The 54,859-nt window shown below is 67.8% G+C and carries 58 protein-coding genes, 1 tRNA gene, 1 pseudogene and 1 riboswitch (1 of these 61 cut by a window edge); of the genes and pseudogenes, 41 read left to right on the top strand and 19 right to left on the bottom strand.

Annotated features, from left to right (window positions below; all coding sequences use genetic code 11):
• The 6 genes from gap to G579_RS0107485 form a co-directional block, all read right to left on the bottom strand.
• Positions 1 to 439 carry the start of a type I glyceraldehyde-3-phosphate dehydrogenase gene (gene gap / locus G579_RS0107510; protein ID WP_028989692.1) on the bottom strand. 578 nt of this gene lie to the left of the window's left edge, so 439 of the gene's 1,017 nt are visible here — the first part of the coding sequence; it begins with the start codon at positions 437 to 439; its stop codon lies beyond the left edge, outside the window.
• Between the two features lie 107 nt (positions 440 to 546).
• Positions 547 to 2,544 (bottom strand): transketolase, encoded by a 1,998-nt coding sequence (gene tkt / locus G579_RS0107505; protein WP_028989691.1) that lies wholly within the window; start codon positions 2,542 to 2,544, stop codon positions 547 to 549.
• A 309-nt stretch (positions 2,545 to 2,853) separates the two neighbouring features.
• Positions 2,854 to 3,798: a class II fructose-bisphosphatase gene (gene glpX / locus G579_RS0107500; RefSeq protein ID WP_028989690.1), complete on the bottom strand. Its 945-nt coding sequence runs from the start codon at positions 3,796 to 3,798 to the stop codon at positions 2,854 to 2,856.
• Positions 3,799 to 4,011: 213 nt separating this feature from the next.
• Positions 4,012 to 4,848 carry an inositol monophosphatase family protein gene (locus G579_RS0107495; RefSeq protein ID WP_051181115.1) on the bottom strand — a complete coding sequence of 279 codons (837 nt, stop codon included), beginning with the start codon at positions 4,846 to 4,848 and terminating at the stop codon, positions 4,012 to 4,014.
• Complete coding sequence (locus tag G579_RS16490) at positions 4,826 to 5,248, bottom strand: hypothetical protein (RefSeq protein ID WP_051181113.1); 423 nt, start codon at positions 5,246 to 5,248, stop codon at positions 4,826 to 4,828. Before G579_RS16490 ends, G579_RS0107495 begins: the two co-directional genes overlap by 23 nt.
• Positions 5,238 to 5,801, bottom strand: a complete 564-nt coding sequence (locus tag G579_RS0107485; protein ID WP_028989688.1) for a thioredoxin family protein — start codon at positions 5,799 to 5,801, stop codon at positions 5,238 to 5,240. Before G579_RS0107485 ends, G579_RS16490 begins: the two co-directional genes overlap by 11 nt.
• Positions 5,802 to 5,981: 180 nt before the next feature.
• Here G579_RS0107485 and G579_RS0107480 point away from each other — a divergent pair, with 180 nt between their 5' ends.
• From G579_RS0107480 to G579_RS0107425, 12 genes are all read left to right on the top strand, one after another.
• A complete protein-coding gene (locus G579_RS0107480) occupies positions 5,982 to 6,710 on the top strand; it encodes a 16S rRNA (uracil(1498)-N(3))-methyltransferase (RefSeq protein WP_028989687.1) in 729 nt (242 codons plus the stop codon).
• 82 nt (positions 6,711 to 6,792) lie between these two features.
• Positions 6,793 to 8,073: a glutamate--cysteine ligase gene (gene gshA, locus G579_RS0107475; RefSeq protein WP_230973816.1), complete on the top strand. Its 1,281-nt coding sequence runs from the start codon at positions 6,793 to 6,795 to the stop codon at positions 8,071 to 8,073.
• Between the two features lie 4 nt (positions 8,074 to 8,077).
• Positions 8,078 to 9,019, top strand: a complete 942-nt coding sequence (gene gshB / locus G579_RS0107470) for a glutathione synthase (protein WP_028989685.1) — start codon at positions 8,078 to 8,080, stop codon at positions 9,017 to 9,019.
• Between the two features lie 7 nt (positions 9,020 to 9,026).
• Complete coding sequence (locus tag G579_RS16485) at positions 9,027 to 10,121, top strand: FAD:protein FMN transferase (protein ID WP_051181111.1); 1,095 nt, start codon at positions 9,027 to 9,029, stop codon at positions 10,119 to 10,121.
• A 2-nt stretch (positions 10,122 to 10,123) separates the two neighbouring features.
• Positions 10,124 to 10,522, top strand: a complete 399-nt coding sequence (locus tag G579_RS18230) for a NusG domain II-containing protein (RefSeq protein WP_051181108.1) — start codon at positions 10,124 to 10,126, stop codon at positions 10,520 to 10,522.
• Positions 10,506 to 11,048: a Gx transporter family protein gene (locus G579_RS0107455; RefSeq protein WP_051181106.1), complete on the top strand. Its 543-nt coding sequence runs from the start codon at positions 10,506 to 10,508 to the stop codon at positions 11,046 to 11,048. Before G579_RS18230 ends, G579_RS0107455 begins: the two co-directional genes overlap by 17 nt.
• Positions 11,045 to 11,893, top strand: coding sequence for an energy transducer TonB (locus G579_RS0107450; protein ID WP_051181104.1), 849 nt, complete (start codon positions 11,045 to 11,047; stop codon positions 11,891 to 11,893). The genes G579_RS0107455 and G579_RS0107450 overlap by 4 nt, the downstream gene beginning before the upstream one ends.
• 159 nt (positions 11,894 to 12,052) lie before the next feature.
• Entirely contained in the window at positions 12,053 to 12,613 is a 561-nt protein-coding gene (locus G579_RS0107445) for a YqgE/AlgH family protein (RefSeq protein WP_028989682.1), read from the top strand.
• A 28-nt stretch (positions 12,614 to 12,641) separates the two neighbouring features.
• Complete coding sequence (gene ruvX, locus G579_RS0107440; RefSeq protein WP_028989681.1) at positions 12,642 to 13,097, top strand: Holliday junction resolvase RuvX; 456 nt, start codon at positions 12,642 to 12,644, stop codon at positions 13,095 to 13,097.
• Positions 13,094 to 13,600 carry a bifunctional pyr operon transcriptional regulator/uracil phosphoribosyltransferase PyrR gene (gene pyrR, locus G579_RS0107435; RefSeq protein ID WP_028989680.1) on the top strand — a complete coding sequence of 169 codons (507 nt, stop codon included), beginning with the start codon at positions 13,094 to 13,096 and terminating at the stop codon, positions 13,598 to 13,600. Before ruvX ends, pyrR begins: the two co-directional genes overlap by 4 nt.
• Entirely contained in the window at positions 13,597 to 14,601 is a 1,005-nt protein-coding gene (locus G579_RS0107430) for an aspartate carbamoyltransferase catalytic subunit (RefSeq protein WP_028989679.1), read from the top strand. Before pyrR ends, G579_RS0107430 begins: the two co-directional genes overlap by 4 nt.
• 10 nt (positions 14,602 to 14,611) lie before the next feature.
• Entirely contained in the window at positions 14,612 to 15,904 is a 1,293-nt protein-coding gene (locus G579_RS0107425) for a dihydroorotase (RefSeq protein WP_155989768.1), read from the top strand.
• Between the two features lie 30 nt (positions 15,905 to 15,934).
• On the opposite strand, the gene G579_RS0107420 is transcribed toward G579_RS0107425, so the two are convergent.
• Positions 15,935 to 16,312 (bottom strand): DsrE family protein, encoded by a 378-nt coding sequence (locus G579_RS0107420; protein ID WP_028989677.1) that lies wholly within the window; start codon positions 16,310 to 16,312, stop codon positions 15,935 to 15,937.
• A gap of 87 nt (positions 16,313 to 16,399) precedes the next feature.
• Here G579_RS0107420 and G579_RS16475 point away from each other — a divergent pair, with 87 nt between their 5' ends.
• The 4 genes from G579_RS16475 to G579_RS0107395 all read left to right on the top strand — a co-directional run bounded on the left by G579_RS16475 (position 16,400) and on the right by G579_RS0107395 (position 19,371).
• Positions 16,400 to 17,302, top strand: coding sequence for an aldose 1-epimerase family protein (locus G579_RS16475; RefSeq protein WP_051181102.1), 903 nt, complete (start codon positions 16,400 to 16,402; stop codon positions 17,300 to 17,302).
• 26 nt (positions 17,303 to 17,328) lie between these two features.
• Entirely contained in the window at positions 17,329 to 18,300 is a 972-nt protein-coding gene (locus G579_RS16470; protein WP_051181099.1) for an MBL fold metallo-hydrolase, read from the top strand.
• A 90-nt stretch (positions 18,301 to 18,390) separates the two neighbouring features.
• The gene (gene apaG / locus G579_RS0107400; RefSeq protein ID WP_028989676.1) at positions 18,391 to 18,768 is read left to right on the top strand and encodes a Co2+/Mg2+ efflux protein ApaG; all 378 of its coding nucleotides are present in this window, start codon (positions 18,391 to 18,393) and stop codon (positions 18,766 to 18,768) included.
• 3 nt (positions 18,769 to 18,771) lie between these two features.
• On the top strand, positions 18,772 to 19,371 hold the full coding sequence (locus G579_RS0107395; protein WP_028989675.1) for a class I SAM-dependent methyltransferase: 600 nt from the start codon (positions 18,772 to 18,774) through the stop codon (positions 19,369 to 19,371).
• Between the two features lie 50 nt (positions 19,372 to 19,421).
• Here G579_RS0107395 and G579_RS0107390 read toward each other — a convergent pair whose 3' ends face one another.
• The 5 genes from G579_RS0107390 to G579_RS0107370 all read right to left on the bottom strand — a co-directional run bounded on the left by G579_RS0107390 (position 19,422) and on the right by G579_RS0107370 (position 22,602).
• A complete protein-coding gene (locus tag G579_RS0107390) occupies positions 19,422 to 19,979 on the bottom strand; it encodes a porin family protein (protein WP_028989674.1) in 558 nt (185 codons plus the stop codon).
• A gap of 314 nt (positions 19,980 to 20,293) precedes the next feature.
• Entirely contained in the window at positions 20,294 to 20,611 is a 318-nt protein-coding gene (locus G579_RS0107385) for a DUF167 domain-containing protein (protein ID WP_028989673.1), read from the bottom strand.
• Positions 20,608 to 20,904, bottom strand: coding sequence for a YggT family protein (locus G579_RS0107380; protein ID WP_028989672.1), 297 nt, complete (start codon positions 20,902 to 20,904; stop codon positions 20,608 to 20,610). Before G579_RS0107380 ends, G579_RS0107385 begins: the two co-directional genes overlap by 4 nt.
• 6 nt (positions 20,905 to 20,910) lie before the next feature.
• Positions 20,911 to 21,798, bottom strand: a complete 888-nt coding sequence (proC, locus tag G579_RS0107375) for a pyrroline-5-carboxylate reductase (RefSeq protein ID WP_081662663.1) — start codon at positions 21,796 to 21,798, stop codon at positions 20,911 to 20,913.
• Between the two features lie 72 nt (positions 21,799 to 21,870).
• On the bottom strand, positions 21,871 to 22,602 hold the full coding sequence (locus G579_RS0107370) for a YggS family pyridoxal phosphate-dependent enzyme (RefSeq protein WP_028989670.1): 732 nt from the start codon (positions 22,600 to 22,602) through the stop codon (positions 21,871 to 21,873).
• 178 nt (positions 22,603 to 22,780) lie between these two features.
• On the opposite strand from G579_RS0107370, the gene G579_RS0107365 reads away from it, so the two are divergent.
• The 3 genes from G579_RS0107365 (at position 22,781) to G579_RS0107355 (ending at position 25,255) form a co-directional block, all read left to right on the top strand.
• Positions 22,781 to 23,836 (top strand): type IV pilus twitching motility protein PilT, encoded by a 1,056-nt coding sequence (locus G579_RS0107365; RefSeq protein ID WP_028989669.1) that lies wholly within the window; start codon positions 22,781 to 22,783, stop codon positions 23,834 to 23,836.
• Between the two features lie 24 nt (positions 23,837 to 23,860).
• Entirely contained in the window at positions 23,861 to 24,991 is a 1,131-nt protein-coding gene (locus tag G579_RS0107360) for a PilT/PilU family type 4a pilus ATPase (RefSeq protein WP_028989668.1), read from the top strand.
• 188 nt (positions 24,992 to 25,179) lie between these two features.
• Positions 25,180 to 25,255, top strand: a tRNA-Phe gene (locus G579_RS0107355).
• A gap of 66 nt (positions 25,256 to 25,321) precedes the next feature.
• On the opposite strand, the gene G579_RS0107350 is transcribed toward G579_RS0107355, so the two are convergent.
• Positions 25,322 to 27,586 carry a DUF7948 domain-containing protein gene (locus G579_RS0107350; RefSeq protein WP_028989667.1) on the bottom strand — a complete coding sequence of 755 codons (2,265 nt, stop codon included), beginning with the start codon at positions 27,584 to 27,586 and terminating at the stop codon, positions 25,322 to 25,324.
• A gap of 201 nt (positions 27,587 to 27,787) precedes the next feature.
• On the opposite strand from G579_RS0107350, the gene G579_RS0107345 reads away from it, so the two are divergent.
• The 16 genes from G579_RS0107345 (at position 27,788) to G579_RS0107270 (ending at position 43,767) form a co-directional block, all read left to right on the top strand.
• On the top strand, positions 27,788 to 29,491 hold the full coding sequence (locus G579_RS0107345) for a GspE/PulE family protein (protein WP_028989666.1): 1,704 nt from the start codon (positions 27,788 to 27,790) through the stop codon (positions 29,489 to 29,491).
• An 83-nt stretch (positions 29,492 to 29,574) separates the two neighbouring features.
• The gene (locus tag G579_RS0107340) at positions 29,575 to 30,795 is read left to right on the top strand and encodes a type II secretion system F family protein (protein ID WP_028989665.1); all 1,221 of its coding nucleotides are present in this window, start codon (positions 29,575 to 29,577) and stop codon (positions 30,793 to 30,795) included.
• On the top strand, positions 30,792 to 31,355 hold the full coding sequence (locus G579_RS0107335) for a type II secretion system protein (RefSeq protein WP_051181097.1): 564 nt from the start codon (positions 30,792 to 30,794) through the stop codon (positions 31,353 to 31,355). The genes G579_RS0107340 and G579_RS0107335 overlap by 4 nt, the downstream gene beginning before the upstream one ends.
• A 191-nt stretch (positions 31,356 to 31,546) precedes the next feature.
• Complete coding sequence (locus tag G579_RS19645) at positions 31,547 to 31,972, top strand: type II secretion system protein (RefSeq protein WP_028989663.1); 426 nt, start codon at positions 31,547 to 31,549, stop codon at positions 31,970 to 31,972.
• Positions 31,973 to 32,040: 68 nt separating this feature from the next.
• Positions 32,041 to 32,502 (top strand): type II secretion system protein, encoded by a 462-nt coding sequence (locus tag G579_RS19165; protein ID WP_051181095.1) that lies wholly within the window; start codon positions 32,041 to 32,043, stop codon positions 32,500 to 32,502.
• Complete coding sequence (locus tag G579_RS0107320) at positions 32,492 to 33,028, top strand: type IV pilus modification PilV family protein (RefSeq protein ID WP_038018818.1); 537 nt, start codon at positions 32,492 to 32,494, stop codon at positions 33,026 to 33,028. The genes G579_RS19165 and G579_RS0107320 overlap by 11 nt, the downstream gene beginning before the upstream one ends.
• Before the next feature lie 8 nt (positions 33,029 to 33,036).
• Positions 33,037 to 33,936: a PilW family protein gene (locus G579_RS0107315; protein ID WP_028989661.1), complete on the top strand. Its 900-nt coding sequence runs from the start codon at positions 33,037 to 33,039 to the stop codon at positions 33,934 to 33,936.
• A gap of 9 nt (positions 33,937 to 33,945) precedes the next feature.
• Complete coding sequence (locus tag G579_RS0107310) at positions 33,946 to 34,431, top strand: pilus assembly PilX family protein (protein ID WP_211218684.1); 486 nt, start codon at positions 33,946 to 33,948, stop codon at positions 34,429 to 34,431.
• Entirely contained in the window at positions 34,428 to 37,043 is a 2,616-nt protein-coding gene (locus G579_RS0107305) for a DUF6701 domain-containing protein (protein WP_028989659.1), read from the top strand. Before G579_RS0107310 ends, G579_RS0107305 begins: the two co-directional genes overlap by 4 nt.
• A 72-nt stretch (positions 37,044 to 37,115) precedes the next feature.
• Complete coding sequence (pilM, locus tag G579_RS0107300; protein ID WP_162142983.1) at positions 37,116 to 38,150, top strand: pilus assembly protein PilM; 1,035 nt, start codon at positions 37,116 to 37,118, stop codon at positions 38,148 to 38,150.
• Positions 38,147 to 38,866 carry a hypothetical protein gene (locus tag G579_RS18220; protein ID WP_028989657.1) on the top strand — a complete coding sequence of 240 codons (720 nt, stop codon included), beginning with the start codon at positions 38,147 to 38,149 and terminating at the stop codon, positions 38,864 to 38,866. The genes pilM and G579_RS18220 overlap by 4 nt, the downstream gene beginning before the upstream one ends.
• Positions 38,863 to 39,651: a hypothetical protein gene (locus G579_RS0107290; RefSeq protein WP_028989656.1), complete on the top strand. Its 789-nt coding sequence runs from the start codon at positions 38,863 to 38,865 to the stop codon at positions 39,649 to 39,651. Before G579_RS18220 ends, G579_RS0107290 begins: the two co-directional genes overlap by 4 nt.
• On the top strand, positions 39,648 to 40,022 hold the full coding sequence (locus tag G579_RS16455) for a hypothetical protein (protein WP_038018796.1): 375 nt from the start codon (positions 39,648 to 39,650) through the stop codon (positions 40,020 to 40,022). The genes G579_RS0107290 and G579_RS16455 overlap by 4 nt, the downstream gene beginning before the upstream one ends.
• The gene (mshL, locus tag G579_RS16450) at positions 40,019 to 41,821 is read left to right on the top strand and encodes a pilus (MSHA type) biogenesis protein MshL (RefSeq protein WP_051181088.1); all 1,803 of its coding nucleotides are present in this window, start codon (positions 40,019 to 40,021) and stop codon (positions 41,819 to 41,821) included. The genes G579_RS16455 and mshL overlap by 4 nt, the downstream gene beginning before the upstream one ends.
• Positions 41,821 to 42,666 (top strand): ExeA family protein, encoded by an 846-nt coding sequence (locus G579_RS0107275; RefSeq protein ID WP_028989655.1) that lies wholly within the window; start codon positions 41,821 to 41,823, stop codon positions 42,664 to 42,666. Before mshL ends, G579_RS0107275 begins: the two co-directional genes overlap by 1 nt.
• 6 nt (positions 42,667 to 42,672) lie before the next feature.
• On the top strand, positions 42,673 to 43,767 hold the full coding sequence (locus tag G579_RS0107270) for a tetratricopeptide repeat protein (RefSeq protein ID WP_028989654.1): 1,095 nt from the start codon (positions 42,673 to 42,675) through the stop codon (positions 43,765 to 43,767).
• Positions 43,768 to 44,680: 913 nt separating this feature from the next.
• Here the strand turns inward: G579_RS0107270 and thiC are convergent.
• A complete protein-coding gene (gene thiC / locus G579_RS0107265) occupies positions 44,681 to 46,579 on the bottom strand; it encodes a phosphomethylpyrimidine synthase ThiC (protein WP_028989653.1) in 1,899 nt (632 codons plus the stop codon).
• A 60-nt stretch (positions 46,580 to 46,639) separates the two neighbouring features.
• Positions 46,640 to 46,741: riboswitch (TPP riboswitch) on the bottom strand.
• Between the two features lie 173 nt (positions 46,742 to 46,914).
• On the opposite strand from thiC, the gene G579_RS0107260 reads away from it, so the two are divergent.
• The 5 genes from G579_RS0107260 to G579_RS0107240 all read left to right on the top strand — a co-directional run bounded on the left by G579_RS0107260 (position 46,915) and on the right by G579_RS0107240 (position 49,772).
• Complete coding sequence (locus G579_RS0107260) at positions 46,915 to 47,568, top strand: protein-L-isoaspartate O-methyltransferase family protein (protein ID WP_028989652.1); 654 nt, start codon at positions 46,915 to 46,917, stop codon at positions 47,566 to 47,568.
• Positions 47,568 to 47,882, top strand: coding sequence for a rhodanese-like domain-containing protein (locus G579_RS0107255; RefSeq protein ID WP_028989651.1), 315 nt, complete (start codon positions 47,568 to 47,570; stop codon positions 47,880 to 47,882). Before G579_RS0107260 ends, G579_RS0107255 begins: the two co-directional genes overlap by 1 nt.
• Before the next feature lies 1 nt (position 47,883).
• On the top strand, positions 47,884 to 48,441 hold the full coding sequence (locus G579_RS0107250) for an isochorismatase family protein (protein WP_028989650.1): 558 nt from the start codon (positions 47,884 to 47,886) through the stop codon (positions 48,439 to 48,441).
• Between the two features lie 138 nt (positions 48,442 to 48,579).
• A complete protein-coding gene (locus tag G579_RS0107245; protein ID WP_028989649.1) occupies positions 48,580 to 49,221 on the top strand; it encodes a BON domain-containing protein in 642 nt (213 codons plus the stop codon).
• 302 nt (positions 49,222 to 49,523) lie between these two features.
• On the top strand, positions 49,524 to 49,772 hold the full coding sequence (locus tag G579_RS0107240; protein ID WP_028989648.1) for a GlsB/YeaQ/YmgE family stress response membrane protein: 249 nt from the start codon (positions 49,524 to 49,526) through the stop codon (positions 49,770 to 49,772).
• Positions 49,773 to 49,844: 72 nt separating this feature from the next.
• Here G579_RS0107240 and waaA read toward each other — a convergent pair whose 3' ends face one another.
• The 5 genes from waaA to G579_RS0107215 are packed head-to-tail and all read right to left on the bottom strand — an operon-like array spanning position 49,845 to position 54,492.
• Positions 49,845 to 51,098 (bottom strand): lipid IV(A) 3-deoxy-D-manno-octulosonic acid transferase, encoded by a 1,254-nt coding sequence (gene waaA, locus G579_RS0107235; RefSeq protein WP_028989647.1) that lies wholly within the window; start codon positions 51,096 to 51,098, stop codon positions 49,845 to 49,847.
• A 13-nt stretch (positions 51,099 to 51,111) separates the two neighbouring features.
• Entirely contained in the window at positions 51,112 to 51,798 is a 687-nt protein-coding gene (locus tag G579_RS0107230) for a tyrosine-protein phosphatase (protein ID WP_028989646.1), read from the bottom strand.
• Positions 51,799 to 51,806: 8 nt separating this feature from the next.
• Positions 51,807 to 52,853 (bottom strand): lipopolysaccharide heptosyltransferase I, encoded by a 1,047-nt coding sequence (gene waaC, locus G579_RS0107225; RefSeq protein WP_028989645.1) that lies wholly within the window; start codon positions 52,851 to 52,853, stop codon positions 51,807 to 51,809.
• Entirely contained in the window at positions 52,850 to 53,608 is a 759-nt protein-coding gene (locus tag G579_RS0107220) for a glycosyltransferase family 2 protein (RefSeq protein ID WP_038018792.1), read from the bottom strand. The genes waaC and G579_RS0107220 overlap by 4 nt, the downstream gene beginning before the upstream one ends.
• Positions 53,602 to 54,492, bottom strand: coding sequence for an O-antigen ligase family protein (locus tag G579_RS0107215; protein WP_028989643.1), 891 nt, complete (start codon positions 54,490 to 54,492; stop codon positions 53,602 to 53,604). The genes G579_RS0107220 and G579_RS0107215 overlap by 7 nt, the downstream gene beginning before the upstream one ends.
• A gap of 65 nt (positions 54,493 to 54,557) precedes the next feature.
• Between G579_RS0107215 and G579_RS0107210 the strand changes: the two are divergent.
• Positions 54,558 to 54,859, top strand: a pseudogene (locus G579_RS0107210) (ISL3 family transposase); the annotation flags it as partial.

Here is a 54,859-nt window from a genome sequence, read left to right as displayed (position 1 = left end):
GCTTGGCGGGATCCAGCTTGTCATGGTTCACACCGTAAACGACCGTGATGTCCTCACCGTCGGCGGGGGCGGAGATCAGCACCTTCTTGGCGCCGCCTTCCAGGTGTTTGGCCGCCATGTCGCGCTTGGTGAAGAAGCCGGTGCACTCCATCACCACGTCCACACCCAGGTCGCCCCAGGGCAGCTTGGCGGGATCGCGCTCGGCCAGCACCTTGATCTTATCGCCGTTGACCAGCATGGTGTCGCCGTCGACGATCACGCTGCCGGGGAAGCGGCCGTGCACGGAGTCGTACTGGGTCAGGTGGGCGTTGGTCTCCGGGCTGCCCAGGTCGTTGATGGCGACGATCTGGATCTTGTCGGTGCGGTTGTTCTCATAGATCGCACGCAGGACGTTGCGGCCGATGCGGCCATAACCGTTGATCGCTACACGAAGTGCCATTTTGCAGTCTCCTCAAAGGCTGGTGAAAGAATCCTTGGGCGAGGCGCGATTCGTGAAGCGCGCCGGAATTTCCCGGCCGCGCTTCACTAGCCGCGCGTCACGAAAAATCAGAGCGCCTGATAGCGGGCCACCACGTTGTCCACGGTGAAGCCGAACTTGTCGAAGAGCACCGGAGCGGGCGCGGACTCGCCGAAGCGGTCGAGGCCAACGACGGCGCCGTTCAGGCCCACGTACTTGTACCAGAGGCCGGTGGAGCCGGCCTCGACGGCCAGGCGCTTGGTGAGCTTGGCGGGCAGCACGCTTTCCTTGTAGGCGGCGTCCTGCTTCTCGAAGACCTCCAGCGAAGGCATGGACACCACGCGCACGTGCTTGCCCTGCTCGGCCAGCTTGGCTTGGGCGCCCATGGCCAGGGCCACCTCGGAGCCGGTGGCGATGATCACGCCCTCGGGCTGGCCGTTGGCCGCCTCGGACAGGATGTAGCCGCCCTTGGCGATGCCGGCCACGGTCTCGTCCGTGTGGTTCTGGGCGGGCAGGTTCTGACGGCTCAGGATGAGGCAGCTCGGGCCCTTGCGGTTTTCCACCGATTGCGTCCAGGCCACGGCGGTCTCCACCGCGTCGCAGGGACGCCAGAGCGTCATGTTGGGAATCAGGCGCAGGCTGTTGACCTGCTCGATCGGCTGGTGGGTGGGGCCGTCCTCGCCCAGGCCGATGGAGTCGTGGGTCAGCACGTAGATCACCCGCTGATGCATCAGGGCCGACATGCGGATCGCGTTGCGGGCATAGTCGGAGAAGATCAGGAAGGTACCGCCGAAGGGCAGGAAGCCGCCGTGCAGGGACAGGCCGTTCATGACCGTGGCCATGCCGAACTCGCGCACGCCGTAGTGGATGTAGTTGCCGCTGATCAGCGGCGGCACCAGCTCGGTCGCGCCCTTCCAGATGGTGTTGTTGGACGGCGTGAGGTCGGCGGAACCGCCGACGATCTCGGGCAGGGTCGGGGCGATGGCGTTGATGGCCTTGCCGGAGGCCACGCGGGTGGCGATGTTGGGCTTCTCCTGGCGCAGGCCGTCGATCAGCGCCTTGACCGTGTCGTTCCAGCCAGCCGGCAGCTCGCCGCGCATGCGGCGTTCCAGCTCGGCCGCATCCTCGGGATAGGCCTCCTTGTAGGCCTTGAACTTGTGGTTCCAGGCGCTCTGCGCCGCCTCGCCCTTGCCGCGGGCATCCCAGCCGGCGTAGACCTCTTCGGGCACGGAAAAGGGCTCATGCGGCCAGCCGATGTTCTCGCGGGTCAGGCAGATCTCGTTCTCGCCCAGGGGGGCGCCGTGGCAGTCGTGGGTGCCGGCCAGATTGGGCGAGCCATGGCCGATGATGGTCTTGCAGATGATCAGGCTGGGCTTGTGCTGTTCGGCGCGGGCCGCCTCGGTGGCCGCCTTGATCGCCTCGGGATCGTGGCCGTCCACCGGGCCGACCACCTGCCAGCCGTAGGCCTCGAAGCGCTTGGCGGTGTCGTCGGTGAACCAGGGCTCCAGGTGGCCGTCGATGGAGATGCCGTTGTCGTCGTAGAAGCAGATCAGCTTGCCCAGCTTCCAAGTGCCGGCCAGGGAGCAGGCTTCATGGGAGATGCCCTCCATGAGGCAGCCGTCGCCGAGGAAGACGTAGGTGTGGTGATCGATGACGTCGTGGCCCGGCCGGTTGAAGCGCGCCGCCAGCAGGCGCTCGGCCAACGCCATGCCGACGCCGTTGGCCAGACCCTGGCCCAGTGGGCCGGTGGTCGTCTCGACGCCGGCCGTGTAGCCGTACTCGGGATGGCCGGGCGTCTTGCTGCCCCATTGGCGGAAGTTTTTCAGCTCCTCGATGGGCAGGTCGTAGCCGGAGAGGTGCAGCAAGGAGTAATGCAGCATGGAGCCGTGGCCGTTGGACAGCATGAAGCGGTCACGGTTGATCCAGCCGGGATCCTTGGGATTGTGCACCAGGAAGTCGTTCCAGAGGACTTCGGCGATGTCGGCCATGCCCATGGGCATGCCGGGGTGGCCGGACTTGGCCGCCTGCACGGCGTCCATGCTGAGGGCCCGAATGGCGTTGGCAAGATCGGTACGGGTAACGGTCATGGTGCTAATCTCCTAAAGGCTTATCGCACTCGCCAGCGGCGCGGCTAAAATGAAAGAAAGAAAACTGGTCGGGCCAGAGCCGGCGGGGGGATGCCCTCGACGCAAGTGGGCGCCCGCTGTCCGTCCGCTGGAGGCCTGGGCGCGATCCGGGGCGCCGCCGCGGCGCCGGCAACGCCTCGGGCGATCGCCGCGCGAGGCGCAACGGCTCGCTTTTGTCCAAAATTCCGGCTGTTGCGGCACGCCGCCCCTGCGCATTCCACAGCCACATGGTGCACAAGGTCGGGCGCCGCTGCGCGCCGGCACGAAGCTTCAGGCTTGGCGCGTACGGGTGAAAATGCGCCGCAGGCTGCCGTCGTGGCCGGCGATGACCAGGGTCTCGGTGGTCACGCTGCCGCCGCTCTTCTGCACACCGCTCAGGATGTCGCCGGAGGTCAGGCCGGTCGCCACGAAAAGCACGTCGTCGCCGCTGACCAGATCATTGAGGCCCAGCCACTTGCCGGGCGTGAGACCGGCGGCGCGCACCGCCTCGGCCTCGTCGGGCTTCTGGGGCGCCAGGCTGCCGAACATGTCGGCGCCCAGGGCCTTGGCGGCGCAGGCGGTGATCACGCCCTCGGGCGTGCCGCCGATGCCCATCATGGCATCCACCTTGTCGCCCAGGGTCGCCATGATGCCGCCGCTCACGTCACCGTCGGTCTGCAGGCGCACCATGGCGCCGGCGGCCTGGATTTCGGCGATCAGCTGCTCGTGGCGAGGCTTCTTCAGCAGGAAGACCACCAACTCGGAGACCTCCTTGCCCAGGGCGCGGGCCAAAGCCGCCAGCTTGTCCTTCAGGGGTGCCGCCGGATCGATCTTGCCCTTGGCGGCCGGCGGCACCACCAGCTTGTCCATGTAGAAGGCCGGGCCTGGGCGGAACATGCTGCCCTTGGGGGCGGCGGCCAGGACGCAGATGGAGCCGGGCATGCCGTTGGCGAGGAAGCTGGTGCCTTCGACCGGGTCCACGGCGATATCCACTTCGGGCCCCTGCCCGCTGCCCACGGCTTCGCCGTTGTAGAGCATGGGGGCCTCGTCCTTCTCGCCCTCGCCGATCACCACCACGCCGCGCATGGGAACGGCCTGCATGGCCGCGCGCATGGCGTCCACGGCGGCGCCGTCGCCGGTTTCCTTCTGGCCGCGGCCGATCCAGCCGCTGGCCCCGCGGGCGGCGGCTTCGGTTACGGCAACGAGGGGGAGGGTCAAGTCTTGAATATTCGCCATGTTTCGTCCTCAATGAAGGCACGCGCCCGCCCCTCGCGGGTCGGGCGCGCTTATGTTTTCAACCGCCAAGAATAAAGCAAAACCAGGGTGGTTTTGCAAGAAAAATTTACCGAATACTTATTGACGGCGGTGGCCTGCGCGGCGACAGCGGAGGGGAGACGCCGGGCGCCCGTTCGGGGCCGGCAGGCAGTGAGGGGCCATGCCGATGCCGCCTCATTGTCCCATGCTCGCCGCCCCCTCCCCCAGCCACTCCCGCCACGCCTGCAGCAGCTGCGGATCAAGACAAGCAAGCACGGACTGGCTGGCGTGGCGGGTCAGATCCAGCTCCCCGCCCTGCAGGTTCTGGGCAACGCCGCCGGCCTCCTGCAGGATCAGCAGGCCGGCCGCCCAGTCCCACAATTGCTGCCCGCCATGGACATAGAAGTGGTAACGCCCGGCCGCGAGCCAGCACCATTCGATGACGGCGGAACCGAAGCTGCGCTGGCTGTGGAAAGGCATGTCGACCGCCAGGCGCTGCAGCAACGGCTGGGGCAGGCGCTTGAGATCGACGACGCTCACCGCCCTGCCCAGGGCTGGGCCCGCCTTGCGGCGCAGGCGCTCGCCGTTGACCCAGGCGCCCTGGCCGCGGGCGGCGAAGAAGAGCTCGTCCCGCAGGGGATCGTAGACCCAGCCGTAGCGGGCCTCGCCCTGCACCACCAGCGCCAGGGAGGTGCCGAAGATGGGGATGCCGGCGGCGAAGTTGCTGGTGCCGTCGATGGGATCGAGAAACCAGAGCGCGCGCCCCCTGCCCGCCCGCAGCACGCGGTCCTGCTCGCCCGCCTCCATTTCCTCGCCAAAGAGCACGATGTCGGGGTACTCGGCGGCCAAGGCCTGGGCGAGGAAGTGCTGACACGCGATATCGGCGGCGGTGACGATGCTGCCGTCCGGCTTGTGGGCGCCTTCCACCTGGCGGTAGTGGGGCATAACGCACTCGCGCGCCGCCTGGCGCAACAGCTCGCCGACGCGCTCCGGATTGACGGACACCGCTTCAGGATGGATCGGATGGCTCATGGGACCTCTTCAGGGGAACGACCGCCGCCTCCCCGGCGTGCGGCAGCTTGGCCAGCGCGGCGTCCAGGCCGCGCGCGAATTCCATGGGCAGGCGCTTCAGGACCGCTTCGCCCTCCGGGCCGAAGAGATCCATCCGGCAAGGCACCGGCTCCTCCAGGGACTGGCGCACGTGCGGATCGAAATGGTGCCATACCGTCACCGCCACGCGGCCGCCGATGTAATCGCAGAATACCCACTCGTGAGGGTCGAGAATGGCCATCAGGCTGATGTAGCGCAACGGCACGTAGACCGGCGCCTCCTGGCGCGCCAGCAGCAGGTGCGCCTTGTTGTAGATCCATGACGCCACGCGGCCGGGGCGTTCGGCCCAGACGGGCGGGCGGCGGCAATCCTCACGCACCATGCTCCTCGCGCCACTTGATGGAGCAGCCCATGCTGGGCCACTGCTGTTCGGGGCCACGGCCGGTCTCGGCGATCTGCAGCATGGCCTGGAACAGGTCGCGCGGGGCATCCGGCACCGTTTCCTTGCGCGAGGCGTCCAGGCGCCCGCGGTACTGCAGGCGCCGCCGCGCATCGAAGCCGAAGAAGTCCGGCGTGCACACCGCGCCGTAGGCCTTGGCCACCGCCTGGCTCTCGTCGAAGAGGTAAGGGAAGGGATAGGCTTTCTCGCGGGCGCGGCGCGCCATGCTCTCGAAGCTGTCCTCGGGATAGTCGCTGGGGTCGTTGGCACTGATGGCCACGCTCGACACGCCGTGCGCCGCCAGCTCGCGCGCGTCGCGGATGATGCGGTCCTCGATGGCCTTGACGTAGGGGCAGTGATTGCAGATAAACATCACCAGGAGCGCCTTGGCGCCGGCAAAGTCCGCCAGGGTGTAGCGGCGCCCGTCCACGCCGGGCAGATCGAAATCCGGGGCGAGCATACCGAGCTCGCCGGGCGGCGTAACCAAACTGACCATGGGCTTCCCTTTTTGCGAAATGAAGAAACGTCGACCGCCGGTACACCGGTGCTTGCAGTTAATCTAACCGCATCAGCGACCGGGCTCAAGGGAACGATGGCCGTCAGCCGCTGCAGTCCGACCATGGCCGGAGCCCCGTCGCGGCTTACCGTGTGCGGGCGTGTATGTTAAATTCCCGCCATGCGCACCATTCGGATCCACACCCCCGAACCCCTGACCGTTTCCGGCGAAACCGTGCTCCCGCCCGCCGCCAGCAACCACCTGGTGCGGGTGCTGCGCCAGGGCCCGGGCGCTCCGGTCACCCTCTTCAACGGCGACAACCGGGAATACGCGGCGATACTGGACACGGCGGACCCGCGGGCGGCACGCCTGCGCATCACCGACTGCCGGCCGGCGGATCGCGAGTCGCCGCTCGCCGTCCATCTGCTGGCCGGCATCTCCAAGGGCGAGCGCATGGACTACACCGTGCAAAAGGCGGTCGAACTGGGGGTCGCCGGCATCCAGCCGGTGTTCTGCGCCGCGACGGTGGTGCGCCTGGACGCCGACAAGCGCGAGCGGCGGCGGGCCCACTGGCAGGAGATCGCCGTGTCCGCCTGCGAGCAGTGCGGCCGCAATCGGGTGCCGCCCGTGCTGCCGCCCGTCGATTTCGCCCAGGCGCTGACCCAGGCCACCGCCGGGCTGCGCCTGGTGCTTCACGGCCAGGCCGCCGCCGGGCTGCGCGATCTCGGTCGCCCGGACGCGCCCGTGACCCTGCTCATCGGGCCGGAAGGCGGGCTGAGTGCGGCGGAGATCGCCGCCGCCGAAGCCGCGGGCTTCCGGCCGCTGCGCCTGGGCCCGCGGGTGCTGCGCACGGAAACCGCCGGGGTCGCCGCCCTGGCCGCGTTGCAGGCTTTATGGGGCGACTGGTAAGGTGCGCCGGAACCGGACATCTGCTAAGGTTGCTTGAACAAGAATTCGGGGTTATTCGCCTATGCCGGAAATGCTGCCTAACGTGCCCCACCTGACGACGGCCATGGTCGGGCCGCTGCACGAATTGGAACAACAGATGCTGTCCCACCAGGCCCGCATCGAGCACTGGTTCCGTTGCCAATGGCGCGCCACGCCGCCGCCCTTCTACGCCTCGGTGGATTTGCGCAACGCCGGCTTCAAGCTGGCGCCGGTGGATACCAATCTCTTTCCGGCGGGCTTCAACAATCTGGGCGCCGAGTTTCATCCCCTGTGCGTGGCCGCCATCCAGAACTACATCGCGCGCACCAATCCGGGTCTGGAGCGGCTGCTGCTGATTCCGGAGAGCCATACCCGCAACCTCTTCTATCTGGAGAACGTCTTCCAGCTGAAGCGCCTGCTGGAGCTGGCCGGCCTGGACGTGCGCGTGGGCAGCCTGTCGCCCGAGGTGAGCGCCCCGACGGCCTTCGAGCTGCCTTCCGGGAACCGGCTGGTGCAGGAGCCATTGGTCCGCGAGGGACGGCGCCTGCGGACCGACGGCTTCGAGCCGGAACTCATTCTGCTCAACAACGACCTCTCCGGCGGGCGGCCCGAGATCCTGGAGAACCTGGAGCAGCCCATCGCCCCGCCCCTGCTGGCCGGCTGGAGCACGCGGCGCAAATCCATGCACTTCGCCCACTACCGCGCCGCCGCCAAGGAGCTGGCGGCCCTGCTGGAGATCGATGCCTGGGCCATCGACCCCGAATTCCGCAAGTGCGACCGCATCGACTTCATGAAGAAGAGCGGGCTGGACTGCCTGGTCAAGAACGTGGACGAGACCCTGGACATCATCCGCGAGAAGTACCGCGAGCACGGCGTGACCCGCGACCCCTTCGTGGTGGTGAAGGCGGATGCCGGCACCTACGGCATGGGCATCATGATGGTCAAGAGCGGCGAGGAGCTGCGCGACCTCAACCGCAAGCAGCGCACCAAGATGGCCACGGTCAAGGAGGGCGCCAGCGTCAGCGACGTCATCATCCAGGAAGGGGTTTTCACCTTCGAGACCATCGAGGGCGCCGTCGCGGAGCCGGTGGTCTACATGATCGACAGCCAAGTGGTGGGCGGCTTCTATCGGGTGCACACCCAGCGCACCGACGAGGAAAACCTGAACGCCCCCGGCATGCACTTCGAACCGCTGGCCTTCGCCCAGAGCTGCGTGCTGCCCAACCCCCAGGGCCAGCCCGACGACTGCCCCAACCGCTTCTACGCCTACGGCGTCATCGCGCGCCTGGCCCTGGTGGCGGCGGCGCGGGAATTGGCGGAAATGCACAAGGCCCAACCCTTCTGAGACCATGCGCCCACTCGACATCGCCTTTCTCATGGACCCCATCGGGGGCATCAACATCCACAAGGACAGCACCTTCGCCATGCTCCTGGAGGCCCAGGCGCGCGGCCATCGCTGCCACTACCTGGAGTTGGCCGACCTGTCGGTGCGCGACGGCAAGGCCTGGGGGCGCCTGCGGCCGGTGACCGTCAAGCGCGAGCCGGGTGCCCACTATCAGCTCGGCGAGCCCGCCCACCGGCCGCTGGCGGAGATGGACGCGCTGCTGATGCGCAAGGACCCGCCCTTCGACATGGACTACATCTTCGCCAGCTATCTGCTGGAGCACGCCGGCACCTGGGTCATCAACGATCCGGTCAGCTTGCGCAACGCCAACGAGAAGCTCTATGCCCTGCACTTCCCCGAGCTCATGCCGCGCACCCTGGTCAGCCGCCACATCCCGCAGCTGCGGGAATTCCTGGCCGAGGAAGGCGAGGTCGTGGTCAAGCCGCTCTACGGCCGCGGCGGCGAGGGCGTCTTTTATCTGCACACCGGCGACCGCAACGTCGGCAGCATCCTGGAGACGGTGACCGGCACCGGCCGGCACTACGTCATGGCGCAGCGCTACATCCCCGCCGTGCGCGACGGCGACAAGCGCATCCTCATGGTCGACGGCGAGCCGATCGCCGGGGCGCTGCTGCGCGTGCCGGCAGCCGACGACTTCCGCGGCAACATGGTGGCCGGCGCCAGCGCCCAGCCCGCCGAGCTCACGCCGCGCGACCGGGAGATCTGCGCCCGGGTGGGACCGCGCCTGCGCCAGGACGGGCTCGTCTTCGTCGGCCTGGACGTGATCGGCGGCCATCTCACCGAGATCAACGTGACGAGCCCCACGGGCGTGCAGGAGATCGACCGCTTCTTCAAGACCAACGTCTGCGCCCGGCTCTTCGACGTCATCGAGGCGCGCCTGAGCTGAGCGCCGCATGAAGCCTCGCGTTTTCGCCCTGCTGCCCCTCCTGCTCTTCGCCGCGCTGCTCGGCGGCTGCCGGCAGGCGCAGCAGGTGCAGAGCCAACAGGGCCTGGTCATGGGCACCCTGGCGACCATCACCGTCTATGCGCCGCGCAACACGGCCACGGATGCCGCCCTGCAAGCCGCGTTCCGCACCCTGGACGAGATCAATCACATTTGGCACCCCTGGACGCCGGACGCCACCCTGGCCCGCTTCAACCAGGCCCTGCACACGCGCCAGTGGGTGCCGGTGCCCGCCGACCTGCAGCCGCTGCTCCTGGAAGCCCTCCGCCTCAGCCGCGCCAGCCGAGGCAACTTCGATCCCGGCCTGGGGGAGCTGACCGCGCTGTGGGGCTTCCGCGAAGCGCCGGAGCCGGGCATCGAGCGCGCCCCGCCGATCCCGTCCCGCATCACCGCCCTCCTGCGCCAGGGCATCGGGGTCAAGCATCTGCAACTGCGCCGGGATCCGCAGCACGGGTTGATGGCCCGCACCGACACCCCGACCTTGACCCTGGACTTCGGCGCCATCGCCAAGGGCTATGCCGTCGACCGGGTGGTGGCGCAGCTGGAGCGTGCCGGCATCGAGAATGCCATCGTCAATCTGGGCGGCAACCTGCGGGTGCTGGGCAGCAAGGGCGACAGCCCCTGGCGCATCGGCATCCGCGCGCCGCGCGGCGACGGCACCATCGCCGCCATCCGCAACCAGGGCGACATGAGCGTGCTCACCTCGGGCGACTACGAGCGCTATTTCATCCACCAGGGCCAGCGCTTTCACCATATCCTGCACCCGCGCAGCGGCGCGCCGGCCCGCGGCCTGATCTCCGTCACCGTGGTCACCGACAACGCCACCCTGGGCGACGCCGCTTCCACCGCCCTGTTCGTCGCCGGCCCCCGTCAGTGGCCGCAGGTGGCTCGGGCACTCGGCGTGGACAAGGTGCTGGTGGTGGAGGACAGCGGTCAGGTCTGGGTCACGCCCGCGCTGCAGCCGCTGCTCGAACTGGCGCCCGGCGTGCGCGCCCAGGTCCGGGATCTGTCCGCTCCGCGCCAAACCAAGCGCCCGGCCGCCTGACCATGCCCGCACTCCAGTGGCTCCGCGACGCCACCACGCCGGCCGACCGCGCATTGATTCTGGCCCTGTGTCTCCTGCTGCCGCTGGCGCTGTGGATCACCCAGAGTCGTGCGGCCGGCCGCACGGTGCAGATCTTCCAGGATCGCACCCTGCTGGCCGAGCTTCCCCTGGCGCAGGAGCGCCGCATCCACGTGCCGGGCCCGCTCGGCGACACCGTGGTGGAGATCCGCGACGGTCAAGCGCGGGTATTGTCCAGCCCCTGCCAGGGCAAGCAGTGCATCCGCGCCGGCTGGCTCGCCCACGCCCACGACAGCGCTGCCTGCGTGCCCAACCACGTGCTGGTGCTGATTCCCGGCGATGCCGGCGGAGACGGCAAGGACTTCGATGCCATCGCCGAGTGAGCGCCTCAACCTGGCGGCCCTGCCGGACGGCGGCGACGCCCGCATCGCCCGGTTGACCGCCCTGGCGGTCTCCCTGCACATCATCGAAAGCGCCCTGCCGCCGCTGCTGCCCGGCCTGAAGCCGGGACTGGCCAACATCGTGGTCATCGTCGCCCTGGGCCGCTACGGCTTCGCCGCCGCCGCCTGGGTCAGCCTGTTGCGCGTGCTGGTCAGCGCCCTGCTCCTGGGCACCCTGTTCAGCCCGACCTTCTGGCTCAGCCTGTCCGGCGCGCTCGGCAGCCTGCTCGTGCTCTTTCCCGCCCAGTATCTGCCGGGGCGCGGCTTCGGGCCGGTCGGCTTTTCCCTGCTGGCCGCGCTGGCCAACATCGGCGCCCAGTTCGTTACGGCCTATCTCGTCTTCATCCAGCATCCGGGTGTATTCTGGCTCTTGCCGCCGCTGCTGGCCGCCGCCCTCTTCTTCGGCATCGGCAACGGCCTGATCGCCCACTGGATCCTCACGCGCCTGGAGAGCGCGCCGCAGCCATGACCCTGAACCTGCTCCAACTTTTCCGCGACCATGCCGACCGGCTGTTTCCCTGGCTGCTGCTGTCCGCCATCGTGCATCTTTTCATCCTGCTCGGCATCGGCTTCCAGCAGCGCCTGCCGGACAAGCGCCCATCGCAGCCGGAGGCCATCGAGATCGTGCTGGCGCCGCTGCCGAAAGCGGAGAAAACCCCGGCCCAGGCGGATCTGCTCAGCCAGGCCAACCACCAGGGCCGCGGCGCAGCCGGCCGCGAGCCGCCAGCGCGCCCGCCGGCCAGCCCCACCCCGTCCGCGCCGGAAGCCCAGCCGCCGCGCCGGGCGGAAGCAGACACGGAAAGCAGCCTGCGTGCCCAGCGCCAGCAAGCACCGGCAGCGCGCCCCCCGGCCGCTGACGCACCCCCGGCAGACACAAGCACCACGTCGCCCGCCCTGCCCTTGAACCCCAACCTGGACATTGCCCGGCTCGAGCAGGAGATGCGCCGCTCCGGCAACCGGCAGCCGCTGCGGGAGAAGGTCATCGATTCCTCCACCCGCGAATACCGCTATGCCGCCTACATGGAGGCTTGGCGCCTCAAGGTGGAACGCATCGGCAACCTGAACTACCCGGAGGAAGCCCGCGCCCAGGGCTTGGCGGGCAGCCTGGTGCTGGACGTGGCCCTGCGACCCGACGGCAGCATCGCCGACATCGAAGTGCAGCGCTCCTCCGGCTCGCCGGTCCTGGACGAAGCCGCCAAGCGCATCGTCCGCCTCGGCGCCCCCTACAGCCCTTTTCCCGAGGACATGCGTCGGGAAGTGGACGTGCTGCACATCGTGCGAACCTGGAATTTTGCCAACAATCGCCTGAAATGAGGTGGGCACGCATGCCGCTGTCCCGGGCGAGCCGTCGCCAGCCTGTCCGCCCTTGCGGCCTGCTCGCCGCCGAGCGACTTGGCCCCGCGCGCCAAACATGGTTCAATTTAAGCAAACCCGCTCGCGCAACAGCGCTCCAGCCAGAGGACGGGCCGCACTATGTCCTTCGCATCCTTGAAAAACCACTTTCTCATCGCCATGCCGCGCTTGGCGGATCCCAATTTCAGCCACACGGTGACCTACATCTGCGAGCACAATGCCGAAGGCGCCATGGGCATCGTGATCAATCGCCTGCTGGACCTGACCGTCGGAGACGTGCTCAGCCAGCTGCAGATGGGCGAAGGCAGCTTCAGCACCAGTGTCCTGCCGGTGCACTGGGGCGGGCCGGTGCAGACGGATCGCGGCTTCCTGCTGCACGAGCCGCTGGGGTCGTGGAACTCGACCTTGCCGGTCAGCGAGTCCATCGGCCTGAGCACCTCCAGGGACATCCTCGAAGCCATCGCCCGGCAACGCGGTCCCAGCCGCTTTCTGCTGGCGCTGGGCTATGCCGGCTGGGGGGCCGGGCAGCTGGAGGACGAGATCAAGGAAAATGCCTGGCTGCACGGCCCGGCGCAGACGCAGATCCTCTTCGAGGATGCGGTGGACCACCGCTGGGAGGCCGCCGCCAAAGCCATCGGCGTGGACCCCCTGCTGCTGTCGGACACAGCGGGGCATGCCTGAGCGACAGCCCGCCACATCAGGTGCATTCATGAATGCTCCGCTGGCCAAGCACCAGCGCTTCATGGGCTTCGATTTCGGCACCCGCCGCATCGGCGTGGCCTTCGCCAGCGCCATCGGCACGGGGGCCCAGGGCCTGAGCACCGTGCGCAACGGCCCTGGCGGCCCCGACTGGCAGGTCCTGGACCAGCTCGTTGCCGCCTGGGAGCCCGACGCCCTGGTGGTGGGCCTGCCGCTCAACATGGACGGCAGTCCCGGCCCCGTGACGCCGCTGGCGCGGCGCTTCGGCAATCGCCTGGCCGGGCGCTACCACCGGCACCTCTACTGGGTCGACGAACGCCTGAGCAGCTTCGCGGCGGAGCAGGACCTGCGCGAGAGCGGATTGTCCGCCGCCAAACGTGCTAAACTCCTCGACCAGACGGCGGCCGAGCAGATTCTCGCCACCTTTCTTGCCCAGCGCAGTTGCGGACCGGAGACGAGGGAATGAACGACAGCCCTGAGATCGAACCCATTCTGGATCAGATGGCGGCGCAGTTGCGCCCGCTGCTCGCCGAGGACGCGGCCATGGTGGGCATCTATACGGGCGGCGTCTGGGTGGCCCAGGCCCTGCACCAGCGGCTGGGGCTGGAAACGGAGCTGGGGCAGGTGGACATCTCCTTCTACCGGGACGACTTCACCCGCATCGGCCTGCATCCGGAGGTGCGCGCCTCCCACATCCCCTTCGACGTGGACAACCGGGTGATCATCCTGGTGGATGACGTGCTGCATACCGGCCGCACCATTCGCGCCGCTCTGAACGAGATCTTCGACTACGGCCGCCCGGCCCGCATCGTCCTGGCCGTGCTGGTGGACCGCGACGGGCGCGAACTGCCGATCCAGGCGGACGTGGTCGGCTTGCATCGGCGCCTGGCCGCAGGCGCCCAGATCAAACTGACCGGCCCCGCGCCCCTGCAGCTCGTCACCCGCGGCGCGACGGAGCACAAGGCATGAGTCCGGCCTTCCCGCGCCTGGGGGGCGGCAACCCCCAGCTCCGGCCCGACGGCCGCCTGGGCCACCTGCTGAGCATCGAGGGCCTGCCCGAGCGCATCCTGCTGGAAATCCTCAACACCGCCGAATCCTTTCTGCAGATCGGCGAGCGCGCGGTCAAGAAAACGCCCACCCTGCGCGGCAAGACCGTGGTGAACCTCTTCTTCGAGAGCAGCACGCGCACCCGCACCACCTTCGAGCTGGCTGCCAAGCGCCTGAGCGCGGACGTGCTCAACATCAACGTGGCCACCAGCAGCCACAACAAGGGCGAATCCCTGCTGGACACCATCGACAATCTCATGGCCATGCACGTGGACGGCTTCGTCATGCGCCACAGCGAAGCGGGCGCGGCTCACCTGGTCGCCCGCCACGTGGATCAGGACGCCTGGGTGGTCAACGCCGGCGACGGCCGCCACGCCCATCCCACCCAGGGCCTGCTGGACGTCTTCACCATCCTGCGCCACAAGGGTCCCGTCGATCAGCTGAAGGTGGCAATCGTCGGCGACATCCTCCATTCCCGGGTGGCGCGCTCCCAGATCCATGCCCTCAGCATCCTGGGCTGCCCCGACATCCGCGTGGTCGCGCCCAAGACCCTGCTGCCCGCCGCCGTGGAGCACCTGGGCGTGCGAGTCTTCCATGACCTGGACGAGGGCCTGGAGGGGGTGGACGTGGTGACCATGCTGCGCCTGCAGCAGGAACGCATGGAGGCCAATCTGCTGCCCAGCTCCAACGAGTACTTCCGGCAGTACGGCCTGACGGACAAGCGCCTGGAGCGGGCCGATCCGGACGCCATCGTCCTGCATCCGGGACCCATGAACCGCGGCGTGGAAATCGACTCGGTGGTGGCCGACGGCCCGCGCGCGGTGATCCTGCCGCAGGTGACCCATGGCCTGGCCATCCGCATGGCAGTGCTCACCTCGTTGGCCGGCGCGCGCGACCGGGACCTTCATCGCGATCACGGGTAACAGGGACAGCATGGAACAGCAGCCCATCAGGCGCCATATCGCCAACGCTTACGTCATCGACCCCGCCAGCGGCTTCGAAGGGCGGCAGGACCTCTTCATCGCCGCAGGCCGCATCGCCGGGCGGGGCGAAGCGCCGGCCGGCTTCGCCGCCGACGAATACATCGACGCCGGGGGCCTGATGCTCTGTCCCGGCCTGGTGGATCTGCGCGCCCGCCTGCGCGAACCGGGCGAAGAGCTGCACGGCGACATGCAGAGCGAACTGCGCGCCGCTGTCGCCGGCGGCATCACCAGCGTGGGCTGCCCGCCGGACACCCTGCCGGTTGCCGACCAGGTCAGCGTCATCCGCCACCAGCTCGGGCGCGCGGCGGAACTGGGGCTGGCGCGCGTTCATCCGCTGGCCGCCCTGACGCAGGGACTCGCCGGCCAGCATCTGGCGGAGATGGCCCTGCTCCTGGCGGCGGGCGCGGTGGGCGTGAGCAACGGCGATCGGGCCATCGCCCACAGCGGCATTCTGCGCAGCGCCCTGGAGTACGCCGCCAGCCTGCCGGCCACCGTATTCCTGCACAGCGAGGATGCCCAGCTCGGCAAAGGCGACATGCACGAGGGCGAGGTGAGCACCCGGCTGGGACTGCCGGGGCACCCGGCCGCCGCCGAGGCCATCGGCGTGGCCCGCGACCTGCTGCTGGCCGAACTGACCGGCGCCCGCGTGCACTTCCAGCACCTGTCCAGCGCCGCCGCCCTGGACCAGCTGCGCCCCGCCCTGCTGCGCCTGCCCGTTTCCGCCGATGCCAGCGTCGCGCACCTGCACCTGACCCACTATGACGTGGGCTACTTCAACACCCATGCCAAGACCTGCCCGCCGCTGCGCACCCACCGCGACCGCGACGCCCTGCGCGCCGCCCTGCGCACCGGCCAGATCAGCGCCATCACCAGCGACCACGCGCCCTGGCACGAGGACGCCAGCCGCGACACCTTCCACAATGCCGCCGCCGGCATCAGCGGTCTCGACACCTTCCTGCCCCTGGTGCTGCGCCTGGTGGACGAGGGCGTCCTGAGCCTGGCGCAAGCCATCGAGCGAGTCACGCTGGGGCCGGCGCGCATTCTGGGCATCCCCGCCGGCACCCTGGCCGTGGGCGCCCCCGCCGACCTCTGCCTCTTCGACCCCGAAGCCCGCTTCATCGTCCAGCCGCAACGCTTCCACTCGCGCGGCAAGAACACGCCCTTCGGCGGCTGGGAGCTGCGCGGCGTGGTACGGCAGACCTACGTGGGAGGGAGACTGGTGTTCCGGGGAAATGAAGACTGAGTGCCGCGTGCGCGGCACTCGACCTGCCGCTCAGTAGCTCAGCACCTTCCAATCGTCATCCATCACCCGCGACATGTAGGCCGCGCCGCCGGCGGCGCCCGCGCATTCGGGGATCAGATCTTCCATGCCGATGCCGTGGCCGGTCAGCGCACCGCCGCAGGCATAGAACTTCACCCCCAGCTCCGCCGCGTCCTGCATGAAGGAATAGATGGACTTGTCGCCGCCGTCGCTGGGGTAGAGCTTTTCGGCCACACCCTTTTTCAGCAGCGACGCCGCCTTGCCGGCAAAATAGATCTCCACCTCGATGTCCATCGCCGCCGCGGCGGCGGCCTGGAAAAACGGCGCGCCGCATTCGTGCGGCCGGTCGGGCGTCGTATTCAGCAGCATCATCACCAGCTTGTCGGCCATGCTCCATCCTTTGCGCTTCGGTCGAAATGCTTTAGTTTATGGAAAAGACGTCATTTTGATAAGTGCGGCACGGCACAGGGGGCCCGGATGGAACGGATCGTTTTGGACAATGGCCAATTGCAGGCGGAAATCACCCCTCTGGGGGCGGAACTGAAGGCCCTGCGCCTGGCGGGCGGCATCGAGCTGCTGTGGCCCGGCGACGCGGCCCACTGGCCGCGCTCGGCCCCCATTCTCTTCCCGGTGGTCGGCCGCCTGGTCGGCGACAGCTATACGCACGATCGCCGGCATTACGCACTCGGCCAGCACGGCTTCGCCCGCGACCGCGTGTTCACGGTCACGGAGCGGGACGCCACCGCGGCCACGCTGTTGCTGCGGGCCGATGGAGAAAGCCGCCGGCATTACCCCTTCGATTTCGAGCTGCAGGTACGCTATGCCCTGCGGGACAGCGGCATCGAAACCCACTTCGCGGTGCGCAACGCCGGGCACGCGGCCATGCCCTTCGCCATCGGCGGCCACCCCGGTTTCCGCTGGCCGCTGGAGCCCCGGTTCGCCAAAACCGACTATGTGCTGCTCTTCGAAGAGGCCGAAACGGGCCGGCGCTATCTGGTGCGGGACGGGCTGCTGACCGGCGCCCAGGGCGAAGTGCCCTGGCGCGGGCCAGTGCTGCCCCTGGATGAAGCGCTGTTCACGGAGGACGCCATCGTGCTGCGCCACCCGGCTTCGCGCTGGGTGCGCTATCAGCCGCGCGCAGGCGGGTTGGGCATCCGGGTGGATTTTGCCGGCTTCCCGTACCTGGGCATCTGGTCGAAGCCCGGCGGCGCGCCCTTCCTGTGCATCGAGCCGTGGCACGGCCACGCCAGCTTCATGGACGAAGCCAGTGACCTTTCGCAAAAGCGCGACATGCGGAACCTGGCGCCGGGCGCGGAATTTGCTTGCAGCTTCAGCATCGAGGCGCTGCAGACGCCGCCCGTTCAGGCCCAAGTCCTTTGACAGCCATCACTTTTCAGGAGAATTGCATGCCCCGCGCCACCTTGACCGCCACCCTGCTCGCCGGCACCCTGGCCCTTTCGGGCCAAGCCTGGGCTGCCCCCGCCGCCAAGGCGCCGCCCATCCGCGCCGATTACCCGGTGGAAAAAATCGCGCCTCATACCTACGTGATCCACGCCTCCACCGAACTGCCCAACCCGCAGAACCAGGGTTTCATGTCCAACATGGCCTTCGTGGTGACCAAGGCGGGGGTGGTGGTCTTCGACACCGGCGCCAGCGTGCAGGCCGGCGAGTTCCTGGTGCGCAAGATCAAGTCGGTGACCAAGCAGCCGGTGACCCACGTGTTCAATTCGCACAAGCACGGCGACCACTGGCTGGGCAACCAGGCCATCGCCGCCGCCTGGCCGCGGGCCCGCTTCTTCGCCCATGCCGACGACATCGCCGCCATCAAGAACGGCGAGGGCCAGATGTGGATCGACATGATGCAGGACATGACCAAGGGCGCCACGGCGGGTACGGCGATGCGAGTGCCGGACAACCCGGTCAAGGCCGGAGACCGCTTCCAGGTCGGCGGCATGCAGTTCATCGTGCACTACTACGGCCACGCCCACACCCCCGGCTCGATCATGGTGGAAGTGCCCGAGGAGAAGGTGGTGCTCATGGGCGACAACCTCTTCGCGGAACGCGCGCCCGGCCTGCGCGACGCCAACATCAAGGGCAACCTGCTGGCCCTGGAAAAAGTCAAGGACCTGCCCGACCAGCACATCGTGCCCGGCCATGGCCGCACGGACGGCAAGCCGCTGCTGGACGACTTCCACGCCTACCTGGACACCCTGCGCCAGTCGGTGAAAAAGTACCAGGAGCAGGGATTGAGCGATTTCGAGATGAAGGACAAGGTGATCGCGGACATGGCCCGCTTCCAGCACCTGGTCGGCTTCCAGGACGTGATCGGCCAGCACATCAACCGGGTCTATCTGGAACTGGAACAGGAGAGCTTCTGAAGCTGACCGCCGCGACAGATGGGCCGGGTGGCCTTGGCTGCAGGATTATGTTTTGATTAGGCCTGCACTGGCGCGGCAAGCGAGGTCCGCATGATGGCACAACCCGACATAGAGATTCAGGTGGAAACCCGGTACCTGGACGAACAATCGCAGCCCGAGCTGGACCACTACGTCTTCGCCTACCGCATCACCATCACCAACAAGGGCGACATGCCGGCCCAGCTGCTCAGCCGCCATTGGGTGATCACCAACGCCAACGGCGAGGTGAAGGAGGTTCGCGGCGAGGGCGTGGTCGGCGAGCAGCCGCTCCTGCGCCCCGGCGAGAGCTTCCAATATACCAGCGGCAGCGTGCTGGAAACCCCGGTGGGCAGCATGCACGGCAGCTACCAGATGGTCGATGCCGAGGGCCGTCCCTTCGACGTGCCCATTCCACCCTTCCGCCTGTCCATCTCCACCGTGCTGCACTGAGCCATGGGGCTGCGCCAGGCCTACACGCTCTGGGCGCCGCTCTACGATCTCGTCGTCGACCGCGCCTTCGCCGCCCAACGCCGGCGCAGCCTGGCGGAGCTGGGTGAGGTGGCCGGCCAGCGCATCCTCATCGACGGCATCGGCACCGGACTGGACTATCCCCACCTGCCGCCGGGCGCGAATTACGTGGGCGTGGACCTGACCTGGGCCATGCTGGCGCGGGCGGCGCGGCGGCCCGACGGGCACGGGGTGCGGCTGGTGCAAGGCGATGCCATGGCCCTGCCCTTCGCCGATGGCAGCTTCGACCAGATCGTCATGCACCTCATCCTGGCGGTGGTGCCGGAGCCGGCACGCGCCCTGCGGGAAGCGGCGCGGGTGCTCAAGCCCGGCGGACAGATCCTGATCCTGGACAAGTTCCTCAAACCGGGCGAACGCGCCCCCCTGCGCCGCTTGGCGAGCCCCCTTCTCGGCCGTCTGGCGACGCGCACCGACGTGGTCTTCGAGGCAGTGCTGGCGGCCGTGCCGGACCTGGTCCCGGAGACCGACGAAGCGGCGCTGGGCGGCGGCTGGTTCCGGCGCATCCGGCTGCGCAAGGCAGCCTGAACAAAAAAGCCGGCCCGATACGGGCCGGCTCGCGAGTCGAGGATGGCGTCTTAGAAGTGGTAGTTCACGCCCACGGTGAAGTTGTTGTTCTTGAACTTCGAATCGCCGATGGGCGTGGCCTCGGAATAGGTCCACTCGCCGGCCAGGCCGACCTGCGGCATCACCTTATACTCCACGCCCAGACCGCCATGGAAGCCCCAATCGTCGCCGCTCAGGCCGGTCAGGTCGGTCTGCGCGATGCCCACCTTGGCATAGGGCAGCACCGGGCCCAGATCCACGCCCAGCTTGCCGTCCACGCCCCAGACGGTGGAACCGTAGCGCACGGTCGGGAACGGGCCGCCGACGCTGTGATCGGTCTTGCTGTTGAAGTCGGCGAAGATGTCCGCACCCACCACCGGGCCACCCAGGTTCCAGTTGTAGCCGGCCTCGACGCCGCCGGTGAAGGCATTTTCGCTGCTCAGGCCGTCGGCCTTGGCGTTGTTGACGCCGAGCTTGCCGCCGACGTAAGGTCCGTTCCAGTTGCTTGTGGTCTGCGCGCTGGCGGTCTGAGCGGAAACGGCACCCAGGGCCAGAGCGGAAGCCAGTACTGCAAGAGTCAACTTCTTCATAACCGTCTCCTTTCGTTGAGAGTCCGTGATCAAGAACCGAAGACAATGCACGGGCGCTTGTCTGATCTTTACAACGGACGAGACCCCATTGGGTTGACTGCTTGGCGCATAAGCCACGAAATCCAGCCAGTTCAGGCTTGCCTGCGCCGCGCGCCTTTGTGGCAAAGGCGCAACACGTGTGAAAACTTCGACCACACCGGCGGCGTTCGGTTCCCGATTCTTCTAATATTGGATTTCGCCAGGCGGTGCCTGGACAGCATCCGCGGCATCGGCAACCAGCGGCGCGGCGAAAGGAAGGCGACAGGAAGTGCAGGCTAGGCTTGCAGCACCCAGGACTGGAGGACGGCGGCGACGCGTTCGGGGGCTGGTGTCCGCAGGCGCAGGCGCTTTTCCCGGCTGCTCTCGCCTTGGAGGATCTGCACCGCTTTGCGGGGCAGCCCGAACTGCTCGGCCAGAAAGGCGATGAGGGCGGCGTTGGCGGCCCCCTCCACCGGGCGGGCCTGCAAGCGGATCTTGACGGCGCCGGCGTGCAGCCCGGCCACCTGGGTGCGCTTGGCGCCGGGCTGCACGTGCACCGAGAGGATCAGATCGCCTGCGACCCAGCGATAGGGGGCAGGCGCCGCTTGGCTCACGACAGGCCCGGACCGGCCATGTTGTAGAGCAGGTTCACCAGCAGATTTTTGACCACCTGGATCAGCAGCAGCACCACGATGGGCGACAGGTCGAAGCCGGAGATGGGCGGGATGATGCGGCGCGCCGGCGCCATGACCGGCTCGGTGGCGCGCACGATGAAGCGCACGACCGGGTTGTAGGGATCGGGATTGACCCAGGACAGCAGGGCGCGGACCAGCACCAGGTAAAAAAAGATGGTGAACAGCACATCGACGACGGTTGCCAGGGCCAGCAGCAAGCTATTGGTTACCATATTGTTTTATTCCTCCGCACCGTAGTGGTTGGCCATGGCCTGCGAGCGCGCCGTGGCGGCGTCGACGGCCTCGTAAAACAGGCTGCGCAGCCCGCGCTCCAGCTCCCGGATGCCGGCGGCGGTCGTGCCGCCCGGGCTGGTGACGTGGCTGCGCAGAGTAGCGGGCGTGTCCTCGCTCTCCAGGGCCATCTTGGCCGCGCCGAAGACCGTCTGCAAGGTCAGCAGGCGCGCCGTGCGCCGGTCCAGGCCCTGGGCGACGGCGGCATCCTCCATCGCCTCCAGGACCAAGAAGAGATAAGCCGGGCCGCTGCCGGACAACCCGGTGACCACGTCCATGAGGGACTCCTGCTGCACCCAGACCACCAGCCCCACGGCGCGCATGAGCGACTCGGCGAAATCGATCTGGACATTGTTGACCTCGGGCGTGGCGTAGAGACCGGACGCACCCGCCGCCACCAGAGCCGGCGTGTTCGGCATGACGCGCACCACCGGCAGGGGCTCGCCGATCCAGCGCTGAATGTCGGCCGCGCGCACCCCGGCGGCAATGGAAATGATCAGGGGACGGGTCTTGCGCAAGGCCGGCGCCAGCTCGGCGACCACGCCGCCCAGCATCTGCGGCTTGACTGCCAGCACCACGCCGTCGGCGCCCTGCACCGCCTCACTGTTGTCCGCATAGGCGGCCACGCCGAAGCGCTCGCTCAGCAGATCCCGCTGCGCGGGGTTGGGATCGGCCACCCGGAACTGCTTGGCCTTCCAGCCGTCCTGCAGGAGTCCGCCGATCAGGCTGCTGGCCATGTTGCCGCCGCCGATGATGGCCAGCTTCCGCGCCTTGGATACGGGCGTGACGGGGGACTTGCCCTTGGGAGGCGTCTTGCTGCTCGTCTTGTGGGGCATCTCTTATTCTCCTGACTCGCCTGCTTGGGGTGCTGCAAATCCATGAAGCGCGGCGGGACCCGCCGTGCGTGTTTACGCCCTGCCGTCGGCAACGTGCGCCGGGCGGCGCGCGCGTGGGCCGAAAATCGCGGTGCCTACCCGCACCACGGTGGCGCCGGTCATGATGGCCGCCTCCAGGTCCTCGGACATGCCCATGGACAGCGTGTCGATGGCCTGATCCGGCAAGGCGCGGCGCAACGCCTGAAAATGATCGGCCATGGCCTGGAACTGCAAACGGGCTGCCGCCGCATCGGGGCTGGGCAGCGCCATCAGGCCGCGCAGGCGCAAGCGGGGCTGCGCGAGCACGGCGTCGGCCAGGGCCTCGATCTGGGCCGGCGCCACCCCCGACTTGCTGGCCTCGCCGCTGACATTGACCTGGATCAGCACGTTCATGGGCTCCGAGGCATCCCGCTGCTCGCCCAGGCGCTGGGCGATGACGGCCCGGTCCAGGCTGTGCACCCACTGGAAGCGGCTGGCGACCAGTTGGGTCTTGTTGCGCTGAATGGGGCCGATGAAGTGCCATTCCAGCGCCGGCAGGTCCGCCAAAGCCTCGACCTTGGCCGCGCCTTCCTGCACGTAATTCTCGCCGAAGAGCCGCTGCCCGGCCTGGGCGGCCAGGCGGATGCGCGTACTGTCGATCCCCTTGCTCACCGCCAGCAGGCGGATGCCCGCCGGATCGCGGCCGGCGGCGCGGGCCGCGGCCTCGATGCGGGCGCGCACGCGGGCCAAATTGTGGACGATGTCCGCCTCAGCGGGGACCGGCATAGGGGTTCTGCACTCCCGGAATTCGAAATCGGCGGGTGCCGCCATGACTACAAAAAATCATTTATTGACTAATATACACCAATGCCGGGCCAAAACGACTCCGCTGCCCGGCGCAGGGCACGGCCCCGCTGGCGGACATAAAGACAAAAAATCCCTACCGGGTGGTGAAAGGAAGCACATGGACATTACGGAACTGCTGACCTTCGCGGTCAAGAACAAAGCGTCGGATACCCACCTGTCGGCGGGCCTGCCGCCCATGGTGCGCATCAACGGCGAGATCAAGCGGCTCAATGTGGAGCCGCTGGACGCCAAGGCCGTGCACGCCATGATCTACGACATCATGGGCGACAAGCAGCGCAAGGTCTTCGAGGAGAACCTGGAAATCGACTTCTCCATCGATCTCGGCGGCGTCGCGCGCTTTCGCGTCAACGCCTTCAACCAGGACCGCGGCCCCGCGGCGGCCTTCCGCACCATTCCCTCTGAGGTGCTGAGCCTGGAGGACCTGAACGCCCCGCCGATCTTCAAGCAGATCATCGACGTGCCGCGCGGCCTGATCCTGGTCACCGGCCCGACCGGCTCCGGCAAGTCCACCACCCTGGCGGCCATGATCAATCATGTCAACGAGAACCGGCACGAACACATCCTCACCATCGAGGACCCCATCGAATTCGTGCACCAGTCCAAGAAGTGCCTGATCAACCAGCGCGAAGTGGGGCCGCAGACCCACTCCTTCGCCAATGCCCTGCGCTCGGCCCTGCGCGAGGACCCGGACATCATCCTGGTGGGCGAAATGCGCGACCTGGAGACCATCCGCCTGGCCCTGACCGCCGCGGAAACCGGCCACCTGGTCTTCGGCACCCTGCATACCAGCTCCGCGCCCAAGACCATCGACCGCATCATCGACGTGTTCCCGGCGGCCGAAAAGGACATGGTGCGCGCCATGCTGTCCGAGTCCCTGCGGGCGGTGATCTCGCAGACCCTGCTCAAGACCGCCGACGGCCAGGGCCGGGTGGCGGCCCACGAGATCATGATCGGCACGCCGGCCATCCGCAATCTCATCCGCGAGGCCAAAGTCGCGCAAATGGTCTCGGTCATCCAGACCGGCCAGTCCGTCGGCATGCAGACCCTGGACCAGAACCTGCTCGACCTCGTGAAGGCGCGGCGGGTGCGCGCGGAGGATGCCATGCGCAAGGCCCAGAACAAGGACCTCTTCGCCAATGTCGGCGCCATGTAACCAGCCTGCAAGGGAGCTTTCCCCGTGAGTTTTAGAGATCTGCTCGTGCTGATGAATCAGCGCAACGCCTCCGACTTGTACCTGACCGTCGGCGCGCCGCCGACTTTCAAGGTGGACGGCAAGAGCGTGCCGGTCGGCAGCGCACCGCTCAAGCCCATGGAAACGGTGGCGCTGGCCCGCGAAATGATGAGCGAGGAGCAACTGAACGAATTCGAGAGCCTGAAGGAGCTGAACATGGCCCTGAGCGTGCCCCAGGTGGGCCGCTTCCGCGTCAATGCCTTCTATCAGCGCAACGAAGTGGGCATGGTGCTGCGCGCCATCAAGACCGAAATCCCGGATCTCGAAGCCCTGCGCCTGCCGCCCATCCTCAAGGATCTGGCCATGACCCCGCGCGGCCTGGTGCTCTTCGTCGGCGCGACGGGCTCCGGCAAGTCCACCTCGCTGGCGGCCATGATCGGCTATCGCAACCGCAACGCCGGCGGGCACATCCTCACCATCGAGGACCCCATCGAATTCATTCACAAGCACGAGAAGTCCATCGTTAATCAGCGCGAGGTGGGCATCGACACCAAGTCCTACGAGGAGGCCCTGAAAAACGCCCTGCGCCAAGCCCCGGACGTGATCCTCATCGGCGAAATCCGCTCGCGCGAGACCATGGATCACGCCGTCGCCTTCGCCGAAACCGGCCACCTGTGCCTGTCCACCCTGCACGCCAACAACGCCAACCAGGCCCTGGATCGCATCATCAACTTCTTCCCCGAGGACCGGCGCCACCAACTGCTCATGGACCTGTCCCTGAACCTGAAAGCGGTGGTATCCCAGCGGCTGGTCCCCAGGAAGTCGGGCCAGGGCCGGCGGGCCGCCATCGAGATCCTCATCAACACCCCCACCGTGGCCGACCTGATCTACAAGGGCGAGGTGGGCAGCATCAAGGAAGTGATGGCCAAGTCCACCGAACTGGGCATGCAGACCTTCGACCAATCCCTGCTGCAGCTCTACATGGAAGACGAGATCAGCTACGAGGACGCCCTGCACAACGCCGACTCCATGAACGACCTGCGCCTGGCGATCAAGCTGGAATGCATGCGCCAGGGCCGCCCGGAACCCAGGAACGGCGATGCGGCCCAGAGCGGCGGGCTGCGGGTGGAGGAGTAAGGCCGGGCTGGGCGCGAGGCGCGCCGGGCCCGGCGTGCCATCGCCCTGACCAAAGGGCTGGCCCGCGATCTGGTGCTACGGTCCATCCCGCGCCCGCTTTGCTCTGGCGAAGCGGGCCGGTTACCCAGGAGCGCCCTCCCCCTTGGCTTGACGAAGCCCACGCTCCCCATGTTTAATATGCCCCTCTTGCCCAGGTAGCTCAGTCGGTAGAGCAGAGGACTGAAAATCCTCGTGTCGGCGGTTCGATTCCGTCCCTGGGCACCATGACGCCATGGCCCGGACGATTTCTCGTCCGGGCCATTTTGTTTTCCGCTGGCGGCGGCTCCCGCCTCAGCCGCGCCGCACGCGGCGGCGCAGCCAGTGGTAGAGCAGCGCGCCGAGGAGCAGGCTGGGCAGGGTCGGGTCGAAGGCGCTGCCGGCGCCCAGGGTGCAGCCGCCGTTGTCGTCGGTGCTCGAGGCCGGCGGCGGTGTCGGAGTGGGGCTGGGCGTGGTGCCGCTGTCGGTGAACTTGCTGACGAAGGCGTCCGACTGTCCCCGGAGCGTGGTTTGGAAGGCGCCGACCACCGGGAAGTTGCCGGACCCGGTCTCGCCGGCCACATAGACGCTGCGGCTGCCGTCCACCGCCAGGCCGAGCGCCTGATCATCGTCGCTCCCGCCCAGGTAGGTGGAATACAGCAGTCCGGTGCCGGTGGGGTTGAGCTTGCTCACGAAGGCATCCGCACGACCGCCCAGGGTGCCCTGGGTGGCGCTGAGCAGCGGGAAGTTGGCGGAATCGGTGGCGCCGACCAGGTAGACGCCACTGTCATCCGCCGCCACCCGGGTGGCGGCATCGTTGCCGGCGCCGCCCAGAAAGGTGCTGAACGCAAGCGTGTTGCCGGCCGGGCTCAGCTTGAGCGCGAAGGCGTCGATGAAGCCGGCCGAACTGGCCTGGAAGACGCCGGCGGTGACCGGGAAGTCCGGCGAATTGGTGCTGCCGGTGACGTAGGCGTTGCCTTGGGCGTCCACGGCGATGCCGCTGCCGAAATCGGCCAGGGCGCCGCCCAGGTAAGTGGCGTAGAGCAGCGCCTGGCCCGCCGGATTCAGCTTGGCGGCGAAGGCGTCCTGAGTGCCGTGGAAGGTGTTTTGCCCGGTGACCGGATTGAGCACGGCCAGGTTGGTGGAGTTGGTGTTGCCGGTGAGATAGGCGTTGCCCGCTCCGTCCACCGCCAGGCCGAGCGCCCGGTCGTCGCCGCTGCCGCCGTAATAGGTGGCGTTCAGCTTGGCGCCAGCCGGCGAGTAGCGGGCCAGGAAGGCATCCGTGCCGCCGCCCGAGGCGGCCTGGAAAGCCCCCGGCATCGCCGGGAAGTCGGCGGACTGGGTGAAGCCGGCCACGTAGACGTTGCCGCCGGCGTCGCGCCCGAGGCCGCTCGCCTGGTCGTCGGCGCTGCCGCCGAGATAGGTGGAAAAGACCAAGCCGGTGCCGCTGGCGTTCAGCTGCGCCACGAAAGCGTCGGCCTGGCCGCCCAGGGTGCTCTGCGCGGCGTTGACGGCGGGGAAGTTGGTGGAGCGCGTGGCGCCGGCGACGAAGACGTTGCCCTGGCTGTCCACAGCCAGGTCGTTGGCCTCGTCGTTGAGGGCGCCGCCCAGATAGGTGGACCACTGCAGCTGGCCGGCGCTGTTGAACTTGGCCACCACGGCGTCGCGGGAGATGCCGGGCGCCGCCAGGCCGGTGTTGGCGGCCAGCGGGAAATCGCTGGAGAAGGTGTAGCCGGCCACGTAGATGTTGCCGCTGCCGTCCACCGCCACGCCGTTGGCCTGATCCTGGCCGCTGCCGCCGAGATAGGTGGAGTAGCTCAGCACCGGGTCGATGACGAGCGGCTTGCCTGCGTCATAGCGCGCCACCTGGAATCCGACCTGCTGCCCGCCGCGCAGGACATAGCGGCCGGCCACCGGCTTGCGCGCGCCCCGCTCGATCTGGTACACGAGCGGCTTGCGCTGCACCAGCTCGCCGTGGCGGGTCTTCAGGATCAGATCGCCGCCGGGCGTCACGCGGACCTCCCGGGCGCCGCTGAAGTCCAGGCGGATCTGCCGCGGATCGGCGCCCGGCGCCACGACGAAGTCGTATTCGAGCTGCCGCTGATTGCCGTAGAAGACCAGATCGACGCCCGGATACACGTTGTCGTAGTGCACCCGGGCGTACTGCTCCACCCGGCTACGCCAGCGGCGCTTGTCCTGACCGATCAGGTAATTGCCCTGGCTGGACAAGCGCTCCAGCCCGTCGACTTTGGGCGTGGCGCCGGCACCGGCAAAGCGCATGCGCAACACGTCGGCGGATGCGCCTTGCCCCGCCGGCGCCGGCAAGGCCATCACGGCCTCGTCCCGGGTCAGCCACAGCGCGTAGCCGGTGCCCCGGGCCAGGAACTGCACCCGCCGGTCCGTCTGGCCGCGGTTGGCTTCGAAGCGCAGGGGCGCGGCGGCCAGGGATTGCTGGAGGATGGCGCGATCCGGGCGGGCAGCGCCAGCCGGCTCCTGGGCGGGATGCGGCAAGGCAGCGGGCGCCGCGGCAAATCCCGCGGTCGGCGCCGCGCACAACAAGGCGAACAGGAAGCGTTTCATGACCCCTCCTCGCGGACAGCTCCGCACGACTTGGCAGATCTCCCTGGCGATGCCGCTTGTTGTAGCAGCATAAATTAGCCCCGGCCGTAGGCACGGGACAGGGACTTTCGGCCAGTCTGCGCGCCCCCATCTTTCCGGCCCGGCAAAATTTACTATATTCTCCTACTTGAGCCGGAGTTCGAGCGGCACGAGGGAAAGCACATGGCAGCGCGTCTGAAGAAAATCCGCCTGGGCGACTTGCTGGTCCAAAACGGCGTCATCAGCCCCATCCAGCTGGAACAGGCCCTGGCCCTGCAAAAAACGAGCGGCCACAAGCTGGGCCGGGTGCTGGTGGAAAGCGGCCTGATGCCGGAGCAGTCCCTGCTCAATTTCCTGGCCACCCAGCTCAACATCCCCCACATCGACCTGACCCAGTTCCGGGTGGAGGCCGCCCTGGTCAACCGCCTGCCGGAGACCTTCGCCCGCCGCTTCCGCGCCATCCCGCTCAAGGACCAGGGCGGCAGCATCCTGGTCGGCATCAGCGACCCCACCGACATCTACGCCTTGGACGAACTGTCGCGCCTGCTGGGCAAGCCGGTGGAGGCGGCGGTAGTCAGCGAGGCGGCCCTGCTGGAACTGTTGCCGCGCTTCTACAAGGGCGTCAGCCAGGCGGCGGGCCTGGCCGAGGAGCTGGTGCAGGAGGTCGCCGCCCGCAGTCCCGATGAGCTGCTCACCGAGACCAGCGCCGAAGACGCGCCGGTGGTGCGCTTCCTCAACGCCCTCCTGAAGGACGCGGTGCGCATGGGCGCCTCGGACGTGCACCTCGAGCCGGATGCCAAGCTGCTGCGCGTCCGCTTCCGCGTCGACGGCGTGCTGCACGAGCAGGTCACCGGCGAGGCCCGCATCGCCGCCGCCGTCACCTCCAAGCTCAAGCTGATGGCCAACCTGGACATCGCCGAGCGCCGCCTGCCCCAGGACGGCCGCTTCAATCTGACGGTCGAGGGCCGGGCCTTCGACATCCGCATGTCCACCCTGCCCATCCGCTTCGGCGAGTCCATCGTCCTGCGCCTGCTGGACCAGTCCAGCGTGCGCCTGCGCTTTCAGCAGCTCGGCATGGACGACGCCGTGGAGGCCAGCCTGCGCGGCATGGTCTACCAGCCTCACGGCCTGATCCTGGTCACCGGCCCGACCGGTTCGGGCAAGACCACCACCCTCTACGCGGCGTTGAATGAAATCAACTCGGTGGAAAAGAAGATCATCACCGTGGAGGATCCGGTGGAGTACCAGCTGGATCTCGTCAACCAGGTGCAGGTCAATCCGCGCATCGGCCTCGACTTCGCCCGCGTGCTGCGCTCCGTGCTGCGCCAGGACCCCGACGTGGTCATGCTCGGCGAGATCCGCGACCAGGAAACGGCGCAGATCGCCATGCGCGCCGCCCTGACCGGCCACCTGGTGCTGTCCACCCTGCACACCAACGACGCCGCCAGCAGCCTCACGCGTCTGCTCGACCTCGGCGTCGAGCCCTTCGTGGTCAGCTCCAGCGCCCTGGGCGTCATGGCCCAGCGCCTGGTGCGCAGGATCTGCGACAAGTGCAAGACCGAGGACGCCGCGGTGCCCGAGCTGCTGCGCGCCCGCTTCGCCCGCCAGCTCGGCGTCGACGTGCACGATCTGCGCTTCCACAAGGGGCGCGGCTGCCTGGCCTGCAACAACACCGGCTACAAGGGCCGCCAAGCCATCCACGAGCTCATCCAGGTGGATGCCGCGGTGCGCGCCGCCATCGAGTCCGGCGAAACCCAGGCCATCCTTGACGCCGCCCGCGAGCAACCCCAATTCCAGCCCCTGCGCATCATGGCCCTGCGCCTGGCGGCGGCGGGCGTGACGACGCTGGAGGAAGTGGCGCGGGTCACGGCGGAGGGGACGGAGTAGCGCCGAAGCGCCGGGACGACTCCCTGGCGAAGCAGGTTTCTGCCTCGAACAGCGCGGCGACACATCAAACGGCATACGGATTCATGACCCAATTCCTCTACAAAGCCCGCACCCCCCGCGGCGAGCTGCTGAGCGGCCAAGTCGAGGCCAGCGGGCCGGCGGCGGTGGCCGCCTTCCTCGGCAACAACAGCCTGATTCCCATCGAGATCCGGGAGGCGCCGCCGCCCAGCACCCTGCAGCTCTGGTGGCAGCGCCTGCGCCTGCGCCGGGTGGCGCGCAAGGACATCATCATGTTCGCCCGGCAGCTGTACTCGCTCCTGCACGCGGGCGTGCCGCTGCTGTCCGCCATCGACAGCCTGCGCCAGACCTACGGCAGCGATAACCGCCTGGGCCTGATCCTGAATGAAGTGCGCAGCGATCTGGATGCCGGCCGCTCCCTGTCCGCCGCCCTGGCCCGCCATCCGGAGGCCTTCAGCGAACTCTTCGTCAGCCTGGTGGAGGTGGGCGAGAACACCGGCAACCTGGACGCCACCCTGCTCGCCCTGGCCGGCTATCTGGAGCGGGACGAGGACACGGCCAGCCGGGTGCGCCGTGCCCTGCGCTACCCGAGCTTCGTGCTGCTCGCCCTGGCCGTGGCGCTGGCCATCCTGAACTACTTCGTCATCCCGCAGTTCGCCAGGCTCTTCAAGAGCGCCCACGTGGAGCTCCCCGTCTTCACCCGGGTGCTCATCGCCGTCAGCGACTTCAGCGTCCATTACTGGTGGATGGTCCTGCTGGCCGGCGCCGGCCTGTGGTTCGGCGCCAGAGCCTTCCTGAACACGGAACGCGGGCGCCTGCGCTGGGACCGGCACAAGCTGCGCGCCCCCGTCTTCGGTTCCATCATCCTCAAAAGCGCCATGGCCCGCTTCGCCCGCACCCTGCAGCTCACCGGCCGCGCCGGCGTGCCCATCCTGCGCGGCATCGAGCTCATCGCCAAGGCCACCGACAATCGTTTCATCGCCGAGCGCCTGCAGGGCATGAAGATTGGCGTCGAACGCGGCGAATCCCTGACCCGCACCGCCCAGGCCACCCACCTCTTCCCGCCCCTGGTGCTGCAGATGATCGCCGTGGGCGAGGAGTCCGGCAGCATCGACGAGCTCATGGGCGAGGTGGCCGATTTCTACGAGCGGGAGACCGGCTACGAAATCGACGCCCTCTCGGCCCGCATCGAGCCGATCATGCTGGTGATCATGGGCGTGCTGGTGCTGGTGCTCGCCTTGGGCGTCTTCCTGCCCATGTGGGACATGGCCAGGGTGGTGCATTGAGCGCCAGGCCCAAGCCCGGGGCGGCGCGCCGGAGGCGGCCGCGGAACACGATCCCGGTCATCCATGCGGACGATCCTGCCAGCCGCGCTTCCATCGCATCCGCTCCAGCCCGGGGATTCACCCTCATCGAACTCCTGATCGCCATAGCCTGCGTCGGCCTGCTGGCGGCCGCGGCCCTGCCGCGTTTCGCGGACCTTCGCAAGGAGGCGCGCGTCGCCAAGCTGAACAGCGCCTTGGCCGCCGCCAAGGCCGCTGCCGGCTTGGCTCACCTCAAGGCCCTGAGTGCGGGTGGCGTGCCGGCCAGCGTCAACATGGAGGGCGTTGCCGTCACGCTGGCCCATCTCTATCCGACCGCCAATGCCCGCGGCATCGTGGCGACCGCCCGCATCAACACCGCCGAGGGCTTCACCACAGCGGGCGGGGGCAGCGGAGCGGGCGCCACGATCAGCATCCGCGTGACGGGAGGCAGCAATCCGGCCAACTGCCGCTTCACCTACCGGGCCCCTGCCGCCAGCGGCCAAGCACCTGTCTACGGCTCGCCGGTAATCACGGGTTGCTGACGCGCGAGCGGACCGGCGGCTGAAAAAATTGCGCGCATCCCTTGCGGCTGTGTCGGGGCCCGACTATGCTACTTTCGTCGGATGCTGCGCAGCCCCGGCTCTGGGGTCGGCATGCAAGTTGCTCATAACCAACAAATTTTCAAGAACAGCCAATAAAGCGTCACTTATCACAAAGGAGATGCACCGTGTCCATGCAGGCCAAAGAGCAGGGTTTCACCCTGATCGAACTGATCGTCGTCATCACCATCCTCGGCATCCTGGCCGCCTTTGCCGTACCCCGTTTCGTGGGCCTGCAGACCGAGGCGCGCGTCGCCTCGCTGAACGGCTTGGCGGGCAGCCTGCGCTCCGCCTCCGCCATGGTGCACGCCAAGGCGCTGGTCAACCCCACCGCCACCACCGTCAGCGTCGAAGGCGGCTCCGTCACCCTGACGGCCGCGAGCGGCTATGCCACCGCCGGGACCATCAGCCAAGCGCTGCAGGATCTGAGCGGCTTCACGGCCAACGTCTCCAGCAATACGGTGACCTTCGCGTCCGATTCCACCACCGGCACTTGCAACGTCACCTACAGCACGGCGACGACCCCGCCGGCTGTCGCCGTCAACAGCAGCGGCTGCTGACAAGTGGTCCCGCGGGGTGGGCAGGGCCCACCCCGCTGCTTCACCCATTGCCCGACCGCACCTTCCCCATGTTCCATCCCAGCACGGGACAAAGCCCGGGCTTCACCCTGGTGGAACTGATCACCGTGATCGCGCTCCTGGGCATCCTCGCCGCCTTCGCCCTCCCCCGCTTCTTCGGTGCCGGCACCTTCGCCGAGCGCAGCGCCCAAAGCGAGCTCATCGCCGCCGCCCGCCATGCCCAGCAGCTGGCCATGCTCAAGGGGACTGGACATGCGGTGCAATTGGAAGTGCAGAGCAGCCGTTACGGCATCCGCATGGACGGCAACTGGCTCACCCGGCCGGGCACCAATGAGCGCTATCCGGTCGATTTTCCGAACGGCGTCAGCGCCAGCAGCCTGTCCGTCAACTTTTTGACGATCGGCGATGCGATGGTGGCGGGGGTGAATCAGTCCGCCGCCGTCACGCTGACCGGCCGCGACGAGCAGCGCCGCGTCTGCATCGAGAGAACCGGCTATGCCCATGCCTGCTGACGCACTGCGCGCCGAGGCGGGCTTCACGCTCATCGAGCTCGTTGTTTTCATCGCCGTGATCGGCATCGCCATCGGCGGCGTGCTGCTCGCGGTGAACCAGGCCAGCAGCCGCTCCGCCGACCCGCTGATCCAGATCCGCGCCGCCGAACTCGGGCAGGCGTATCTGGACGAAATCCTGCCCAAGAAGTACGACCAGCACACCGGCAACGACGGCCAGACGCCCCGTTGCGGCTCCAGCGACCCCGGCAGCCAGCCCTGCTCCGCCACCCTCGGCCCGGAAAGCGGGGAAACCCGCGCCCGCTATGACGACGTGGATGACTACAACGGCCTGTCGGATGACCCGCCCCTGGATGCCGAGGGCAATGCCCGCCCCGGCTATGCCGGCTACCGCGCCGACGTGAGCGTGGCCTACGCGGGCAGCGAGCTGCCAAACCTCGGCAACGGTGACGCCAAGCGCATCACCGTGACCATCACCACGCCGCAGGGCGAATCCTTCGCCTTCGCGGCGTACCGGACGAACTTCTAGGAACGGGCATGACGCGGCCGCCCTCATCCAGGCCAGGATCGCCGCGCGGCAATGCGCAGCCGGCCGGCTTCACCCTGATCGAAGCGATCATCGCCATCGTCATCCTCGGCATCCTGGCCGCGGGCACCAGCGCCTTCATCGTGCACGGGGTGGAGGGCTACACGGACACGGCGCGGCGGGATCAGCTGGCGTCCATGGGCCGGCTCGCGGTGGAACGCATCAGCCGCGAGCTGCGCAACGCCCTGCCCAACAGCGTGCGGGTGAGCGGCAACTGCATCGAGTTCATGCCGCTGGCCACCGGCGCCCGCTATCAGGCGAACGCCGGCAGCTACGCCACCGGGGAAAGCATGCTGCCGCTGCCGGTCAGCGGCTTTACCGCGGCGGCGAGCAGCTTCGACGCCTTCGACCTGAGCTTCACGCCGGGCAGCGGCGCTTATTACGTGATCGTCTATCCCGTGGGCCCGGGCGTGGCCGGCGTCGGCAACGGCGATCCCTACGCGGGCGCGAATCCAGGCGCGCGCGCGGCGCTCGCCGGCACCACCGGCGCCGGCCGCCCGGCCAACGTCACCCGGGTCGAGCTGAGCGGCACATTCCAGTTCGCCCGCCAGTCCCCGGCTCAGCGCTTCTTCATCGCGCAGGACCCGGTGAGCTTCTGCGTGCTGGGCAATGGGGAGCTGCGGCGCTACAGCGGCTACGGCATCCAGGCCACCCAACCCAGCCCGCCCGCCGGCGGCGACCTGCTGGCCGAAAGCGTGCAACTGAGCGATGGCGGCAATCCGGTGACGCCTTTCCGCTACACGCCGGGCAGCCTGAACCGCAATGGCCTGGCGGCCCTGGACCTGCGCTTCATGCAGGGCGGCGAGTGGATACGGCTGCGGCACGAAGTGCAGATCCGGAACACCCCTTGATGGTGGCCCATGACAAAGCATAAGTCCTGCCATGTCGATGCACGCCCGGTTCAGCATGTGGACCACAGTCGTCCATCGGCCCCTTCGCGCGAAAGCGGCTTCTCGCTGCCGGTCGCCATCTTCATTCTCGTGGTGCTGGCCCTGCTGGGCGCGGCCATGACCCGGCTCATCGCCACCGGCAGCCAGTCGGTGGCTTACGAGGTCTTGTCCACCCGAGCCTTCTACGCCGCCGAAAGCGGGGCGCAGTGGGGCATGAGCCGGCTCTTTCCGCCGAATGGCGGGGGCGGCAGCTGCGCGGCGGCGGGCGGCACCCTGAGCTTCAATCAGGCGGGCCTCGGCGGCTGCAGCGCCACGGTGAGCTGTCTCGGCCCCGCGGCGGTGACGGCCAGCGGCGGCAGCTCGCAGAAGCATTTCAGGCTCATCAGCACGGGCACCTGCGGCACCGGCGCCGACAGCGCCACCCGCAAGATCGAAGTCGGAGCGGTGGCGCCATGAGCAGGGGCCGCGCCTTCGCATACGGCTGCCTGGTGCTGCTGGCACTGCTCGGCGCTTCCGCCGCCCGGGCGGACATCGTTCTCCAGGGCTATCAGCACATCGGCGATACGGCCTCGGCAGCCTATACCCCGCGCGACCCGGTGCAGCGCAGCGAGATGCGCGCCTATCCGAGTCGTTTCCATTTGAGCGGCAACGCCCGCATCACGGCCGTGCGCCTGGAGAATCTGGTGCGGGAGCGCAGCAGCGAAAGCGCCAAGCTCTGGGTCTACATCGACGGCACCCTGAGAGGTATGATCGAGGGCAACACCAGCGTCATTCCGCTGTACGCTCCCTTGAATCTCGACGCGGGCATCCACACCATCGCCGTGGACGGCGCCTGCCTGAGCAGGGAAAACAAGCCGGAAGACTGCAAGAACGGCGGCCAGCAAAGCGAGAACGACATCGGCTTTTCCGCCATCACGCTCGTCAGCCCGGACAACAGCACGAGCATCAACCTGAACCAGCGCCGGCACGTGGGCGACAGCGACGACGACAGCGATTGGTACCACGACCACGACGCTGCCAACCAGTCGTGGTATCCCGATGCCACCGAGGGCAACACCCTGTCGATTCCCTTTACCCTGCAGCAGAGCGCCACGCTGGACCAGATCCAGTTTTACGGCGTCCGTGATGTGGACTACGAGAGGTGCATTCTCTTTTTCTGCTGGGGACCCGTGTCAGCGGATGTGTTCGTCGACGGCATCCGGATCGGCAAGCTGGCCGATGGAAACATCACGTTCACGACGAATATCGCACTCGCGCCTGGCACGCACACCTTGGCGGTGGCATCCAACGCGATTTCTTCATCCGACAACGACGACGTCTCCTGGGACGACCTCATCCTGACTTTTACGCCAAATGCGACACCGCCGCTCACGCCCGGTGCTTTCAACGCCTTCGAAGACAGCCTGCCCGGCAATGCGATCACCGGCGACATCGGCACCCAGATCGCCGGCCTGGGCTTTCCCTTGCGCCTGGTTGCGCTGAACATCGCCAAAACTGGACTCAATACCGCCTTCAGCGGCGATGTGAAGGTGGAAATCCTGGGCAGCAACACCGCTCCGCCCCTGGATGCCAACAACTGTCCCATCGGCGCCACTCTTCTGTATGACACCACCGCCACCTTTCCCACCGGCCGCGGTTACGTGACAGCCAGTTTTCCCGCCGTTCCGGAAGCCTGGCGCCATGCCAGGGTCCGCATCAGCTACCCGGCGACGGGCACGCCGACGCTGGTATCCTGCTCCGGCGACGACTTCGCCATCCGCCCAGACCACTTTGCCGTGACAGCCATGCACCAGGACTGGGAAAATGCAGGCAACGCCGAGAGCCTGAACAGCACGGCCACTTCCGGCCTGCCCAAGCACAAGGCCGGGCGGCCTTTCGCCCTTTTCGCGGAAGCCCGCAATGCGCTCGACGGCAAAACCGCGAACTATGCCGGCTCCACGCCCTTGGTGAATGCAAGCAACATCAGCCTGCTCACGCCCGCGGGCGGCGTGCTGGGTGCTTTCGACGCCGGCAACTGGACCACCGTGACCGGCGTGGCGCAAACACTCAACGCCACTTACAGCGACGTGGGCGCGATTCGCCTGGCCGTCGGCGCCATCACGGACAGCACCTTTGCCCAGACCGACGCCAACGACACCAACCCCGTGAGCGATGCGGCCAGACGCACCATTTTCTCGGCGAATCCGCTCGACATCGGCCGCTTCGTCCCCGACCACTTCGCCATCAGCGCCGGCAGCATCCAGAACCGCACCGACGCCGCCACCCTCGCCGGTTGCGCCAACCCTTTCAGCTATCTCGACGAGCAATTCGACGCGCTGTTCACCATCACCGCGCAGAACGCCGGCAACGGCACCACGCAAAACTACGCGGGCGCCCTGGCGCACCTGCCCTTCGCCGTGGACAACGGCAACCCGGCCGACGGCGAATGGGGCTTCGGCACCAGCAGCGCCGCCCTGGCCAGCCGGGTCAAGCACCTCGGCATCCAGGGTACGTTCAGCGGCGGCGTGGCCGCTGTCCGCAGCAGTCTGCGCATGCTGCGCGCCGGCAGCGCGCCCGGCTACACGCCCGATGGCCCCTTTCCCAACACCCCGATCACGGCCAACCCGCTGGATATGGATGGCGTCGGCGTGGCGGCGGTGACATCGATCGCCAGCACCAATCTCTACTTCGGCCGCCTGGCCGCCGACAACGCCTACGGTTCGGAGCTCGCGCCCCTGCCCATGTGGGCGCGCACCCAGTACTGGGACAGCGCCAGCAACGCCTGGCGGGACATGGCCGGCGACACCTGCACCCTGTTTGCCATCGCGCCGCCTGCGGAAACCGCGCTCGGCCAAAGCAGCGCCAACGACGGCCGCGGCTATTGGAGCAGTCTCGACTACAGCAGCGGCAACGGCCGGCTCCATCCGCCCGGCGGCTGGCTGCTCTGGTACACCGGCGCCGGCCCGGGCGGCACCTTCCCGATTGCCTTCGCCGGCCACAGCTATCTGCTCGGCCAGCCGGGCATCGCCTCCTTCGGCCGCTTTCAGGGCAACAAGCGCGTCATTTATTGGCGGGAAGTCTTCAACTAGTCTATTCTTAGTGAGGTCCGGCTTTGGTCGGATCTCGGCAGCACGTGGGTTTGAGCGATTCCGGCGATGAACTTGGATTTTTTGAAGATTGATCTGCGCAGACTGCTGCGCAAGCCCATGGGCGGATCGCTGCTGGCCTTGGACCTGCGTCCAACCCAGATGTGCCTGTGCCAAGTGGACAAGCAGGGCCGGCCCGTGCTGCTGGAGCGCCTGCCGCTCAGCAAGGACCAGCAGGTCTCCCGCGAAGCGCTGGCGGCGCTGCTGGACCGCGTGGTGCGGGAACGCCATCTGGCCGGCACTCCCTGCGTGATGGTGCTGCATCGTCCGGACTACGCCCTCCTCCTCACCGAGGCGCCCCAGGTGCCGGAAGCCGAGATCCAGTCAGCACTGCGTTGGAAAATCGGCGATCTCATCGACTTCCCCGTGAACGAGGCCATCCTGGACTACTTCGAGCTGCCGCCCCTGCAGGCCGGCGAGGCGCGCCAGCTCTACGTGGTCGCGGCCCGCGAGAGCGTCATCCAGGAGCGGGTGGATCTGCTGCGCGGCGCGGGCCTGGAGCCGGCCTACATCGACATCGCCGAAAAAGCGCAGCGCAACCTGGCCGCGCGCCTGCCGGAAGACGAGCAGGGCGTGGCCGTGGTGGAGATCGGCGAAACGGAATCCCTGCTAACCATCACCCGCCGGGGTGATTTGCTCTTCAGCCGCACCCTGCCCTTCGGTCTGGATACGGCGCTGGAGCAGGTGATGCAGCAGACGGAGCTGTCCGCCGACATGGCGCGCAGCTACCTGGCGGGCCAGGGCCTGCTGGACGACAACAGCGAAGATCCGCCCGCCGCCCAGCTCGCCCTGCGCTTCGCCACGGAACGCCTGGCCTTGGAGCTGCAGCGCTCCCTCGACTACTACGACAGTCGCTTCCGGCGCGGTGCAGTGCGCAATCTCTACCTGATTTTCGACGGGCTCTACGTCCCCGGTCTGGCGGCCTATCTGGGCACGCTCACCGGCACCGTGTGCCGGGACTTCCCGGCCGTCGAAAGGCCTGCGCACGGCGCCACCCCATCCGGCTGCCTGCTGAGCTACGGCGCCGCGTTGCGGGAGCTGCTGGCATGAGCGAGGTCATCGTCCTGCGCCCGCTGGCCGGGCTGAAGCTGCGCCAGCACATCAATCTCTACACCGACAACTTCGTTCCCAAGCCGGTCATCTTCTCGGCTCGCTTCATGCTGCTCTATGCCGTGGGATTGATCCTGGTGCTGAGCGTCTTCGTCGTGCTGCTGAAGCGCACCGAGGCCCGCACCCAGACAGTCCTGCTGCGGGCGCAGACCTCCCTGGCCCAGGACAAGGCGCAGCTCACCGCCCTGGAGGCGCGCATGGGCGCCGGCCGGCGCGCCAGCCTGGAAGCGGAGATCGCCCGCCTGGAAGGACAGGTCCAGGACCGCCGCGCCATCCTGCAGCTGCTGGACACCCGCCTCCAGCGGGATCAGGTCAGCCCAGCCCGCACCTTGGCCGCCCTGGCGGGCGCCCACCGCCAGGGGATCTGGCTGACGCGCATCCACACGGCCCGCGGCGTGCAGGAAATCATCCTGGAGGGCGGCGCCCTGTCGGCGGATCGACTGCCGGGCTACATCGAGGCGCTGAATGCCCAATCCCCCTTCCGGCAGGCCCGCTTCCGCGCCTTCAGCGCCAACGAACCGGCGGTTCCCGCCGCAGATGGCGGACCAATGCCGGGCGTCGGCCCGTCCTATCTGCATTTCCGCCTGGCCAGCGGCGTGGCCGCGGAGCAGCCGGCGCCACAGATGCCGTCCGCAGGCACGGGTAGCCGCCCATGAAGCAGTTGCGGGCCCTGGAAGCCTTCCTGAACGGCGCCTCCGAGCGCGAACGCCTGCTCATCCTGGCGGCGTTGACCGCGGCCCTGCTGCTGGGCGGCTATCACTTCGCCATCGACCCCATCCAGCGGCACATCAAGCAGCTCGGTGCCCAAGTCCAGGAGACCCAGGCGCAACAGGCGCTGGTCGCCGCGGAAATGCAGGCCCTCTTGAGCAACGACCCGGACGACCAGCGCTCGCCCCTGCGCCAGCGCCTGGAGCACGCCCGCGCGGCGCTGGCCGACGTCAACGCCCAATTGCAGGCCAGCGGCAAGCAGTTCCTGGACGACCGGGAGCTGGCGCGCTGGCTGGCGCAACTGCTGGAAACGCGCAAGGACATCCGGGTGATCGGCATCGACAGCCTGCCCGCCGAGCAGGTCTACCCCGCCCCCCAAGGCAATGCCGCGACGCCGAGCGGCCCCGCCCTGTACCGCAAGGGCGTGGAGCTGCGTTTCCTCGGCAACTATGCCGCGGCCTACCGCTATTTCCAGCGCCTGGAGCAATCTCCCTGGCCGCTGGAGTGGGGCAGCCTGGATTATCAGTCGAAGGCCTACCCCCAGGGCGAAGTCCGGGTGGTGGCCTACACCTACATCCTGGGGCCGGACGTGGCGGCCGGGGCCGGCGTTGCGCAATCGCCGGGCGACGGCGGGGCTGCGCTGGGCACGCTGGACCGCAGGCTCGACCCCGGCTTCGCCAGCGCCCGCCGTGATGCGGCCGGGGCACCGATCCAGGTGGCGGGGGCACCATGAGAAACTGGCTCGTCCTGGCGCTGGCCGGGCTCTTTAGCGCGCCCGCCTGGGCCGACACCCTGCCGACCGACCCGACGCGCCCGCCCGCAGCTCGGCCAGCGGTCCCGGCCGCGCAGGCCGTACCCGCCCCACTGCAGCTCAGCAGCACGCTCCTGGGAGGGCAGCGGCCCGTAGCCATCATCAATGGCCGAAGCTACACCGTCGGGGACGCGGTCAATGGCCTGCGCATCCGCGCCGTCGGCCCCGGCTGGGTGCGCCTGCAGGGTCCCAATGACGCCCTGACCCTGCAAGTGCCGGCTTTCCAGTACCGGCCTCAATTGACGCAACACAAGAAGCCCAACAACCGATTGCATTCCGGCGAAGCCCCATGACTCATACCCGCATCCTGCCCGCCTGCCTGGGCGGCCTTACCCTGCTTCTGAGCGGCTGCCAGAGCCTGCCCCAATCCCCGAACCGGGACATGGTGCGCGAGGCGTTGGCTCCCGCCGCGCCCACCCAGTCCGCCGCGCCCGTGCCGGCGGAGGTGGACCGGGCCCTGCTGCCGCCGCTGAGCAGCCTCGCCCCCGCCGCGCCCGCGCCGCGCAAGGGCTTCCCGCGCTTCAACCTGGTGATGCAGGATGCGCCGGCGGAGCAGGTCTTCATGGGGCTGGCCTACGGCACCGACTACAGCATCGTGGTGTCGCCGGAGGTCAAGGGCACATTGACCCTGAACCTGCGCCGGGTGACCCTGCCCGAAGCCCTGGAAAGCATCCGCTCGGCCTACGGCTATGAGTACGAGGTGCAGGGCAAGCGCGTCATCATCAAGCCGGCGCAGCTGGAGACGCGCATCTTTCAGGTCAACTACCTGGACATCAAGCGGCGCGGCATCTCCGACCTGTCGGTGAACGCCAACGACGTCAGCACCAGCCGCCTGAGCACGCCGGGCACCGGCGCCTATCCCGGCGGCATGACGGCCATGCCCACGCCCATCGCCGGGGCGGCACCGGGCACCCTGTCCGGCGCCGCCCTGACCGCCAGCCGCGCCCTGCAAGCCAGCCGCGTCAATACCAGCTCGGAAACGGACTTCTGGAAAGGACTGCGGGACTCGCTGGATGCCGTCGTGGGCAACAAGGACGGGCGGCAGGTCATTCTGAGCCCCCAGTCGGGCGTGGTGGTGGTGCGCGCCATGCCGCAGGAGCTGCGCGACGTGGGCCGGCTGCTGCAGGCCATCCAGGGCAGCATCGAGCGCCAGGTGATCCTGGAAGCCAAGATCCTGGAGGTCCAGCTCAACAAGGGCTTCCAGGCGGGCATCAACTGGAATGCCATGGGCAATATCGGCAACAACGCGATCACCGGCAACCAGGTGGGCGGGCCGGGGCTCTTCGCCGGCAGCGACGGCACCGCCCCCACTGCCAACAACCCCGGCAACATCGGCGGCACCCTGCCGAGCCTGAACAATGTTCAGGCCTTCGGCGGCGTCTTCAACCTGGTGATCAGGAACGGCGCCGACTTCAGCGCCATGATCGAGGCCCTGTCGCGCCAGGGTCAGGTCCACGTGCTGTCGAGCCCGCGCATCGCCACCGTCAACAACCAGAAAGCGGTGATCAAGGTGGGCACGGACCGGCTCTTCGTCACCGACATCGATACCACCTCCACCGCCACCAGCGCCATCGGCAGCACCGTGACCACCCAGCCCACGCCCAAGCTGAGCCCCCTGTTCTCGGGCATCTCGCTGGACGTCACGCCGAGCATCGACAAGGACGGCTTCATCACCCTGCACGTCCACCCGGCCATCACCAACATCACCGAGGCCAACCGCAGCTTCACCATCAACAACGCCAATTACAACCTGCCCCTGGCCGCCTCGGACGTGCGCGAGGTGGACAGCATCGTGCGTGCCCGCAACGGCCAGATCGTGGTGATCGGCGGCCTGATGACCGAAGACCAGCGCGAAAACCTGGCCTATACCCCGTTGCTGGGCGACATTCCCTTCATCGGCGCCGCCTTCCGCCATACCAAGCAGTCGAAGCTCAAGCGCGAACTGGTGATCCTCTTGCGCCCGGTAGTGGTGGACGACGCCAGCGTGTGGGAGGAGGACATCCGCGCCACCCGCGCGCGCTTCGAGGACAGCGATCCCGGCTTCCACCTGGGCGGCTTCCCCAAGACCTTCGGCGTGGCGGGCGAGCGCTGATGTATCTGGAGTTTTACGGCCTGCGGGAATTTCCCTTCGGCCTGACGCCGGACACCGGATTTTTCTTCGCCGACGAGAGCCGGCGCGGGGCGCTGGAGACCCTGCGCTTCGCCCTGGAAACGGGCGAGGGCTTCATCAAGATCAGCGGCGAGGTCGGCACCGGCAAGACCACCCTGTGCCGCTACTTCCTCCAGGACCTCGGCCCCGAGTACATCAGCGCCTACATCCTCAACCCGCAACTGGAGCCGCGGGAGCTGCTGCAAGCCGTGGCGCAGGAACTGTCCCTCAAGCTGGACCAGCGCCTGGGCAGCCACCGCGCCCTGCAAGCCATCAACACGGCCCTGCTCCAGCACGCCGAGGCCGGGCACCGGGTGCTGCTTCTCATCGACGAGGCTCAGGCCCTGCCCACCGAGTCCCTGGAAGCGGTGCGCCTGCTGTCCAACCTGGAAACGGAAAAGCGCAAGCTCCTGCAAATCATCCTCTTCGGCCAGCCGGAACTGGACACCAGGCTGGACCAGCCCGAGATCCGCCAGCTCAAGCAGCGCATCGCCTTCAGCTACGCCCTGCGGCCCATGACCCTGGCCGAGACCGCCGCCTACATCGAGCACCGCCTGCGCCTGGCCGGCTACCGCGGCGGCAACCTGCTGCAGCCCGGCGCCCTCAAGCTGCTCCACCGTGCCAGCCGCGGCATCCCGCGCCTGATCAACCTGTTGAGCCACAAGGCCCTGCTCGCCGCCTACGGGCGCGGCCTGCGCCAGGTGAGCCGCCGCGAGCTGCTGCAGGCCCTGAACGACACGCCCCAGGCCCACGCCGTCGGCTTCTGGCGGCGCCTCACCGCATTCTGAGTGCCCATGAGCCTGATCAACGACGTTCTCAAGGACCTGGACCGCCGCAATGCCCCGCAGGGCGGGCCGCTGCCCGCCGGCCTGCCGCCCCAGGCATCGCTCCCCCGGACTCGTTCCGGCAAGAAATTCGCTCTGGCCGGACTGCTGGCACTGGTCGTCGGCTCGGCCGGCGTGTGGCTCTGGCAGGGATCGAGGCCCACACCCCATCCCATGCCGGCGCCCGCACAGGCGATCCGGTCGCCCACGGCCCAGGCGCCCGTCGCCAGCAATCCCGAGCCGGCACCGGTGCCAATGGACCAAGCGGCGACTGTTACCCCAGTGGCCGCCGACCCGAAACCGGCAAAAGTCGCCCGCACAAGGCCTGCGGCCACGCCTGCCCCACGCCCCCGCCCCTCCGCCGCACAGCCGCACGCCGCTCCCCGGCCGCTGGCGGCCGCGGAAGCCAAGCCGCTGCGGCAGAGCGGGCCGATCCCGGTGGACGTCGAGCGCCCGTCGGAAACTTCCCACGACCGGGCTCGGCAGGCTTACGCCAGCGCCATGGACAAGCTGGCGGTGGATCCGGCGGGCGCCCGCCAGGAACTGGAAAGCGCCCTGGCGCTCGACCCGGACTTTACCAGTGCTCGCAGCCAGCTGGCCCTGTTCCTGTGGCGCGAGGGCCAGGGCGATGACGCCATCCGCCTGCTGCGCCAGGGCCGGCAACTGCAGCCGCAGAACGCCGAGCTGAGCATCCTCCTGGCACGCCTGCTGGCGGAAACCCAGCAGGAACGGGAGGCCCTGCGCATCCTGACGACATTGAGCCCGGCCCCCGCCGCCAACCCCGCCTATCACGGCCTGCTCGGCGCCGTGGCCCGCCAGCAGGGCCAACTGGCGCTGGCGGCCAGCGCCTACGAAAAAGCCCTGCGCCTGGCGCCCGGCAACGTGCAGTGGCAGATGGGCCTGGGCCTGACCCTGGCCGACCTGGATCGCCCCGGTGAGGCCCGGGAACTGCTGCAAGCGGCACTGCACCGCCTGCCCCCCGACAGTGGCGTGGCCGCCTTCCTGCGCCAGCGCCTGGCGCAACTGTCGCAAACCGAAAAATCCGAAGCAGCAGCGCCCCGCTAGCAGCGGGATGTGCCGGGAGAAGCTGTTCGCGGGATGCTGAGCGGGTGCCGGTGAGGACGTGCAGGAGCGAGCTGGCTCGCGATCGACGGGAGCGGCCACCACCGAATCGCGGGCAAGCCCGCTCCTACGGCCGGCGGCAGCACGATCCCAGGGCGGTGATCGGGCGTTCGCCGTGCCGCCCCCTCACCCTGCCCTCTCCCGCAAGGAGAGGGTGCCGGGGCGTGGGCATGGCCTGCCCCAAAGTGCAGATGGTAGGTTGGGCTGAGTGCAGCGAAGCCCAATAGATTTGGGGTTTTTGCCGTTCCACCCCCTTGTCGCGCCGGGGCGGCGGGGAAGCAGCGCACGGCGGTCTGAGCGCAGCGCGTGCCACGCGCGCTCGCCGGCGCGGGGCGGGACTACGGGAGGCGCTTTTGCCGCTCCCGTTGGTCGCTTTCGCTGCGCTCACGAAACTCCCGCAGGTCGTTTTGCCGCTCCCGTTGGTCGCTTTCGCTGCGCTCACGAAACGGGCATTGCCCGTTTCGTGAGGCGCCGCAGGCGCCGACAGCGCAGCGGTAAACTTCGCTGTGCTCGTTTTACCGTTCGTTGCGATCTCTCTCGGCTACGCCTCGCGAAGCTGCGCTTTCTTTGCTTCCTTTGAACGCGCAAAAGAAACCAGGTTGCCGCCGGGCGGCCTCCGGTGTCTAACCCACTCGCGGACGCAGCCCGCTCCTTAGATTAACCCATGTTGGGCTTCGCGGCGCGCAGCCGGCCTACCGGATCGCGGGCAAGCCCGCTCCTACCATCCCGGCAACGCATGGGTCTCCAGGTCAAGACGGATGGGAGACCCGGCTTGCGAAGGCAGTCCATTCCAAACCTGGCTCCAACAAAAAAGCGGGCGCCCGCAAAGCGCCCGCCCTAAGCCAAGAGAACACCGCTACACCTTCCGGTAAATCTCCGCCCCCGCCTGCACGAACTCCACCGCTTTCACCTCCATGCCCTTTTGGAGGGCCTCCTCGGCCGCCACCCCCAGGCTGTCCGCGTAGTCGCGCACGTCCTGGGTGATCTTCATGGAGCAGAAGTGGGGGCCGCACATGGAGCAGAAGTGGGCGACCTTGGCGCCCTCCTGGGGCAGGGTCTCGTCGTGGTAGGCGCGCGCCCGCTCCGGGTCGAGGCCCAGGTTGAACTGATCCTCCCAGCGGAACTCGAAGCGCGCCTTGGACAAGGCGTTGTCGCGGATCTGCGCGCCGGGATGGCCCTTGGCCAGGTCGGCCGCGTGGGCGGCGATCTTGTAAGTGATCACCCCTTCCTTGACGTCATCCTTGTTGGGCAGGCCCAGGTGCTCCTTGGGCGTGACGTAGCACAGCATGGCGCAGCCGAACCAGCCGATCATGGCAGCGCCGATGCCGCTGGTGAAGTGGTCGTAGCCGGGCGCGATGTCGGTGGTGAGCGGCCCCAGGGTGTAGAAGGGCGCCTCGTGGCAGACTTCCAGCTGCTTGGTCATGTTCTCGTGGATCATGTGCATGGGCACGTGGCCGGGGCCTTCGATCATGACCTGCACGTCGTGCTGCCAGGCGATCTTGGTGAGCTCGCCCAGGGTTTCCAGCTCGCCGAACTGGGCCTCGTCGTTGGCATCGGCCACGCTGCCGGGCCGCAAGCCGTCGCCGAGGCTGAAGGACACGTCGTAGGCCTTCATGATCTCGCAGATTTCGGCGAAATGGGTATAGAGGAAATTCTCCTGGTGATGGGCCAGGCACCACTTGGCCATGATGGAGCCGCCGCGCGAAACGATGCCGGTGACGCGCTTGGCGGTCAGCGGCACGTAGCGCAGCAGCACGCCGGCATGGATGGTGAAGTAGTCCACGCCCTGCTCCGCCTGCTCGATCAGCGTGTCGCGGAAGATCTCCCAGGTGAGGTCCTCGGCCTTGCCGCCCACCTTTTCCAGCGCCTGGTAGATGGGCACGGTGCCGATGGGCACGGGCGAGTTGCGGATGATCCACTCGCGGGTCTCGTGGATGTTCTTGCCGGTGGACAGATCCATGACCGTGTCCGCGCCCCAGCGGATGGCCCAGACCAGCTTTTCCACCTCCTCCTCGATGCTGGAGGTGACGGCGGAGTTGCCGATGTTGGCATTGATCTTCACCAGGAAGTTGCGCCCGATGATCATGGGCTCCAGCTCGGGGTGATTGATGTTGGCGGGTATGATGGCGCGCCCGCGGGCGATCTCGTCGCGCACGAACTCGGGGGTGATGACCTTCGGGATGCTGGCGCCCCAGCTCTGGCCCGGGTGCTGCTTCAAGAGCGCCGGCGCCAGCTCGGCCAGGGCTTCGCGGCGCTGGTTCTCGCGGATGGCCACGAACTCCATTTCCGGGGTGATGATGCCCTGGCGGGCATAGTGCATCTGGGTGACGTTGCCGCCCGCCCTGGCCCGCCGGACGCGATGGGCGCGGCTCAGGCGCAGGGCGTCCAGGGTCGGGTCGTGCAGGCGCTGACGGCCGTAGGCGGAACTGATCTCCGCCAACTCCTCCGTGTCGTCGCGCGCCGCGATCCAGCTCGCGCGCACCGGCGCCAAGCCCTCGCGCACGTCGATCCGGGCTTCGGGATCGGTGTAGGGGCCGCTGGCGTCATAGACCACCACCGGCGGATTGGGCTCGTCCGCGCCCGTGGCGCCGTGGCCGACGCGGGTCGGGGTCTGGCTGATCTCGCGCATGGGCACGCGGATCTCGGGGTGGAGGCTGCCAGGGACGTAGATCTTGCGCGAGGCCGGCAACGGCCCGGTGGTGATGGCGTGGAGCCTGGCTTCGTCGACTTTGAGATGTTGCGGATTCGTGGCCACGGCGGCCTCCTTGGTGAAGGGCTCGGGATCGCGAGCGGAGGCAAGCCGACAGGCCCAAAGAGCGGCGTGCGACCGTTTCCCTCCGCCGGCATGACCCGGATCAGGTTCAAAGGGTTAGCGCATGGCGCCTCTCAGCCCCGAGGGGCTCCCCCAACGTCAGCTAAACGGTACTCAAGGCGCCCATGACTGTCAACAAAATCCAGGGGTGGCACGGGGGTGCGCATTGACTTTTGGGCGGGACGAATGCTTAATTTCAAGGATTTCAACATGGGGGATGCTGGCCCGAGCAGCACATCCTGAGCTTCATCCCGTCAATCATTTTCAGAGAAGGTGCCATGGATTTTGAGCTTGCCCGCCGCAACATGATCGAGTCCCAGATCCGGACCTGGGAAGTGCTGAACAACGATGTGCTGGAGACCATCGCCCGGGTCAAGCGCGAGGAGTTCGTGCCGGCCGCCTATCGCAAAATGGCTTTCGCGGATTTTCAGATCCCCCTGGGCAACGGCGAGGTGATGTGGACGCCCAAGCTGGAGGCGCGCATCCTGCAGGAGCTCGACTTGCGCCCCGCCGACAAGGTACTGGAGGTGGGCACCGGCAGCGGCTATTTCACCGCCCTGCTGGCCAGCCTGGCCGGACACGTGTTCTCCGTCGATGATGTCGCCGAGTTCAGCCAGTCCGCCAAGGCCAAACTGGCGGCCCACGGCATCGACAATGTCACCCTGGAGACCGGCGATGCCGCCCGCGGCTGGGATTTCCATGCCGCCTACGACGCCATCGTCATCACCGGCTCCATGCCGCGGCTGCCCGCCGCCTTCCGGGAGGCGCTCGCCATCAACGGCCGGCTGATCGCCATCATCGGCGAGTCGCCGGTGATGAACGCCAAGCGCGTCACGCGCGTAGCGGAGCACGCCTTCGAGGAAGAGGATCTCTTCGAGACGGACGTCCCCGCCCTGCGCAACGTCGAAGAAGAGCGGGCCTTCGTCTTCTGATGCAGCACATCCGCCCGGCGCAACTGCGGGAGCGGCTCCAGGAGGCGGACGTTCCCTTCCTGCTGGACGTGCGCGAGCCCTGGGAACACCAGTTGGCCGCCATTCCCGGCAGCCGGCTCATCCCCATGGGCCAGATCCCGGCCCGGCTGGAGGAAATCCCGCGCGAACGCGAGGTGGTGGTGTACTGCCATCACGGCGTGCGCAGCATGCAGGTCGCCTATTATCTGGCGCATCACGGCTTCCAGGTGACCAACCTGCATGGCGGCATCGATGCCTGGTCGCTCGAAGCGGACCCCGGCACCCCGCGCTACTGACATGGCCGCTCCCCTGCTCGCCCGCGCCGACGATTCCCTGCTTCTGCTCGTCGACCTGCAGGACAAGCTGCTCGCCGGCATCGTGCGCGACACGCGCCAGAGCTTGCTGCAGCACGCCGGCATCCTGGCGCAGGCGGCCCGGCTCCTGGATGTCCCCGTGCTCGGCACCGAGCAGTACCCCGAGGGCCTGGGCACCACCGCCGCCGCCCTGCGCGCGCACCTGCCCACCGCCCCCGTAGCCAAGACCCGCTTTTCCTGCTGCGGCGTGGAGGCGGTGGACCAAGCCTTCGCCGCCGAGCAGCGGCGCTGCGTCGTCATTGCCGGCGTCGAGGCGCACATCTGCGTGCTGCAGACCGCTCTCCATCTGTTAGAGCAGGGCTACGCGCCCTTCGTGGTCGAGGATGCGGTCGCTTCCCGCAGCCCGGCGCACAAGCGCAACGCCCTGGCCCGCCTGCGCCAGGCCGGGGTCATCGTCAGCAACCTGGAATCCGTTCTCTTCGAGTGGCTGGGCGACGCCCGCCATCCCGCCTTTAAGGCTGTCTCCGCCCTCATCCGCTGATCCGCGCGCCAGCGGTCGCTTGCATCCATCGTCCCATACCCGAAGGCGGCGACTGCCGCCAGAATGAACCGGGTGCTGAGAATGATGCCTAAGACATCACCCATCTTGCACATCCACACAACGGGAAAGGAGCAAGCCATGGTCAAGAGACGCAACCAGGATCCCTCACGGCCGGAGCCGACCACGCCCGAGGCGCCGAACGCCGTGGTCGGCGGCCACCTGCCGCGCGACGAAAACTACCTGCCCGAGGATGAGGACTACCTGCCGGACGACGAGCCCCTGCCCGGCGACAGCTGGCTGGAGGCCCAGGGCGAGCGCGACGAAACGGGCCGCCGCATGCCGCTGCCATCCGAGGACACGGGCGACCTGCTGGAGGACCCGCCCTCCGGCACCACGGACAATTACCTGGCCGCCGCCGAAGAGGGTCTGTCCTACGAGCCGCCCGAGACCCCGGTGCCCGATGCCCATTTCGACGAGCGCGAGGATCAGGACGAAGGCGTCATCCTGGCGGAAACCGAAGGGCTGGAGCGCGAGGACATGCTGCCCGCGCCTGACGAGGCCCGGGCGCAGAGCGAGGATCTGCTGCGCGATGTGCTCGATGCGGTCCGCGCCGCTGGCGAATTCGACGAGGAGCAGCTCGACATTTCGGTAGTCGACGACATTGTCACGGTGCGCGGCGAGGTCCACTCCCTGGAAGCGCTCGACAGCCTGCTGCAAAGCATCGAGGCCGTCCCAGGCGTTTCCGAGGTGATCGACGAAGTCTACGTAGTGGGTGATTAGGCGCCATTTGATGAGCAGCGGATGCGGCTTTCAGGCCATGCGCGGCCGGGCGACACGGCGCGTCGACTCCAGCCAGCGCCGCACGAGAGCCACAGACGCAATGCTGAGCAGTGTCGGGATGCCGACCTGCGGGCGATGGGGCAGCCGGCCGTATCAGCCCTATGGCCGGTTTCGTGAACTCCAGTTCCACAAACCCATTCCAAGGCATAGAGCGGTTTTGGCGGCCGAGGGGCCATGCCGCGACGCACGGCAGTCACGCGGTTTCGAACTGAGACGAGCTTCTCTAGAAAAGGAGGTGACTGATGGGCATTCTTGGATGGATTATCTTCGGTTTGATCGTCGGCGCACTGGCCAAGTGGATCATGCCCGGCCGTGACCCCGGCGGCATCTTCATTACCATACTGCTGGGCATTGCCGGCGCGCTGATTGGCGGCTTCATTGCCAGCGCCCTGGGTCTGGGCTCGGCCAACAGCTTTACCATAGGCAGCATGGTCATCGCCATCCTCGGCGCGTTGCTGCTGCTCTTCATCTACCGCAAGATGCGCGCCTGACCCGCCCGCGGGTTCGGGCTCCCGGCCGGCCGAGCGTCCCTGTGGACGCTCGGCCTTTTTCATGCTGTGGAGCTAGTCCGGGGCGAGCGGCAGGAGCCGCAGGGTCCAGGCCAGGGCGCCGCGATTCTCGTCCACCACCTGCAGCCCCCGCGCGCCGACCGCCTCCGCCTCGCCCGGCTGGGCGAGCCAGCGGGCCAACTGGCTTTCCAGCGCCGCGGCGTCCATGCTCTGCGCACCCGCGCCGGCGGCCAGCACCTTGGCGCTGATCTCGCGGAAATTGTGCATGTGCGGTCCGAAGCTCACCGGCTTGCCCAGGGCCGCCGCCTCCAGCACGTTGTGGCCGCCCACCGGCACGAAGCTGCCGCCCACCGTGACCACGTCCGCCGCTCCGTAGAGATCGGACAGCTCGCCCAAGGTGTCGCCCAGCAGCACGGCATCACCGGGTCCCGGCACCTCCCGGCGGCTGTGGCGCACGAAAGGCAGTGCCTGCGCCCGGAGCAGCTCGGCCACGCCGTCGAAGCGCTGCGGATGGCGCGGCACCAGCACCAGCAGGAGATCCGGGAAGCACCGGCGCAGCCGGGCCAGCACTTCGAGGGCCAATTCTTCTTCCCCGGCGTGGGTGGAGCCGAAGACCCAGACCGGCCGCGCGCCCCACTGCCGGCGCAGGGCGCGGCCGCGGATGAAGTGCTCGCGCTGGTCCGGCAGATCGAACTTGAGATTGCCGGTGACGTAGACGTGCTCGGCGCCCAGAGCGCGGTAACGCTCGGCATCGGCCTCACTCTGGGCAGCGATGAGGCTCAATTGCCGCAGGGCCGGGCCGATCAGGCGAATGAAGCGTCGATAGCCGCGGGTGGAGCGGTCGGACAGGCGGGCATTGGCCAGGGCCATGGGCACGCCTTGGCGGGCGGCGTAGTGGTACAGGTTGGGCCAGACCTCGGTTTCCATGACGATGCCGAGCGCCGGCCGGGTGCGCCGCAGAAAGCGCCGCACCGCGCCCGGCAGGTCGTAGGGCGCGTAAACGTGCTGCACGGCATCGCCCAGGCGCGCCGCCACCACCTCCGCCCCCGTGGGCGTCACTGTGGTCATCAGCACTTGGTGATGCGGATAGCGCTCGCGCAGGGCGCGCACCAGCGGCACCGCCGCCAGTGCCTCGCCCACGCTCACCGCGTGCACCCAGATCAGCGGGCCCGGCTGGCGCGGCACGAAGCCGAAGCGCTGCCACCAGCGGTCGCGATAGCGGCGGTCCAGCAGCGCGCGGCCGGCGAGATAGACGAGCAGGAAGGGACTGGCCAGGCGCAGGAGCCAGGCGTAGGTGATGCGGTTCACGGGCGCACGCCGCTCACTCCCGGCGCAGCAGCTTGTCGGTGACCCAGTTCAGGCTGTACCAGGGCCGGAAGGCGCGCAGCAGGGCCTCGCGCTCGTAGGCCGTGTTGACCCAGGTCAGGAAATCGGTGCCCGGATGCCGCGCCGCATAGGCGAGATAGCTTTGGAAGAAGAAGTCCAGGATGCCGGTGTTGGCGTGCTTGATGTGGCCGAAGGGCAAGAGGCGCAGCTGGCGTCGGGCCTCTTCCAGCGGCACGCCCTCGCGCAGATGCAGGTACAGCACGCTCAGGAAGCCGGCGCGGTCGGCGCCGGACTTGCAATGGAACAGCACCGGATATTCCAGCCGCTCGAAGAGCGCCGGCAGCTTGTTGAGGTCCTCGCGGGTGGGCAGATCGCGGGAGCCGAAGCCATGGACCGACTCCAGATGCACGCCCAAGGCATCGCAGACCTCCGCCTCCAGGCGCACGTGGGCCTCGTGCCAGCCGCTGCCGCGGATGTTGAGCACGGTCCGGATGCCGTGGCGGCGTTGCCAGCGGCGGAGCTGGCGCGGCGAGGGCTGGGCCGAGCGGAAGGCGCGCGGCGAAACACGGTGGAAGTTGGCGTAGAACAGGCTGCGGAAGATGCCGTGGTCCACGAAAAAGACCCGCAAGTGAGCGCGCAGGCGCTCGGCGGGTGTCATCAAAGGCAAGGGATTGCTGGGCATGATGAAACTCAATCTAGCAGCAGACGGTTGAGGGCATCGAGGACCTCCTGGGGCTGCAGAGCCGCCTGACAGGGGATCAGGCCCTCGGCGGTGGCCGGCAGCGGGCAGCGGCGCCGCAGGCAGGGAGCGCACTCGAGGGTGCTGGCCAACTGCTCCTGGCCGGGACCGCGCACGCCGGTGCGCGCGGGGTCCGTGGGCCCGTAGAGGGAAACGCCCGGCACCCCGAGAGCCGCGGCCAGATGGGCCAAACCCGTGTCCACTCCCACATAGCCTTCGGCGCGCACCAGCAGGCGCGCCAGGCGACCGAGCGGCAGGCGCGGCAGGACCATGGCGCTGGCGGGATTGGCGGCCTGGATGCGCAGGGCGCGCTCGCGCTCGGCGGCATTGCCCCAGGGCAGCAGCAAACGCAATCCTTGCAGGGTGCAGATCTTGGCGAGCTGATGCCAGTAGATCTCCGGCCAGTGCTTGGTGTCCCAGGTCGTGCCGTGCAGGCCGACCAGAAAGGGCCGCTGCACGAAGGGCGCCAATTCCTCCAGCGGCTCGGCCAACGCCCGACCGCGGAAGGCATCCAAGCCGTAGTCCAGGGGCAAGCCCTCCAGCGCGTAATCGAAGGCCTGGGCCAGCAGTTGGCGGTTGCGCTCGATGGCGTGCTGCTCCCAGGACACCGGGAAGGCGTCGTGATAGAGGCGGCCGGCCAGGGGCTCGCGCGCGCTGCGGGCATCGAGCCCACCCACGCGCGCGCCGGCCAGGCGCGCCAGCACCGCGCTCTTGATCAGTCCCTGGGCGTCGATCACGCGCCCGTAGCGCGCCGCCCGCAGCCGCCGGCGCAACCGCGCCAATTCAGCCGGCGCCCGCCACCAGCTTTTCTTGAGCTGCCGCAGGCCGATTGGAATGACCTGCTCCACCGCCGGGTGCCAGCCGGGCATCTCGGCAAAGGCCGGCTCCACCAGCCAGTCCACCCGCACGGCGGGCAGGCGCCGGTGCAAGTCCGTCAAGGCGGGCAGGAGATGAATCACGTCGCCCAGGGAGGACAGCTTCACGACCAGCAGCTTCATCGGGAATTGCGCTCCTGCATTTCCAAGGCTTTGGCGTATTTCATGAAAGAGCCCAGGGCGGTGGTCAGGGCGATGCCGGCGCCTTCCGAGCCGTCCAGGAAGCCCAGGCGCAACACGTAGCCCTTGAAAAAGGCGGCCATGGCATGGGCCAGCGGCTCGTGCGGGCGCACCTGGCGGCCGCGGGCCACCAGCTTGGCGGCATTGAGGTCGGAATACTGATCGAGCTTGGCCAGCATGGCCTTGTAGTTTTCAAAGGAATAATGGGCCAGCGGCGCATGCAGATCGGCCACCGGGCCGGCCGTTTCCCAGCGCTCGTGCACCGCATCGGCGCTGAAGCGGCCCTGGCGCCGGTCCACCAGGCGCAGCACCCGGTCCCGCCCCCAGTCGCCGAAGCGGATGGGCTTGCCATGGAAGAAGTTGCGCCGCGGCAACCGGAAGCCGGCCGGCAGGCGCTCCTTCGCCAGCGCCGCCCGGATGGCGGGCACGGCTTCCGGCAGCAGCACTTCGTCCGCGTCCAGCACCAGGACCCAGTCATGCCGCGCCTGCTCCACCGCGAACTGCTTCTGCGGCCCGAAGCCCGGCCACTCGCGCTGGAAGATGCGCGCGCCGAAGTCTTGCGCGATATTCAGCGTCTCGTCCGTGCTGCCCGAGTCCACCAGCACCAGATCCGCCGCCAGCGCCTTGGCGCTGGCCAGGCTCTGGCGCAGGCAACGGGCGGCGTTGCGGGTGATGTAGACGACGGAGAGTGCTAGCACTGCTCTGACTTGGCTGTCGCGTATTTACTGCTGAGCATCAATCCCAACAATACAGCAAACCACCCCAGCAATAGCTGACGACCTACCACATCAGTGCTCGAAACACCATTCACTATAACCGCGAGAGCCATACCAGCCAAAGCATTTTTATAGACGCTGTGCCGAGCCATCACATAAATTCTATGCACTGCCCACAGCATGATCACGAGCAGCAGGACACCACCTTGTAGGAGCAAGAGCAGAAGCAGATTGTGCGGCTGGTTAAACTCCAGCATGCTTTCCGGCAAGCCCCCTTGCTCTACCAATGCCGACAAGCGCAGGGAAAAGCCATCGAATCCAACCCCGAAGATCCAGCTCGCCATGTTTTCATTCAGTAATCCAAGGCTGATCTCCCACATTTTTAGCCTCTGACCGACAGACGTGCTGAAGTTGCCGCTTTGGAAACTCACCACATCCTGATAAGCAGAAAGGAATCTTGCAAAGATGTAATCATAAGAGGCAAAAAGGAGAAGCACGCAAAAGCCTATCATCATGAGCAAGCCGCGCTTGTGCACTTGGGCGAATTCGCGCCAGTGCAACGCAATCAGCAGCAGGAGCGCTGGAATGAGAGCGAGCAAGGGTCCGCGTGACCCGGAAGCGACAGATCCAGCCAAAGCGACCAAGGCAAAGCCCAAGAAATATTTTTGACCATTCCTGAAATAAAAGGCCAAAAACGCCAAAGCAGCAAACATCAAGAGCTGACCATTCAGCAGCGGATCCACTATTTTGGTCGGATAGAAGCCACCTCTGAAACTCTCAATATTACCCGCGGACGCATTGAACAACTGAAAGCCGTGATAAGTTGACAAAAGCACATCTGCCAGCACACCCACAGCGGTTCCCATCAAAAAAAATGCCTCTTTTCAATTTCGAGTGGGTAAGCTGGACCTGAGCAGGTACGGGATCGGGTATGACTGACAAGCTGTTTGAGGCTGCCTTGGGGGTCTCTCCGCCGTGGCAGGTGACGGGCGCGGACTTCGATTTGGCGGCCAAGACGCTCACCATCCGGGTGGACTTCATTGCCGGCAGCCGCTTCGCGCTGGCTGGCGTGGAGGGCCAGCATCCGGTTCACGACACCGTCGCCAAGCGTTACCGGCACCTGAACTTCTTCCAGCACGAGTGCTTCCTGGAAGTGCGTGTCCCCCGGGTAAAGCTGCCCGATGGCAGCGTCCGCCAGGTCGATCCGCCGTGGGCCGGCAAGCTCTCGGGCTT

It is taken from the genome of Thermithiobacillus tepidarius DSM 3134 (assembly GCF_000423825.1).
Taxonomy (GTDB): Bacteria; Pseudomonadota; Gammaproteobacteria; order Acidithiobacillales; family Thermithiobacillaceae; genus Thermithiobacillus; species Thermithiobacillus tepidarius.
This window is presented reverse-complemented; position numbering and strand designations above follow the sequence as displayed.

Coding starts and splice junctions, on each gene's coding strand:
- G579_RS18220 (WP_028989657.1), top strand. CDS start 38,147: ATGAGCGAGGTCATCGTCCTGCGCCCGCTGGCCGGGCTGAAGCTGCGC.
- G579_RS0107445 (WP_028989682.1), top strand. CDS start 12,053: ATGTCCTTCGCATCCTTGAAAAACCACTTTCTCATCGCCATGCCGCGC.
- G579_RS0107390 (WP_028989674.1), bottom strand. CDS start 19,979: ATGAAGAAGTTGACTCTTGCAGTACTGGCTTCCGCTCTGGCCCTGGGT.
- gshB (WP_028989685.1), top strand. CDS start 8,078: ATGCGCCCACTCGACATCGCCTTTCTCATGGACCCCATCGGGGGCATC.
- G579_RS0107450 (WP_051181104.1), top strand. CDS start 11,045: ATGACCCTGAACCTGCTCCAACTTTTCCGCGACCATGCCGACCGGCTG.
- G579_RS16470 (WP_051181099.1), top strand. CDS start 17,329: ATGCCCCGCGCCACCTTGACCGCCACCCTGCTCGCCGGCACCCTGGCC.
- G579_RS0107315 (WP_028989661.1), top strand. CDS start 33,037: ATGACGCGGCCGCCCTCATCCAGGCCAGGATCGCCGCGCGGCAATGCG.
- G579_RS0107495 (WP_051181115.1), bottom strand. CDS start 4,848: ATGAGCCATCCGATCCATCCTGAAGCGGTGTCCGTCAATCCGGAGCGC.
- G579_RS0107240 (WP_028989648.1), top strand. CDS start 49,524: ATGGGCATTCTTGGATGGATTATCTTCGGTTTGATCGTCGGCGCACTG.
- mshL (WP_051181088.1), top strand. CDS start 40,019: ATGACTCATACCCGCATCCTGCCCGCCTGCCTGGGCGGCCTTACCCTG.
- G579_RS0107270 (WP_028989654.1), top strand. CDS start 42,673: ATGAGCCTGATCAACGACGTTCTCAAGGACCTGGACCGCCGCAATGCC.
- G579_RS16455 (WP_038018796.1), top strand. CDS start 39,648: ATGAGAAACTGGCTCGTCCTGGCGCTGGCCGGGCTCTTTAGCGCGCCC.
- waaC (WP_028989645.1), bottom strand. CDS start 52,853: ATGAAGCTGCTGGTCGTGAAGCTGTCCTCCCTGGGCGACGTGATTCAT.
- G579_RS0107345 (WP_028989666.1), top strand. CDS start 27,788: ATGGCAGCGCGTCTGAAGAAAATCCGCCTGGGCGACTTGCTGGTCCAA.
- G579_RS0107395 (WP_028989675.1), top strand. CDS start 18,772: ATGGGGCTGCGCCAGGCCTACACGCTCTGGGCGCCGCTCTACGATCTC.
- pyrR (WP_028989680.1), top strand. CDS start 13,094: ATGAACGACAGCCCTGAGATCGAACCCATTCTGGATCAGATGGCGGCG.
- G579_RS0107275 (WP_028989655.1), top strand. CDS start 41,821: ATGTATCTGGAGTTTTACGGCCTGCGGGAATTTCCCTTCGGCCTGACG.
- G579_RS0107425 (WP_155989768.1), top strand. CDS start 14,612: ATGGAACAGCAGCCCATCAGGCGCCATATCGCCAACGCTTACGTCATC.
- G579_RS19645 (WP_028989663.1), top strand. CDS start 31,547: ATGCAGGCCAAAGAGCAGGGTTTCACCCTGATCGAACTGATCGTCGTC.
- G579_RS0107215 (WP_028989643.1), bottom strand. CDS start 54,492: ATGGGAACCGCTGTGGGTGTGCTGGCAGATGTGCTTTTGTCAACTTAT.
- ruvX (WP_028989681.1), top strand. CDS start 12,642: ATGAATGCTCCGCTGGCCAAGCACCAGCGCTTCATGGGCTTCGATTTC.
- G579_RS16485 (WP_051181111.1), top strand. CDS start 9,027: ATGAAGCCTCGCGTTTTCGCCCTGCTGCCCCTCCTGCTCTTCGCCGCG.
- G579_RS0107320 (WP_038018818.1), top strand. CDS start 32,492: ATGCCTGCTGACGCACTGCGCGCCGAGGCGGGCTTCACGCTCATCGAG.
- G579_RS16490 (WP_051181113.1), bottom strand. CDS start 5,248: ATGGTGCGTGAGGATTGCCGCCGCCCGCCCGTCTGGGCCGAACGCCCC.
- G579_RS18230 (WP_051181108.1), top strand. CDS start 10,124: ATGCCCGCACTCCAGTGGCTCCGCGACGCCACCACGCCGGCCGACCGC.
- G579_RS0107420 (WP_028989677.1), bottom strand. CDS start 16,312: ATGGCCGACAAGCTGGTGATGATGCTGCTGAATACGACGCCCGACCGG.
- G579_RS0107255 (WP_028989651.1), top strand. CDS start 47,568: ATGCAGCACATCCGCCCGGCGCAACTGCGGGAGCGGCTCCAGGAGGCG.
- apaG (WP_028989676.1), top strand. CDS start 18,391: ATGATGGCACAACCCGACATAGAGATTCAGGTGGAAACCCGGTACCTG.
- G579_RS0107485 (WP_028989688.1), bottom strand. CDS start 5,801: ATGGTCAGTTTGGTTACGCCGCCCGGCGAGCTCGGTATGCTCGCCCCG.
- glpX (WP_028989690.1), bottom strand. CDS start 3,798: ATGGCGAATATTCAAGACTTGACCCTCCCCCTCGTTGCCGTAACCGAA.
- proC (WP_081662663.1), bottom strand. CDS start 21,798: ATGCCCCACAAGACGAGCAGCAAGACGCCTCCCAAGGGCAAGTCCCCC.
- G579_RS0107365 (WP_028989669.1), top strand. CDS start 22,781: ATGGACATTACGGAACTGCTGACCTTCGCGGTCAAGAACAAAGCGTCG.
- G579_RS0107430 (WP_028989679.1), top strand. CDS start 13,597: ATGAGTCCGGCCTTCCCGCGCCTGGGGGGCGGCAACCCCCAGCTCCGG.
- G579_RS0107455 (WP_051181106.1), top strand. CDS start 10,506: ATGCCATCGCCGAGTGAGCGCCTCAACCTGGCGGCCCTGCCGGACGGC.
- G579_RS0107380 (WP_028989672.1), bottom strand. CDS start 20,904: ATGGTAACCAATAGCTTGCTGCTGGCCCTGGCAACCGTCGTCGATGTG.
- G579_RS0107480 (WP_028989687.1), top strand. CDS start 5,982: ATGCGCACCATTCGGATCCACACCCCCGAACCCCTGACCGTTTCCGGC.
- G579_RS0107260 (WP_028989652.1), top strand. CDS start 46,915: ATGGATTTTGAGCTTGCCCGCCGCAACATGATCGAGTCCCAGATCCGG.
- G579_RS16475 (WP_051181102.1), top strand. CDS start 16,400: ATGGAACGGATCGTTTTGGACAATGGCCAATTGCAGGCGGAAATCACC.
- G579_RS0107230 (WP_028989646.1), bottom strand. CDS start 51,798: ATGCCCAGCAATCCCTTGCCTTTGATGACACCCGCCGAGCGCCTGCGC.
- tkt (WP_028989691.1), bottom strand. CDS start 2,544: ATGACCGTTACCCGTACCGATCTTGCCAACGCCATTCGGGCCCTCAGC.
- G579_RS19165 (WP_051181095.1), top strand. CDS start 32,041: ATGTTCCATCCCAGCACGGGACAAAGCCCGGGCTTCACCCTGGTGGAA.
- G579_RS0107370 (WP_028989670.1), bottom strand. CDS start 22,602: ATGCCGGTCCCCGCTGAGGCGGACATCGTCCACAATTTGGCCCGCGTG.
- G579_RS0107350 (WP_028989667.1), bottom strand. CDS start 27,586: ATGAAACGCTTCCTGTTCGCCTTGTTGTGCGCGGCGCCGACCGCGGGA.
- G579_RS0107340 (WP_028989665.1), top strand. CDS start 29,575: ATGACCCAATTCCTCTACAAAGCCCGCACCCCCCGCGGCGAGCTGCTG.
- G579_RS0107305 (WP_028989659.1), top strand. CDS start 34,428: ATGAGCAGGGGCCGCGCCTTCGCATACGGCTGCCTGGTGCTGCTGGCA.
- G579_RS0107290 (WP_028989656.1), top strand. CDS start 38,863: ATGAAGCAGTTGCGGGCCCTGGAAGCCTTCCTGAACGGCGCCTCCGAG.
- G579_RS0107250 (WP_028989650.1), top strand. CDS start 47,884: ATGGCCGCTCCCCTGCTCGCCCGCGCCGACGATTCCCTGCTTCTGCTC.
- G579_RS0107245 (WP_028989649.1), top strand. CDS start 48,580: ATGGTCAAGAGACGCAACCAGGATCCCTCACGGCCGGAGCCGACCACG.
- G579_RS0107310 (WP_211218684.1), top strand. CDS start 33,946: ATGACAAAGCATAAGTCCTGCCATGTCGATGCACGCCCGGTTCAGCAT.